Source organism: Neorhizobium sp. SHOUNA12A (genome assembly GCF_023006505.1).
Taxonomy (GTDB): domain Bacteria; phylum Pseudomonadota; class Alphaproteobacteria; order Rhizobiales; family Rhizobiaceae; genus Neorhizobium.
The window spans coordinates 1-57,671 of sequence record NZ_JALBGV010000011.1 but is presented as its reverse complement, the minus strand read 5'-3'; the positions used below and the strand labels follow the sequence as shown (position 1 = coordinate 57,671).

40 protein-coding genes and 2 pseudogenes (1 of these 42 running past the window's edge) are annotated in these 57,671 nt (G+C 61.1%); 20 read left to right on the top strand and 22 right to left on the bottom strand.

Annotation, left to right across the window (positions count from 1 at the left end; genetic code table 11):
- The 5 genes from MOV63_RS07795 to MOV63_RS07775 all read left to right on the top strand — a co-directional run.
- A protein-coding gene (locus tag MOV63_RS07795; RefSeq protein WP_247033119.1) for a DUF5801 repeats-in-toxin domain-containing protein crosses the window boundary here: on the top strand, window positions 1-6,613 show its 3' portion. The gene continues 9,323 nt to the left of window position 1, outside the view; 6,613 of the gene's 15,936 nt are visible here — the last part of the coding sequence; the start codon falls outside the window, past its left edge; it ends in the stop codon at window positions 6,611-6,613.
- Window positions 6,614-7,043: 430 nt separating this feature from the next.
- On the top strand, window positions 7,044-8,483 hold the full coding sequence (locus MOV63_RS07790; RefSeq protein ID WP_157885177.1) for a TolC family outer membrane protein: 1,440 nt from the start codon (window positions 7,044-7,046) through the stop codon (window positions 8,481-8,483).
- Between the two features lie 18 nt (window positions 8,484-8,501).
- Window positions 8,502-10,658: a type I secretion system permease/ATPase gene (locus MOV63_RS07785; RefSeq protein WP_038545971.1), complete on the top strand. Its 2,157-nt coding sequence runs from the start codon at window positions 8,502-8,504 to the stop codon at window positions 10,656-10,658.
- Window positions 10,659-10,696: 38 nt separating this feature from the next.
- A complete protein-coding gene (locus MOV63_RS07780) occupies window positions 10,697-11,947 on the top strand; it encodes an HlyD family type I secretion periplasmic adaptor subunit (RefSeq protein ID WP_247033172.1) in 1,251 nt (416 codons plus the stop codon).
- 30 nt (window positions 11,948-11,977) lie between these two features.
- Complete coding sequence (locus tag MOV63_RS07775; RefSeq protein ID WP_244446577.1) at window positions 11,978-12,607, top strand: ribbon-helix-helix domain-containing protein; 630 nt, start codon at window positions 11,978-11,980, stop codon at window positions 12,605-12,607.
- Between the two features lie 51 nt (window positions 12,608-12,658).
- Here the strand turns inward: MOV63_RS07775 and MOV63_RS07770 are convergent, their stop codons facing one another.
- Window positions 12,659-13,636: a transglutaminase-like cysteine peptidase gene (locus MOV63_RS07770; RefSeq protein WP_247033118.1), complete on the bottom strand. Its 978-nt coding sequence runs from the start codon at window positions 13,634-13,636 to the stop codon at window positions 12,659-12,661.
- Window positions 13,637-13,898: 262 nt separating this feature from the next.
- On the opposite strand from MOV63_RS07770, the gene MOV63_RS07765 reads away from it, so the two are divergent.
- Complete coding sequence (locus MOV63_RS07765) at window positions 13,899-15,053, top strand: hypothetical protein (protein WP_247033117.1); 1,155 nt, start codon at window positions 13,899-13,901, stop codon at window positions 15,051-15,053.
- A 75-nt stretch (window positions 15,054-15,128) separates the two neighbouring features.
- Window positions 15,129-16,730 (top strand): FAD-dependent oxidoreductase, encoded by a 1,602-nt coding sequence (locus tag MOV63_RS07760; protein ID WP_247033115.1) that lies wholly within the window; start codon window positions 15,129-15,131, stop codon window positions 16,728-16,730.
- Here MOV63_RS07760 and MOV63_RS07755 read toward each other — a convergent pair.
- The 3 genes from MOV63_RS07755 to MOV63_RS07745 all read right to left on the bottom strand — a co-directional run bounded on the left by MOV63_RS07755 (window position 16,720) and on the right by MOV63_RS07745 (window position 20,028).
- Window positions 16,720-17,982, bottom strand: a complete 1,263-nt coding sequence (locus tag MOV63_RS07755; RefSeq protein ID WP_247033113.1) for an O-antigen ligase — start codon at window positions 17,980-17,982, stop codon at window positions 16,720-16,722. The genes MOV63_RS07760 and MOV63_RS07755 overlap by 11 nt on opposite strands.
- A 7-nt stretch (window positions 17,983-17,989) precedes the next feature.
- Entirely contained in the window at window positions 17,990-19,246 is a 1,257-nt protein-coding gene (locus MOV63_RS07750) for a polysaccharide biosynthesis/export family protein (RefSeq protein WP_247033111.1), read from the bottom strand.
- 101 nt (window positions 19,247-19,347) lie between these two features.
- Window positions 19,348-20,028: a sugar transferase gene (locus tag MOV63_RS07745; protein WP_038545957.1), complete on the bottom strand. Its 681-nt coding sequence runs from the start codon at window positions 20,026-20,028 to the stop codon at window positions 19,348-19,350.
- A 729-nt stretch (window positions 20,029-20,757) separates the two neighbouring features.
- On the opposite strand from MOV63_RS07745, the gene MOV63_RS32760 reads away from it, so the two are divergent.
- Together MOV63_RS32760 and MOV63_RS07735 are read left to right on the top strand one after the other, a co-directional pair.
- Complete coding sequence (locus MOV63_RS32760; RefSeq protein WP_293405476.1) at window positions 20,758-21,054, top strand: exopolysaccharide production repressor protein; 297 nt, start codon at window positions 20,758-20,760, stop codon at window positions 21,052-21,054.
- An 87-nt stretch (window positions 21,055-21,141) separates the two neighbouring features.
- Window positions 21,142-22,146 (top strand): glycosyltransferase family 2 protein, encoded by a 1,005-nt coding sequence (locus MOV63_RS07735; protein WP_247033109.1) that lies wholly within the window; start codon window positions 21,142-21,144, stop codon window positions 22,144-22,146.
- On the opposite strand, the gene MOV63_RS07730 is transcribed toward MOV63_RS07735, so the two are convergent.
- Both MOV63_RS07730 and MOV63_RS07725 read right to left on the bottom strand, forming a co-directional pair.
- Entirely contained in the window at window positions 22,137-23,081 is a 945-nt protein-coding gene (locus tag MOV63_RS07730; protein WP_038545951.1) for a polysaccharide pyruvyl transferase family protein, read from the bottom strand. The two genes, MOV63_RS07735 and MOV63_RS07730, sit on opposite strands and share 10 nt — an antisense overlap.
- 44 nt (window positions 23,082-23,125) lie before the next feature.
- Window positions 23,126-24,094 carry a glycosyltransferase family 2 protein gene (locus MOV63_RS07725; protein ID WP_247033107.1) on the bottom strand — a complete coding sequence of 323 codons (969 nt, stop codon included), beginning with the start codon at window positions 24,092-24,094 and terminating at the stop codon, window positions 23,126-23,128.
- Between the two features lie 851 nt (window positions 24,095-24,945).
- Between MOV63_RS07725 and MOV63_RS07720 the strand changes: the two genes are divergently transcribed.
- The 8 genes from MOV63_RS07720 to MOV63_RS07685 all read left to right on the top strand — a co-directional run bounded on the left by MOV63_RS07720 (window position 24,946) and on the right by MOV63_RS07685 (window position 34,402).
- On the top strand, window positions 24,946-26,094 hold the full coding sequence (locus tag MOV63_RS07720; RefSeq protein WP_405029305.1) for an acyltransferase: 1,149 nt from the start codon (window positions 24,946-24,948) through the stop codon (window positions 26,092-26,094).
- A 3-nt stretch (window positions 26,095-26,097) separates the two neighbouring features.
- Complete coding sequence (locus tag MOV63_RS07715; RefSeq protein WP_247033105.1) at window positions 26,098-26,895, top strand: glycoside hydrolase family 16 protein; 798 nt, start codon at window positions 26,098-26,100, stop codon at window positions 26,893-26,895.
- A 68-nt stretch (window positions 26,896-26,963) separates the two neighbouring features.
- Entirely contained in the window at window positions 26,964-28,124 is a 1,161-nt protein-coding gene (locus MOV63_RS07710; RefSeq protein ID WP_247033169.1) for a glycosyltransferase, read from the top strand.
- A 38-nt stretch (window positions 28,125-28,162) separates the two neighbouring features.
- Window positions 28,163-29,143 carry a glycosyltransferase family 2 protein gene (locus MOV63_RS07705; RefSeq protein WP_247033166.1) on the top strand — a complete coding sequence of 327 codons (981 nt, stop codon included), beginning with the start codon at window positions 28,163-28,165 and terminating at the stop codon, window positions 29,141-29,143.
- Window positions 29,143-30,072, top strand: coding sequence for a glycosyltransferase family 2 protein (locus MOV63_RS07700; protein WP_247033103.1), 930 nt, complete (start codon window positions 29,143-29,145; stop codon window positions 30,070-30,072). Before MOV63_RS07705 ends, MOV63_RS07700 begins: the two co-directional genes overlap by 1 nt.
- Window positions 30,069-31,094, top strand: a complete 1,026-nt coding sequence (locus tag MOV63_RS07695; RefSeq protein WP_247033100.1) for a glycosyltransferase family 2 protein — start codon at window positions 30,069-30,071, stop codon at window positions 31,092-31,094. Before MOV63_RS07700 ends, MOV63_RS07695 begins: the two co-directional genes overlap by 4 nt.
- On the top strand, window positions 31,085-31,990 hold the full coding sequence (locus MOV63_RS07690) for a UTP--glucose-1-phosphate uridylyltransferase (RefSeq protein ID WP_247033099.1): 906 nt from the start codon (window positions 31,085-31,087) through the stop codon (window positions 31,988-31,990). The genes MOV63_RS07695 and MOV63_RS07690 overlap by 10 nt, the downstream gene beginning before the upstream one ends.
- Before the next feature lie 75 nt (window positions 31,991-32,065).
- Window positions 32,066-34,402 carry a polysaccharide biosynthesis tyrosine autokinase gene (locus MOV63_RS07685; RefSeq protein ID WP_038545930.1) on the top strand — a complete coding sequence of 779 codons (2,337 nt, stop codon included), beginning with the start codon at window positions 32,066-32,068 and terminating at the stop codon, window positions 34,400-34,402.
- Window positions 34,403-34,458: 56 nt separating this feature from the next.
- Here the strand turns inward: MOV63_RS07685 and cysG are convergent, their stop codons facing one another.
- The 11 genes and pseudogenes from cysG to MOV63_RS07635 all read right to left on the bottom strand — a co-directional run bounded on the left by cysG (window position 34,459) and on the right by MOV63_RS07635 (window position 47,807).
- Window positions 34,459-35,946: a siroheme synthase CysG gene (cysG, locus tag MOV63_RS07680; protein WP_247033098.1), complete on the bottom strand. Its 1,488-nt coding sequence runs from the start codon at window positions 35,944-35,946 to the stop codon at window positions 34,459-34,461.
- Window positions 35,918-36,943: pseudogene (locus MOV63_RS32755) on the bottom strand (molybdopterin dinucleotide binding domain-containing protein); the annotation flags it as partial. The pseudogene MOV63_RS32755 and the gene cysG, both read right to left, overlap by 29 nt.
- A 168-nt stretch (window positions 36,944-37,111) precedes the next feature.
- Window positions 37,112-38,749: pseudogene (locus tag MOV63_RS32750) on the bottom strand (molybdopterin-dependent oxidoreductase); the annotation flags it as partial.
- Window positions 38,750-38,780: 31 nt separating this feature from the next.
- Window positions 38,781-39,632, bottom strand: a complete 852-nt coding sequence (locus MOV63_RS07670; RefSeq protein ID WP_247033097.1) for a formate/nitrite transporter family protein — start codon at window positions 39,630-39,632, stop codon at window positions 38,781-38,783.
- A gap of 48 nt (window positions 39,633-39,680) precedes the next feature.
- The gene (gene nirD, locus MOV63_RS07665) at window positions 39,681-40,016 is read right to left on the bottom strand and encodes a nitrite reductase small subunit NirD (protein WP_038545923.1); all 336 of its coding nucleotides are present in this window, start codon (window positions 40,014-40,016) and stop codon (window positions 39,681-39,683) included.
- A 4-nt stretch (window positions 40,017-40,020) separates the two neighbouring features.
- Window positions 40,021-42,471 (bottom strand): nitrite reductase large subunit NirB, encoded by a 2,451-nt coding sequence (gene nirB / locus MOV63_RS07660; RefSeq protein WP_247033095.1) that lies wholly within the window; start codon window positions 42,469-42,471, stop codon window positions 40,021-40,023.
- Between the two features lie 5 nt (window positions 42,472-42,476).
- Window positions 42,477-43,274, bottom strand: coding sequence for an ABC transporter ATP-binding protein (locus MOV63_RS07655; protein WP_038545917.1), 798 nt, complete (start codon window positions 43,272-43,274; stop codon window positions 42,477-42,479).
- Between the two features lie 10 nt (window positions 43,275-43,284).
- The gene (gene ntrB / locus MOV63_RS07650; protein WP_038545914.1) at window positions 43,285-44,178 is read right to left on the bottom strand and encodes a nitrate ABC transporter permease; all 894 of its coding nucleotides are present in this window, start codon (window positions 44,176-44,178) and stop codon (window positions 43,285-43,287) included.
- Window positions 44,179-44,240: 62 nt separating this feature from the next.
- A complete protein-coding gene (locus MOV63_RS07645; RefSeq protein WP_038545911.1) occupies window positions 44,241-45,554 on the bottom strand; it encodes a CmpA/NrtA family ABC transporter substrate-binding protein in 1,314 nt (437 codons plus the stop codon).
- 350 nt (window positions 45,555-45,904) lie between these two features.
- Window positions 45,905-47,182, bottom strand: a complete 1,278-nt coding sequence (locus MOV63_RS07640) for a CmpA/NrtA family ABC transporter substrate-binding protein (protein WP_247033093.1) — start codon at window positions 47,180-47,182, stop codon at window positions 45,905-45,907.
- Window positions 47,183-47,219: 37 nt separating this feature from the next.
- On the bottom strand, window positions 47,220-47,807 hold the full coding sequence (locus MOV63_RS07635) for an ANTAR domain-containing response regulator (protein ID WP_038545908.1): 588 nt from the start codon (window positions 47,805-47,807) through the stop codon (window positions 47,220-47,222).
- A gap of 151 nt (window positions 47,808-47,958) precedes the next feature.
- Between MOV63_RS07635 and MOV63_RS07630 the strand changes: the two genes are divergently transcribed.
- Window positions 47,959-50,400 (top strand): DNA translocase FtsK, encoded by a 2,442-nt coding sequence (locus MOV63_RS07630; protein ID WP_247033091.1) that lies wholly within the window; start codon window positions 47,959-47,961, stop codon window positions 50,398-50,400.
- A gap of 13 nt (window positions 50,401-50,413) precedes the next feature.
- On the opposite strand, the gene MOV63_RS07625 is transcribed toward MOV63_RS07630, so the two are convergent.
- The 5 genes from MOV63_RS07625 to MOV63_RS07605 all read right to left on the bottom strand — a co-directional run bounded on the left by MOV63_RS07625 (window position 50,414) and on the right by MOV63_RS07605 (window position 54,634).
- On the bottom strand, window positions 50,414-50,743 hold the full coding sequence (locus tag MOV63_RS07625) for a hypothetical protein (protein WP_247033089.1): 330 nt from the start codon (window positions 50,741-50,743) through the stop codon (window positions 50,414-50,416).
- Window positions 50,744-50,772: 29 nt separating this feature from the next.
- Window positions 50,773-51,942 (bottom strand): pyridoxal phosphate-dependent aminotransferase, encoded by a 1,170-nt coding sequence (locus MOV63_RS07620; protein WP_247033087.1) that lies wholly within the window; start codon window positions 51,940-51,942, stop codon window positions 50,773-50,775.
- 93 nt (window positions 51,943-52,035) lie between these two features.
- The gene (locus MOV63_RS07615) at window positions 52,036-52,572 is read right to left on the bottom strand and encodes a flavin reductase family protein (RefSeq protein ID WP_247033086.1); all 537 of its coding nucleotides are present in this window, start codon (window positions 52,570-52,572) and stop codon (window positions 52,036-52,038) included.
- Window positions 52,569-53,477 (bottom strand): aldo/keto reductase family oxidoreductase, encoded by a 909-nt coding sequence (locus MOV63_RS07610; RefSeq protein WP_247033084.1) that lies wholly within the window; start codon window positions 53,475-53,477, stop codon window positions 52,569-52,571. Before MOV63_RS07610 ends, MOV63_RS07615 begins: the two co-directional genes overlap by 4 nt.
- On the bottom strand, window positions 53,477-54,634 hold the full coding sequence (locus tag MOV63_RS07605; RefSeq protein ID WP_247033081.1) for an LLM class flavin-dependent oxidoreductase: 1,158 nt from the start codon (window positions 54,632-54,634) through the stop codon (window positions 53,477-53,479). The genes MOV63_RS07610 and MOV63_RS07605 overlap by 1 nt, the downstream gene beginning before the upstream one ends.
- Before the next feature lie 103 nt (window positions 54,635-54,737).
- Between MOV63_RS07605 and MOV63_RS07600 the strand changes: the two genes are divergently transcribed.
- Together MOV63_RS07600 and MOV63_RS07595 are read left to right on the top strand one after the other, a co-directional pair.
- Complete coding sequence (locus tag MOV63_RS07600; protein ID WP_247033080.1) at window positions 54,738-55,442, top strand: GntR family transcriptional regulator; 705 nt, start codon at window positions 54,738-54,740, stop codon at window positions 55,440-55,442.
- The gene (locus MOV63_RS07595; protein ID WP_309500817.1) at window positions 55,342-57,456 is read left to right on the top strand and encodes an alpha-glucosidase; all 2,115 of its coding nucleotides are present in this window, start codon (window positions 55,342-55,344) and stop codon (window positions 57,454-57,456) included. The genes MOV63_RS07600 and MOV63_RS07595 overlap by 101 nt, the downstream gene beginning before the upstream one ends.
- Window positions 57,457-57,671: the final 215 nt, after the last annotated feature.

Below are 57,671 nucleotides of genomic sequence, written 5' to 3'. Positions count from 1 at the left end.
CATCCGCGGCGGTGCTGGCAACGACACGATCATCTACAAGGTAGGCAGCGCTGCCGACGTGATCGACGGCGGCACGGAAACCGGCTCGATCTTCCCGGACTACGACGTCCTCAAGATCGCCGGCGATGCCGAGGGCCGCACCTTCACGATCGGCAAATCGACCCTGGCGGACCCGCAGAATGTTGCGCCGGCCGACGATCGGCCCGACGTGCTGGTCACCTATAGCGGCACCGGCGGAACGACTGTACGGGCCGACGAAATCGAAGGCATCGAGATCACCCTGCATGCAGGCGGCGGCACGATCAATGTCGGCGATCTCTCCGGCACCGCCATCGCACCTTCGACCATCGTCATCACCGGCGGTACCGGCGACGACGTCATCAACCTGGCCGGTCTTGCCGGCACCAAGGTGGTCGTCACCGACGCCGACGACACCACTGGCGGCGACGTGGATACGATGATCCTGGCCGGCAAATGGGCCGACTACGACATCGTTCGGGCCTCCGACGGCACCTTCTCCTTCAGCCTCGGCGGCACCGTCGTGGCGACGGCGAAGAACATCGAGCAGTTCACCTTTGCCGGTGAGAACAACGGCAACGGCGGCACCGTGCAGGCCATCGAGCTGGTCAACGATGCGCCGCATGCCATTGCCGACACCAATGCGGGTGATCCGGTAATCGAGGCCGGCGGCATCGCCAACGGCACGGCCGGCGACGCTTCGGCAACCGGCAATGTGCTGACCAACGATACCGACGCCGATATCTTCGACACCAGGACCGTCACCTCGATCCAGTTCGCCGGCGGCGGATTGACGGCCGTTCCCGGCAATAATGGCGATGTCACGGTTGCCGGCACCTACGGCACGCTGACAATCCATGCGGATGGCAGCTATGCCTATGCACTGGACAACAATGACGCCGACACCCAGGCGCTTGTCCAGAACACGCACGCCAGCGAAGTCTTCACCTACGGGATGAAGGATGCCCATGGCCTGACTTCGACTGCGTCGCTGACCATCGCGATCACCGGCACCAACGACGCCACGGTCATCGACCTGAATGGCGCGGCTGGCGGAAACGGTGCGGCGACCAACGCCACGGAACAGACACCGCAGCAGTTCGCCTGGCAGGCAAGTCTTGCAGACGTCGACTCTTCGACGCTGCAGTCGATGACGGTGACGCTTGCCCACAACCTTGATGGAGCAAGCGAGACGCTCTTCCTCAACGCGACGGCAACCGCCGCCGCCGTGGGCTTGAACGTCGGCTACAATTCAACCACCGGCGTGCTGTCGGTCACCGGTTTGGCATCGATCGCCACCTATGAGACGATCCTCAAGAACATCGTCTACCAGGACAACAGCGATAACCCGGATACCTCGATCGACCGCACCCTGACCGTTGTGGTCAATGATGGGGTTTCCGATAGCGCGCCGCAGGTTGCGACCGTTCACATGATCGCCATCAACGACGCGCCGGTATTGGCCGGCACGTTGACTGGGGTGGTCGCCGAAGGCGGCAGCCACGTCCTCACTTTCGCCGAACTCGGCTATACCGATCCGGACGATGTCGACGGCGGCGTGGTCTTCCAGGTCTCCGTCTCCGGCGAGACGCACGGGGTGATTTCCAACGGCGGAGCTTCGGCGACCTCGTTCACCGCCGCCGAACTCAAGGCCGGCCTGATCACCTACACCCATGACGGTTCGGAAGGTCCGACCGCATCCTTCTCGGTCAAGGTCGAGGACGGCAACGAGGACAACTCGGCACCCGGCACCGGCACCTTCAACTTCACCGTGACGCCGGTCAACGATGCACCGGTGGCGCATGACGACGTCTATTTCATCGACGAGGACACCACCCTCTCGGGCGTCAACGTATTGACGAACGACACGGATGCCGAAGGCGATACCCTCATCAGGGTTGGCAACATAACGGTTGGGGGGAACCCGGCCGCATCCGCATCGCTGGAGACAGGCGGCGCGTTGACCTATCACGCGGAGGCAAACGAGAGCGGTTATTCGGTCATCGGCTATACGGTCTCCGACGGCAACCTCACGAGCCAGGGTACGATCACCGTCAATATCCGTCCGATCGCGGACGCCGCCACCATCTCCGGCTCCGGCTCCGGCAGCGAAGATGGTGCGGCCGCCATTGGGCTCAATATTGCTCTTGGCGACACGGATCATTCCGAGAAGGTGACACGAGTTGAGTTGAGCGGTTTCCCGGACGGTGCAACCTTCAACCAGGGCTCGTTGCAGGGTGGTGTCTGGGTCATCGAGAATGCTGCCGGGGTTGTTACCACCGGGCTGACGATGACTCCGCCGGCCAATTACAACGGCAACTTCACGCTGAACGTGGCAGCAACGGTCCTCGACAGCGCTATGCTCTCCGATGGCCTTCACACGGATACCGCGGTTTCGACCGGTTCGATCGAGGTTGCCATCACAGCGGTGAACGATGTGCCGGTTCTCGTCCAGCCGATTGCCGACCAGAGCATTGCGGAGGAAGGCACGATTTCCTTCCAGGTTCCGGCAGGCACGTTCTCGGACATCGACTCGGCACTGACCTACACGGCAACCCTCGGCGATGGTTCGGCACTGCCGGCCTGGTTGCACTTTGACGCCGGGACAGGGACTTTCAGCGGTGTTGCGCCGTTGAACTACAACGGCAGCTTCGATGTGAAGGTGACTGCCACCGACGGTTTGAACGACGTTTCGGACACCTTCAATATCGCGGTCACGCCGGTCAACGATACACCGACCCCGCACAACGACGTCTTTTTCGTCGACGAGGACCATACGCTCTCCGGCGTCAATACCCTCGCCAACGACACCGATGTCGACGGGGATACTCTGCATCCGACCGCGGCGACCATCACGTCGGGGCCGACGGGCAGCGGCCTCCTGTACTCCAACGGGGACCTGGTCTACACGCCGCACGCCAACGCCAGCGGTATCACCACGATCCAGTATACGGTATCTGACGGCAGCGGCGCCGCAAACGCCACGGCTTCGGCAACCATCACGGTCAATATTCGGCCGGTGGCTGATACTGCGACGATCTCCGGTTCTGGTCTCGGCGCTGAAGACGCAGCGGCCAACATCGCGCTCAACATTGCCCTTGGCGACACCGACGGGTCGGAAAAGGTGACGCGGGTCGAACTGTCGGGCTTCCCGGCCGGTGCGACCTTCAGCCAAGGCGCGCTCGAAGGTGCGGTTTGGGTCATCACCGATACCGCCGGGGTCAATACCTCCGGCCTGACGATGACACCGCCGCACGACTTCGCCGGCAACTTCGACCTGAACGTTGCGGCGACGGTCCTTGACAGCGCCACGCTCACCGATGGTCTGCACACCGATACTCTGGTTTCGACCGGTTCGATCGGGGTGGCCATCACGGCGGTTGACGATGCGCCGGTTCTTGCGAATGCGATTGCCGACCAGAGCATTCCGGAGGAAGGCACGATTTCCTTCCAGGTTCCGGGAGACACATTCTCGGACGTGGACTCGACACTGACCTACACGGCCACCCTCGGCGATGGTTCGGCACTGCCGGCATGGCTGCATTTTGATCCCAGCACAGGGACGTTCAGCGGTGATGCGCCGTTGAACTACAATGGCAGCTTCGATGTGAAGGTGACCGCCACCGATGGTTTGAACAGCGTTTCGGACACATTCAACATCGCGGTCACTCCTGTGAACGACGCCGCGGTTCTGACGCCGGTGACCGTCAACCTGACGGAAACCAACGCAGTCCTGACCTCGGGCGGCACTCTGACGATCAGCGATGTCGACAGCCCAGAGACCTTCGTCGCTCAGACGAATGCTGCTGGTTCGAACGGCTATGGCAAGTTCACGATCAACACGAATGGAACGTGGACTTACGCCACGAACACTGCCCACGACGAGTTCGTGGCCGGCCAGACCTATACGGACAGCATCACGGTGTCGTCCGCAGACGGCACGACAACGACGATCACCGTCGACATTGCCGGCACGAACGACGCCGCGGTTCTGACGCCGGTGACTGTGAACCTGACGGAAACCAACGCAGTCCTGACCACGGGCGGCACTCTGACGATCAGCGATGTCGACAGCCCGGAGACCTTCGTCGCTCAGACGAATGCTGCTGGTTCGAACGGCTATGGCAAGTTCACGATCAACACGAATGGAACGTGGACTTACGCCACGAACACTGCCCACGACGAGTTCGTGGCCGGCCAGACCTATACGGACAGCATCACGGTGTCGTCCGCAGACGGCGCGACGACGACGATCACCGTCAATATTGCCGGCACAAGCGATGCGCCGACTTATTCCGTCATCGCCGATATTGCGGGCAATGGTCAGGGCAATGCCATGACCATTCAAGCATCGGAGCTTACCGGTAATACTTCGTCTTCCGCGACGATCACTGCAATTTCGAATGTAAGCAGCCTTGATCTAGATGGCGGTGATATATCCGCTGATGGTAAATCCGTTCAGATCAAGGACATCGGCATCACGAGCGGTGGTTCGTTTACCTATCAGTTGAGCGACGGATCGACGGGAACTGTGTCGGTGGTCGGTGGCTCCACGATCACAACGCCGGACAACGGGAATTATATTCTCGTAGCCAGAGACGGGGTCGTTAACACAATGACCGGCAGCAATGGTGACAATATCTTTATTGGCGGCACCGGTGCCGATACCATTGCAACCGGCAACGGTGTAAACACGGTTTATGGTGGAGGCGGTAACGACACCATCACGACCGGCAATGGCACCAACACGATCACCGGCGGCAGCGGTAACGACAGGTTCACCCTTGGCACGGGGACCAACACCATCACCGACCTGGGCAACGGAGACATTCTCGTGGCGGCGGGAACCACCGTTGCGACAGCTGACACTAACTGGTCGGCGTCGAGCAGTTCGGGTTCGCTTTCCTCCAACAGTGGCTCGGCAACGATCATCGCGGCTGGCCACGACATCAGCGTTGCCAATGCCACCGGCGCGAATGGCTGGACACTGACCAATGATGGTGATTCCACGGCTGTCTCGCTGACCGGTTCGTCCAAGGCCGACACCATCACGGGCGGTTCGGGCAACGATACGCTGAGCGGCGGTGCGGGCAAGGATACCATTACCGGCGGTGGTGGCAATGACACCATCACCGGCGGTGGCGGCGGCGACACTCTTACGGGTGGCGCAGGCAGCGACACGTTCGTGATTGCTGCCGGCGATTCCACGCCTCAAATTGGCGGGACCTTAAACGACGGCACCATCACGGGCTATGACGTGATCACCGACTGGGGTACCGGCGGAACTGCGGACAAGCTCGACTTCTCGGTGCCAGTGAAGCAGGCCAATCTATTCGTCACCAATGGTGTTGACTCTACTCTCGCAATCGGCGGAGATACCGTCGAACTGCACACGGTCAACTATCAAACGGGTATTGCTACGTTCTATGGCACCGATAACTTGCAGACCTATCAGAATTACCCGCCCCTTTCGATAAACTCGACACAGGCTCTTGCCGCTGTTGTGCAATATCTTATGGCCACTAACATTGGCGAAGCCGGCGCGACACTTGCGTTTAACGCAATGGGTAACGGCTACGTGTATCAGCAAACCGGAAGTGGCGCGGGCGGAACACTGGTAGAGTTGACCGGGGCACCGCTCACCGACATCTACACCACCCCCTTCAACCCTAATGGTGTCGTATCGTCTATTGACCCCATCATCCTCGATCTCGATCACAACGGCTTCACCTTCACCTCGGTCGAAAATGGCGTGAAGTTCGACATCGATGCCGATGGCCACAAGGACCAGGTGGCTTGGACCAAGACCGACGGCATCCTTGCCTTCGATGTCGATGGCAACGGCAAGATCGACAACGGTTCGGAGATCTTCACCCCGAACTTTGGCGGCGGCACGCATGCCGGCGGTGTGGCGGCGCTTTCGACGCTTGACGTCAATCATGACGGCAAGATCGATGCCTCCGACACCGGCTTCGACAAGCTGCTGGTCTGGCTGGATGCCAACGGCAACGGCATCAGCGACGCCGGCGAGCTGAAGGGCCTCCACGATTACGGCATCACCGGCATCTCGCTCGATGCTCATGGCGCGGAAGGTTATATCGACGGTCAGTCACTGTTTGCAGAGGGTTCGTTCACCTACGCAGACGGTTCGACCGGCTCGTTCGTGGAAGTCGGGTTCGACACTCTGTTCAGCGATGCGCCTGACCACTCCCTGGTCGGAACGGATGGCGACGACATCCTTGCCGGCATGCCGGGCCTGACGCAGATGACCGGCGGTGCCGGCGCGGATACCTTCGTGCTCGACCCTTCGGCCCTGCACGAACTCGACATGGCCGACATCATCACCGACTACAAGTCGAGCGAAGGCGATGCGGTCGATGTTTCGAAGCTCCTTGACACCCTGCTTGGTCATCAGGCAACCGGTGAAGAGGCTGCCGCGAACGTTCGCACCACGATTGCCGGGAACGACACGACCGTCGGCGTTCAGGTGGCGACCGATAGCTGGAAGGACGTCGCCGTGCTTCAGAATCACACGGAAGCCGTCAAGATCCTCTTCGACGACGACAAGCACGCGGCCAACATATCTCATGTCTAAGTGAAGATTGCCCAAAATCGAAACAACGGAAAAGGCGCGCAAGCGCCTTTTCTTGTTTCAGAAGATGCTGATCAATAAAATAATACCAAAACTTGAGTCTCTTCAATTTTATACACTTTTGAGGCGTTACGTGATTTGCGGCCAACTACGGAAGGGACATACCGATGTGTCTCGGAGGCTACACAAGAGGTAAATGTATACGCCTGGGCAATTAGATGCCAAACCACAAGTTTTTAGGCCGATATTTTGTCGTCAGAAATTTCACATAGAAAACAATTATATAGATAGTTTCCATTTGGTAATTAACCCTAGGCTATGGAATATTCCGAGCGGGCTTGGGCCTCTGAATTAGAAATGATAATACTTCCCAACGAAATCGCCGCAGTATATGAATGCCGTAATGGGATTTAGATCGGCGAGGGGCTTCCGATTGTTTAAGAGCAAAAGAATTTTGGCGACGCTGTTGGCGACTGTAGCTTTGGGGATCGTGTTTAGCGCGCCTGCCAATGCAATGACGCTTGATGAAGCGGTAGCAAAAACCTTGAAAACGAACCCACAGATCATGCAGGCGGTGGAAAACCGCGAGGCTGTGGAGTTCGAGTTGAGGCAGGCACGCGGCCTTTATCTTCCTTCGATAGATTTGCAGGCAGGTGTAAGCCGGCGTAGACTGTCGAACAGCAGTACAGGTACGCTTACCCGCGACTATGAAAACTTCAAAGGGTCCGATGCGAGCCTGACGATTACTCAAACGTTGTTTGACGGCGGTAGTCGCCGTTCTCAGGTCGAGCAGCAGGCATCGCGCGTTGATGGCGCTTCGTTCCGCGTTGTTGAGCGGTCCGAGTCGCTGGCTCTTCAGGTCACTCAAGATTATCTCGAGTATATCCTTCAGTCCAAGATCGTCGCTATTGCTCAGCAGAACGTTGCTGCCCACAATCAGATCCTCGGCGATATCGGTGCCAGCATCCAGGGTGGTGCGCTGACCGACGCCGATCGTCTGCAAGGCCGCGAGCGACTCGAGGCGGCACGTGCCCGGTTGCGCGAAGCCCAGGAAGAGCTGGAACTTACGAAGATCCGTTTCCTGAAGACGGTCGGCGAGCCGATCGGCCCTGTGAAGGCGCCGGTATCGCTCGCGAAGTTCATTCCGAAGACGCTCAACGATACGATCTTCATCGCCAAGAAAAACAGCCCGCAGATTCATGCGGCGGATGCCGATGTCGATGCGGCGGATGCCGGTGTGCGTGGCTCGCGCGCCAACTATCTGCCGAAGGTCGATCTTCAGGGCAGTGCGCGGGTCGGCAACGACATCGATGGCAACCAGGGCAATACCAACGACGTTCAGGTCGGCGTGACCGCCCGCTGGAACCTCTATCGCGGTGGTATCGATCAGGCGCGCGAGCAGGAGCAGATCCGTCGCGCCAGCGAGCAGCGTTACGGTTTGGCCCAGGCCCATCGCGAGGTCGAAGAATCCATTCGCTCCGCGTGGAACGAGCGTAGCGGCCGCGGCGAACTGGCCGGGATCCTGGCGCGCCAGTCCTCGACGAACGGCAGCCTTGTCACCTCGTATCGCGAACAGTTCAAGGTCAATCAGCGTTCGCTTCTCGATGTGCTGGATGCTCAGAATACCCGTTTCAACACCAGTATTCTTGCGGAAACCGCACGATTTGCTTCCCTTTTCGCCGAATACAAGATCCTGGCCGCATCCGGCAGTCTGCTTCAATCGATGAAGCTGAAGCCGGTCGGCCAGGCTGAGGCGTATGCCCGGAATGAGTTTGCTGTCCCGGGTGGCGTCACGAATCCTGGCTATGTCGAAGTTGACTCCCGTCAAAAGGCTGGCATGCCCATGGATCTCCTGGCGCCGATCCGACAGTAACGGATTGGCAAGGACCAAATGCTCAACGTAAAGCTCGACCACGCAGATACTACGCCGTTTCGGACATTTAAAACTGCATTCAGGTCTGTTGCGAGCTTTTACGGGCGCCCGACGTCAGACATCGTCCTGTTCTCCGGATTGCCGGATGAGGTTTCCGAATCTCTGGAACTGGACGATGTCGAACACCTTGCCCAGCGTATCGGGCTGGAAGTCATCCGCCACGGCGAACGCGAGTGTCGCGAGGGCAATTTCGACTGCCCGGCCATCATCGTCTTCGAGAACGGCGGCGTGCTGCCGCTACTCGAAACCGATCCCGATGGAAACTACATCACGGATCTCGTTCCGGCCTCGGGAAATCCCGTCAAGCTGACGCGTCAGGAACTCGTGGCCCTGAAGCCGAGCTTCGGTTTTGCCTTCACTCTTTATTATCAGAACGCGTCCGAGCATGCCTCGGTTGGTACAGCCGGAGAAATCGAGCGCCGCCACTGGCTGTTGCGGGCGCTGGTTCCCTATTGGCGCACCTATATCCGCGTCATCATGGCTGCGCTGTTCATCAATCTGATTGCGCTCGGCTCGCCGCTGTTCACGATGAACGTCTACGACCGCGTGCTTCCCAACAAGGCGTTTCCGACGCTTTGGGTGCTCGCCATCGGCATTACGCTTGCCTACACGTTCGATTTCCTGCTGAAGACCGCCCGTGCCGCCCTCATCGACCATGCCGGGCGAAACGCGGATTTGCGCCTGTCCCAGATGATCTTCGACAAGGTGTTGAATTCGACGCTCGCTTCGCGTCCGTTATCGACGGGCGAATATGCCAACCGTGTCACGCAGTACGAGTTCGTCCGTGAATTCTTCACGTCCAACACGGTCGGCCTGCTGATCGATACGGCGTTCGTGTTCATCTTCCTGATCGTGATCTACACGCTTTCCGGCTGGCTTGTGGTGATCCCGTCGGTAGCCTTGCTGCTGTCAGTGCTGATCGGCCTGCATGCCCAGGCCAAGATCGGTCACCGCATGGCAGCGGCCACCAACGAGGCGTCACGCCGTCAGTCGCTGCTGGTCGAGACGATTTCGACGATCGAGACCGTGAAGAGCCTTCGCGCCGAAGCGGGCATGCTGCGTCGCTGGCAGGAACTGATGAAGCTCTCGAGCCGCACCAGCGAAGAAATCAAGCATGTCTCTTCGAATGCGGTGAACCTCACCAATCTTGTCCAGCAGATGGTTAGCGTCCTGATCGTGATCGCCGGTACCTACGAGTTTTCCGAGGGCCATCTGGCAATGGGCGCGATCATCGCGACCGTCATGCTGGCAGGCCGTGCGGGGGCGCCGCTCGGCCAGATCGCCATGGCGCTTGCCCGGTTCCGGCAGGCGATGACGTCGCTCAAGATCCTCGACAAGATCATGGAACAGCCGGAGGATCGTCCCTCCACGGTGGGTTTCGTGAACCGCGAGATCAAGCGGGGCGGCTTCAGCTTCCAGAACGTTTCCTTTCAGTATCCGGGCTCTGACTACAAGGTCATCAATCAGCTTTCGCTGACCGTCGCTCCTGGCGAGCGGGTCGGGATCATCGGCCGCATCGGCTCGGGCAAAACGACGCTCGGCCGCCTTCTCGACGGCCTCTTCCTGCCGTCCGACGGTCGCCTGCTGATCGACGGCGTCGATATTCGCCAGTATCACATGTCGGAAGTCCGCTCGGCGGTGGCAGTGGCCGGGCAATCATCCGATCTGTTTTCGGGGACGGTGAAGGAAAACCTGCTGATCGGCCGCGCCGATGCGACGGACGAGGAATTGCTCCACGTGTCGCAGATGACCGGCGTCGACGAGTTCGTTTCCAACCATCCGCGCGGTTTCGACATGCCGGTCGGCGAACGCGGCAGCAATCTCTCCAGCGGCCAGAAACAGGCCCTGGCGATCGCGCGCCTGCTGCTGACCAAGCCGAAGATTGTCTTTCTTGACGAGCCATCAGGCGCCATGGATCTTGCGAGCGAGCGCCACCTGCTCGCCAAGCTCTCGACCGCATTCAGCCGCGACACGACGCTGCTGATCGCCACGCACCGTTTCAGCATGCTGGAACTGTGCGAACGGCTGGTGGTGATCGACAAGGGCCGCATCGTTGCCGACGGGCCGAAGGCTGCCGTGCTCGAGGCAATGCAGCGCAAGGGAGCAAAGCCGTGAGCAGAGGCGTTCACGACAATCCTCCGTTCTTCGCTCGCATGCTGGTCGGGCTGGTGGCCGCCTGCATGGCGACATTCCTTGCCTGGGCCGCACTTGCGGAGATCGACGAGATCGCCCGGGGCGAAGGCAAGGTCATTCCCATTTCCAAAACCCAGATCATCCAGTCATCCGAAGCCGGGGTTGTGCAGGACATTGCGGTTCAGGTCGGCCAGGTGGTTCGCAAAGGCGATCTGATCGTTCAGCTGAACAATACGACAACCGAATCGACGCTCGGGGAATCGGTTGCCAAGGCAAGGGCGATCGGTGCGAAGATCGCACGGTTACAGATGGAAGAAAAAGGCGAGTACGACCAGCCGTTCGTATGTCCGGCGGATGTCTTGAAGGTCGCCAAGAACGTCTGCGACAACGAAGATCGGCTGTTTTCGGCAAACAAGGCCAGCTACAAGAACAAGTTCGATGTGCTCCAGGAGCGCGTGAAGCAGCGTCAGAACGAACTCAGCGAAGCCAATGCCAATATCGATCGGCTTGAACAGAATATCGCCTCCTCGATGCGGCAGCGCGATCTTTACGGTCCTCTCGCTAAAAAGGGGCTGGTCTCGCAGACGCAGCTTCTGACGATCGAAAGCCAGCTTACGGACCAGCAGGGTCAGCTCAAGGTCTATCAGGAAAGCCTGATACGCCTTCGTGGTGCTGTCGATGAAGCAAAACTCCAGGTGGGTGAAATTTCATTGGCGGTTCGTCAACAGGCCCTCACCGACAAGGCGCAAGCTCTCGCAGAGCTCTCGGTCATCGACCAAACGATCCGCGGTGCTTCGGACCGCGTCAAGCGTACCGACATTCGCTCGCCGGTCGACGGCATCGTCAATACCCTGGAAGTCAACACGATCGGCGCTTACGTGGATCCGGGCCGTGTGGTTGCCGGAATTGTCCCGACGGCCGATACGCTGCTGATCGAAGCGCGGATATCGCCACGCGACGTTGCGTTCGTCCGCCGCGGGCAACCGGCGATCGTCAAGATCACGGCCTATGATTTCGCGATCTTTGGCGGACTCGAAGGCGAAGTGACCAACGTTTCCGCTGACAGTATTGTCGAGAAGGAAAAGGGCGAGACTTACTACCTCGTTCAGGTCAAGACCAACAAATCGGAGCTGGAACGCAACGGCAAGTCCTATCCGATCATCCCTGGCATGATCGCGTCCGCGGAAATCATGACGGGCCGCAAGACAGTCCTCAGCTACCTTATGAAGCCTATCAATCGGGCGCGTTCCGATGCGCTTACCGAGCGGTAGAGGCCTCCAATGAAATCAGGTGCGCTTTCAATGTCCGTCATCGAACCTGCGGGCGACCCGCTGCCGATCATCGACAAGGAAGAAGTCGAGCCGCGTTTTCGCGCGGTTGTCGCGCGCAATGGCGAGCGCCGTGGTATCAGGCTTGAGAAGATCTATTGGGAAGGCCTCAGCCGGATGTCGGCGGCGGGCAAGATAACCACGGGCGATCTGGTTCAGTACACTGCGGCCCAGATGCCGGAAGCGGGCAATCTCACCTCGTTGCTGCGCGTCCTCAGCCTTAAATGGGCGCTTGGGCGGCTGGCGACGGTCGAGGATGTCTCGTCGCTCGAAAATCTCAACGCGCTGGTCCAGGCTTCACCGTCGCCGACGGTGGTGTTGACACGTGAAAAGCGCCTGCAATTCTTCAACGAGCCGTTTCTGGTCATGCTTCGGCAGCGGTTGGTGGGGGAGGATACGTCGCAGCTGATGAAGACCTTGAAGTTCTCGATCGACACGCAGATCGAGGATGCCATGGATACGCTGCAGATGAACCGTGGCAAGACCTTGAATACCGGCTTCACGATCTCCTGCGCCAGGCAGGTCATCAAGGGTCAGATCAATCTGGCCCTTGCCCCGGCACACGAAAAGCCGATGCTGGTCGGCTATATTTCCCGTTATTGATGTTCTCAAGGTTTAAGGCCGGAGCGTAACGCGCGCCGGCCATGGGAGAGCTTAGAAGTTGGCGCCTTCGCCCGGCGCAATCTTTTCCAGCGGCGTCACCATCGCCACGTTCTGGTCCTTGCGGCGTGAGCCATGCAGGAAGCCCTTGCCGCCTTTGATGGAGTAGAGCGGCATATAGTCGGGAAGCTGGGTGTCCAGGAGAACCTGATTGCGCATGTTGTCGAGAATGAAGAACTTGCCGCCGGCTTCGACCGAGAGAATGGCATGGTAAAAGTGGCGTTTCTGGTCGAACAGGACGACGATCGACATCTGGTTGGGATCGATGCCTTCCGCACGAAGCGCCGCCATCTTGAGGATCGCGAAATCTTCGCAGTCGCCCTGCTGGAGGCTGAGCGTTTCCTGCGGAGTGCTCCAGCGGTCAGCGACCTTGTAGGCGTCCTGGTCGGTGCGGTAGCGGATGGACTGGTTCACCGCGGCGTTGACAGCATTGAGCTTGTCGCGGAGCGACGATTGCGACGTGTTCATGCCGACAAGCTGGATGGCGGCAAAGGCAGGGCTGCAGCCCTTGCCGTTGCATTTCACTGCAGTGCCATTGTCCATCTCTTCGAGAGCCGGAGCGAGCTTCTTCAAGGCGGCAAGCCGCTTGAAAGGAATAGCGACCGTATCGAACACGGCGCCGTTGGACGGTGCTGGTTCTACTCGCCGGGACGGGTAAAGGTCGGCCGGCTTAATTGCGACCTCGGTCACGTTCGCAGGTCTTGCCGCAGGCAGAGCGATCTTCGAGCCGAGCTCGCTGAATGTCTGAAATGCTGCGGCAACCTGTACGTTTCCGAATGCAAGCGAAGCCATGATGGAAAGCGGCTTCGGAAGATATTCAAGAAAATGACTTCCGATGATCGATACCGTTGATCCGGTATTGATCTGAAATTGTTGCTTGTTCATGGGGGCGGATAGTGCTGTTGAAGCAATGAATGGTAATACTAGTGTGGCGACGACTGCGGCTTTCAGCGTATTCTTTTTGTTTGCCATTTTCTGTCTCCCTTGTTGAGGAGAAGTTAGCAAAGCCGCCTGAATTTCTGGTTTTTGAAGATAGATAATCTATAAATAAGTTATTTGAGAGAAAAAGCATAAAATTTTATATTCATACGTGGGCGCTTGTTAATGAGTTTTGTCTGGGCTAGCATGCCGCCGCGACAATCAAGAAGGCCGCAGAGTGGTCCACGAAATGCCCCAGGGACGTTCATTTTTTTACTGTTCAGATCTCGCCGACATTGCTCATAAAACCTTCCGGATGACGATGCGCCTGCGTCCGGTACGCTTATGGCTGCTAAGTCTGTTTGCTGCCGCCGTTCTCTCCGGCTGCGAGTCCTCGTCCGTCGCCGATAAGGTTCTGGACGACAAGGCGCTGAAGCCGCCGCCGTCCATGGTTGAGGAAACATTCGGCCGGGGCTCGACGGAAATTACGCTGCTTCTGACAAAGGCGCCGAACGGCGTCTATGAGGGCGCCGCGCGCGACATACGCGACGGTGCGGCGCTTGCCATCGGCGAACTTGACGATGCCGCTGTGATGAAGATCAAGGTGGTCGACGTGGCGGGAGGGCCAACTACGGTGGCTGCGGCGCTCGCAGCTGCCAAGGCACGCAATTCCGGTCTGCTGATCAGTTATGCGCCGCAGGCGACGACGGCGGCGATTGCCGCCATTCCGGCCGATCAGCGACCGCCGCTGATCAATCTTTCAAGTCCTGTAACCGGCGCGAAAGTCTTCAATTTCGGGTTTGACGAAGTGGCGAGCGTTGCTCGGGGTGTGCACCCGGTCATCGCTTCCGGCCACAAGAGAGTTGTCGTTCTGACGCCCAACAGCATAGCCGGCGTTGACGAAGAGCGCCTAAGATCGGCCGTCACCCAGGCCGGCGGTGCGCTGATCGGCGTGGTTCGTTATGATCCAGCCGCGCCGCTTGGTGACCTGCTTACCCGCAACAAGGCTTTGCTCGATGATGCCGGTGCCCTGGTGCTGATGGGTGATTCTGCGGCGATCGGGCCTATCTTGAAGGGTGTCAGGGCCTCTTTCGCCAAACTGGCCGTTGTCGGAACCAGCCACTGGCCGATGGAGCTTTATTCCGATCCGGCAGCCAGCGGCGTCATCATCGCAGCGGTCGATCCGGATGCTTCCCTGTTGATCGGCGAGCGCTATCGTCGTTTCAACAAGCGTTCGCTCTCGGTCTATGCCGCCGAGGGTTACGACAGTATCGCGGTCGCTGCCGGCATCGTCAGAGGCAAGGGTGCTGCGGCACTGACGTCGGAAATGCTGACGACAAAGACCGGTTTTCGAGGGGTTACGGGTCTGTTCCGCTTTACGCCGAGTGGTATGGCGGAGCGCAGGATCGGGCTTTACAAGATCGACGGCGGCCGGTTGGTGGCCATCGAGCCGAAGGCGGTCAGCTTCTAGCGGTGCATGGGCGGTTCCCTTTCTGCCGGCATGCTCTATGTGCTGGTAATCCAAGGTTCTCTCTCAAAGGCATACATGGCTTCAGCAGATACTGAGACGACGGATGTCTGCATCGTCGGCGCCGGCCCCGTCGGGTTGGCACTCGCCTTCAAGTTGGAGGAGTTGGGGCTCTCGGTAACCCTTGTCGAGATGGGTGCTGGCGGAGCAACGGATGATGCCGGTGCCGGTGGTATCGAATTCACCAACGGCCATCATGCAGCTTCGATGGCGATGTCCCGGCCAGGCATCGGCGGAGCTTCCGCGCTCTGGGGCGGCCGGTGCGTTACCTTCGACGATATCGATCTACAGAAGCGAGATCATGTGCCCTTTTCCGGCTGGCCTATTTCTCACGAGGAGCTTCGCCGCCACTACCGGGAGGCGCTGACATTTCTCAATTGCAATGCCGCCGAGCCTGCTTTTGAGGCGATCGACGTTTCCGACCATGGGGTCGATACGAACGCTCTGGAGCGATGGAGCCGGTCTCCGGATCTTGGCCCGGTTTACAGAGAGCGGCTCAAGGCTTCCAAGCGTATTCGTCTCGTGAACACGATCGTCACCGGGATTACACTCGATCGTTCTGGTGGACTTGTCGAAGCTCTCGCCACCTCACGCGGAGGGCGGGAAGGCCAGATTACGGCAAGGACTTTCGTGCTTGCCGGAGGAGGGCTGGAAAATGCCCGCCTGCTGCTTGCTCTGCGGGAGAGGCAGCCAGAGGCATTGGGTGGTACGGGCGGTCCGCTCGGCCGTTTTTATCAAGGGCATCTCACAGGCTATATTGCCATGCTGCAATTCGACAAGCCCGGGCGCGCGAGCCATTTCGCCTTCAATGTCGACGACGAAAACTATGTCTTTCGTCGCAGGCTGCAGATCGTACCGGAGATCCAGGCAGAGGAGGGGCTTCTCAACTGCGTCTTCTGGATCGACGCAATTTCGGTCGCCGACCCCGCGCATGCCTCCGGCGCGCTGTCGCTGATCTATCTGTTCCTGAAAATGTTCGGCCTCTACCGCCGTCTCTCGAATGGCCTGGCACCGACGGCTAAGGGGCCTGAGAATATCGACCGCCGGCAGCATTGGCGGAATATCCGCGCCGATCGCCGCCTGGTATTCGATCTGTTCGGGTCGCTTCTCAATATGTTGGAGAGGCGCATCGAGCCGTGGCGTACGCTGATCAATCCGAAAGGTCGTTATCTGCTTCGCTACCATGCCGAACAGGTGCCCAATCCGGAAAGCCGGGTCCACCTTCAACAGGGTGGAGCGGGCAGGCAGGCCGCCCTTGTCGTCGATTATCAAGTGGTCGAACAGGACGTCAGTTCGGTCCTGAAATCGCACGAGATTCTCGATACGTGGTTACGTCGAACCGGGGTCGGTCGGCTGGAATATCTGCATGATGCTGCCCAGCGGCGGCAGGCCGTGCTGAGCCAGGCATTCGACGGTTATCACCAGATCGGCCTCAGCCGCATGTCCGATACACCCGATGATGGCGTCACGGATGCCAATTGCCGCGTGCATGGCATCGGCAATCTTTATCTCGCCGGCAGCGGCCTGTTCCCGACAGGAGGCCATGCCAATCCGACACTGCCGGCCGTGGCGCTGGCGCTCCGGCTCGCCGAGCACCTCTTCGAAAAGCTCAAGCGGTAACGGTCCGCCAGCCTCCAACGGGATGAGAGGTCAACACGGTGGACTTCTGGCGAAGGGTCAACCGGCCGGCCGCGTAGAACATCAGGAATGAACCGATCTGGTAGGGGAAAAGTACGTCGACTTCGACGAAGGCCCTGATCAGCAACAGAACACTCAGCGCGCATAACAGCGTCGACGCGGGATCGCGATTGTGGCTCAGCATCGCGCTCAGATGGCCGAAGACGTTTATCAACATGATCATGCACAATAGGGCGAGCCCGATCAGGCCGGTCTCGACGGTGACTTCGATGAACGTGTTGTGGAAATGAAAGCCGCTACGGGCCGTGATGAAGAAATCATCCCATAGCCTCTCGGCATCGGCGAAGCCGGGAACCCAGTAACCCTGATAACCGGTGCCGAGAATCGGGTTGTCGCGGATCGCCTCGATTCCCTGCTGCCAGAGATAGGTCCGTCCCGTCAGCGTCGAATCCTTGCCAAAGATGCCGAGAACGGCATCGACAGCGCCCATCTGCAGCGCTCCGATGATCGCGACCACGCCGACCACCACCAGCCCGGAGACCAGCAGCTTGCGGTGATTGGGGGAAAGCTGTGCGACCGGCATATAACCGGCGCAGAGCGCCAAGACGCCGGCGGTCGTAATGGCAGAGGTCGCCGACTGCGAGGCGAGAAGGCAATAGGCGCTGAGCAGGCCGACGCCGCCCGACGCCATCAACCAGGGGCCTTTCTGCCGCCAGATGAGCAGATAGGACGCGGCGAAGAAAAGGCCGAGCGAAGCGTAGAAACCGAGCTGGTTCTTCGAGGAGAAGGCTCCGACGAAACTATAACTGCCGTCAATGGCGTCGTAGAGGTAGGTTCCGAACAGGATGGAGAAGACGAGCACGATCGCCGTGCCCAGGATCGCACCGCGGGTCAATGTCAGCACGCTGATCGTGCGCATGGCGATCAGCGCACAGACGACATGCGTCAGGTATTGTATCGCGGTTCGCAGCGAGATGCCGAAGGCGGGCGACCAGAAGGCGGAGACGAAGCAGAACAGCGCAAATCCGAATATCCAAAGATATTTCAGATAATTACCGAGAGCCTGCCGATAGTCGGCAACTACCAGCAGGAACCAGAGGCCATAATAGGCGAGGATCGAAATCTGCCCGAACCGGCTCGAATAGGCGAACACGAAGAAGGACAGCGCGACCGCAGCCACGCCGTAGACTTCATTGCGAGCCGGGTCGATCAGCGCAGATTTCGCAATCCTCATGCGATCCTCATTGCATCAGGAGTTCAGCAGCGACCTTGACAACATCGCCGGGCAGAAGCTTGTCGTTTTCGCCGACGGCGACCTCTTTCGGCCCCTGGCCCTCGTCCCGCACCACGGTGTATTTGATGGTGGCGGACTTGCCCGAAGGGTCGAATTTCAGCGCCTCGGCCGATTGAGCCACGGCTTCCGACATCAGCTCGCGGCTGGTTCCGAGCTGCAATCCGAGCTTTTCGAGTTCGGCTTCGGTGTTCTGCAGCTCCTGGGCGCGCTGGGCTTCCCAGTCGTTGCGCAGGTTGATCTCGTCCTGGTTCGCCTTGTTGATATCCTGCTTGGCGCGAAGTATTGACGTGTCGATATCAAGGAGGTTCGCTTCGATGGTCGCGGCCCTTTCCTCGGCGGTGATGCGGCGGCTGGAGGTCGCCAGTCCCTGTTCGGTCAGCTTCGCCATTTTTTCCCGGTCCTCGCTGACGAGCTGCAGCTGCCGCTTCTGGGTGTCGGTCTTCTGGCTGAGAGACTGGACCTCGTTTTCGAGCAGCGTCCGCAGGTCGGTGAGAGCCTTCAACTGAAGCTCGTAGCGTTCTCGCCGCGATTTCATCAGCGAGACTTCGCTGGCGATCAGCTTTTCGGCATTGCCGACGTCCTTGAGTTCCGGCGGGACTTTCAATTCGGTAGCACCGGCGACTTCCGCCAACAGCCGGGCGCGGCGGGCGAGAAGCCGGCCGCGTTGGGAATCGTAGACCGAGGCGTCGCCGCGGGCATTGATGAAGTCGCGGGCGAAACGCTGGCCCGAATCAGACCGGAGAAGACCGCCGGCGAGGCTGATGGCCTTCAGCACGGTCAGGTTGGGGGTATAGGGATATTCGCCCGGCGTATGCACGTCGCCAGCCAGGAAAACCGGCCGGAACTGGGCGATTTCCACGGAAGCCGACGGCAGGTTGCGCAACGCGAATTTGCCGCGCAATTCCTCGCCGATGGTTTTTGCGACTTCCCCGGCCGTCTTGCCGGCAGCCGGGAGGTCGCCGATGAAGGGGAGCGAGAGCGATCCGGTCGGCCCGATGGTATAGTCGCCGCTCACCGCATCCCAGTTGCGGATCGTGCCGTCGGCCGGCTGCCACTCGGCGACGCGGACGCGAAGCTTGTCCATCACCCCGAGGCGATAACCGGTCTCTCCCGCAGTCGCGTTCCCGGCCAGAGCGACTGTGATCGCACCGGCCAGAAAACATAACGCACGCAAGCTCCTCGCGGAGGCGGTTTGTGTCTGCATGGATTTTTCCTTCAAAAGGCGCGGAACCAGTCCGCGCTCGAAGCCGCCAGATTTGCCGATCCCGTCAAGCGGTCCGGCGCCTCAGCAGAGAGGATGGACTATCAGTAACTGCCGCGCGCCATGCAGACGGCGGGAATCGTTTTCACAATGATTGCGACGTCGCCGATCAGCGACCAGTTCTGGACGTATTGGGTGTCGAACGCGATGCGGGTATCATAGGAAACGTCATTGCGACCGCTGATCTGCCACAGACCGGTGAGGCCCGGGCGCGTGCTCAGGTAGAAAGCCGCAAAGCTGTCATAGAGGTTCAGTTCCTCGTCGACCACGGGGCGAGGACCGACCACGCTCATTTCGCCACGCAGGATGTTGAGAAGCTGCGGAAGTTCGTCGAGGCTAAGCTTACGCAGCACAGTGCCGACAACCGTCACCCGGGGATCGAACTTGAGTTTGCGCGTCGCTCGCCATTCCTCCGCCGCTTGCGGATTGGCTTTCAGATAGTTTCGCAGGACTTCATCGCCATTCACGGCCATCGTGCGGAACTTGAGGCATTTGAAGGTACGACCGTTGTGGCCGATCCGGCGATGTCCATAAAAAATGGGGCCATTGTCGGAGAACTTTACCAACGCCGCGATCATCAGGAAGATGGGACTGAACAGGATGAGGGCCAGGGCGGCGGCGGTGATATCGAAACTTCGTTTTGCCAAGCCCCCAGTTGGGAGAGTCATGCGGGCTTGGTCTGACGTTGAGAACGGCGAACCTGCCGAACGTGTCGCTGACTTCATAGAGTGAACTCCACTTATGTTTTGCGATAGTCGGTGCCATTACGGCGCGTCATTGAGCGTTAATGTGATAATAAGTCTGTGTTCGCAATTTGATGAAGATCAAACTTTTCCGTCAACCGCATCCCGCCGGAGTCGGGGCGCGGTTTCCAACCCGCGATTGGGCGGGAACAACTTGGGAGATATACGCCGGAAGCGCAGTCAATACTGTACTGGGCGTGTAAAAGCGGTCTAGTGGCTAATATTCCCGACCTGGTTCAAACTTATCCCGGCATTCTCTCCTGTCGGCCGCCTAGTCATAGATCGCCCAGCTGCTTGGGGACGGGGACCAAAGTAGCTTGCGTCTGGGACCAAAGGCCCACTCCTGCTGCGCCGCAATACAATGCTGCGGCGCAACAACGCCTGTCGGTTTCGAGTTAGCTTTGTAACAAAAGTTGATCGGGTTCGAGGGGAATTGAGAGCTGCGGTTGGCGAGTTCGTTCCAACAGCGGCGAATCCGGGCATAAATGTGGCAAAAGAGAGGCGCAGTGCTTGTGGCGCTGTGATAGAGATGGGCCTGCTGCCCGCAGTATTTGTTCGGAACCTCATGGACCTTACGAAAGTTTCACCAATAGTCTGGCATTATCGAGATCGGAAAACTTGAATCCTCTCCTGCAGACTCATATGGTTGTCTTATCGGGAGAGGAGCCTGAAAAACCACGAACTGAACAGCCACGTTCGGGAGGAACGATCATGTACGCGCCACGCGTCTTTATCAGCATGACAGTGACTCTGATCGTGTTCGCGGTGGCTGCGTATCTTATCACCGGGTCGTTCTATACGGCAGTTATACAGACGCTGATCTGTGCAGTCCTGATCCAGGCCGGATATTTCGCTGCTGTCCTTTACCTCGTTCGCCGTGAAAAGCAGATACGGGAGACGGGAGCGACTTCGGATGCTGCCGCGGCTGCCAAAAGCTCCAAGGATGGCAGCCGGCGCGACGGATTGCGTGCCGATGCCGCCCCGAACCTTCCTGCCGGCGATACCTGACCGTTCTGACGCTTTTTTCCGCCAGTTTCACACGAGGGCCATTTTCCTGAGCCCATAGTTGCGGACGGATGCAACATGGAGAGGGCTATGGTTGAACACGCTTCCCAGACGATCTGCGTCATCATCGCGGCCAAAAACGCCGCTGAAACCATTGGAATCGCGATTCAATCCGCCTTGAACGAGGCGCATGTCAGCGAAGTCGTGGTGGTCGACGACGGCTCCACCGACGAGACCGCGGATGTCGCGCGCAGATCGGATGATAGGTCAGGACGGCTGACGGTTGTCTCGTTCGATCAGAATCGCGGACCCTCTGCTGCCCGCAATCATGCCATTGCCATATCGGCGGCGCCGCTGATCGGTATTCTCGATGCCGACGACTTCTTTTTTCCGGGCCGGTTTGCGCCGATGCTGGCGGAGGACGGCTGGGACCTGATTGCCGACAATATCGCCTTCATCTACGAGCCAAGCGAATTCATTCGCCCGGAAAGGTTCGAGACGCGGGCGCGGAGCATGTCGCTGACTGAATTCGTGGAAGGCAATATTTCCAAGCGCGGGGTCAAGCGCGGCGAGACCGGTTTCCTGAAGCCGGTGATGAGCCGGGCGTTTCTCGACGCCCATGGTCTTCGCTACGACGAAAACATGCGGTTCGGCGAGGATTACGACTTCTACGCCCGGGCGCTCGCCAAGGGCGCGCGCTACAAGGTGATCGAGCATTGCGGCTACGGCGCCATCGTGCGCCAGGATTCGCTGAGCGGCCGGCATCGCACCGACGACCTGCGCAAATTCTACGAGGCGGACGACGCGCTCCTTGCCGATCCGGCGCTCAGCGAGGAGGAGCGGGCGGTGATCGTCCGGCATCGCGACCATACGCGCGACCGCTACGAACTGCGTGCCTTCCTCGACATCAAGTCGCAGGCGGGGAACGGTGCGGCCATCCGGCACTTGCTCTCCCACCCGCAGGTCCTGCCGGCCGTGGCGACCGGCATATTCCTCGACAAGCTCGATCTCCTGCGCGCCAGGTCGTCCAAACCGCAGGCACAGCCGGTCGGCATGCGCTATCTTCTGCCCGGCATACCCGCCGCTCAGAAATAGTCGCGGCGGATCCCTTCCAGCATCGCCCGGAATTTCTCCTTGCGCTCCTCCAGAACCTCGACGGGGCTGAGCCGCGGTTCAGCGCGGCTTGCCTGCCAGAGCGCCAGCACGGATGGGGCTGCGAGGAACTGTTTCGCCATCCCGCGAAGGCCGCTTTGTGACGGCGCCGGGTGGGTCATGACTTCGCCGCCATGAGTGTCGTATGCGGCCTGACTTGGCTGCTCCTGACCGTCGAAGCTGATGCCCCAGAAACGCGAGCGTTTGGCTACAGCTTCGGCTCGGGTGGAGACCGGCACGTAGCGAGGTTCGTATGTTGTCCCGACAGATTTGGCCCAGTCATTCCATTTGAAATTGTTGATGGAACGGGAGCTGCTGACGGCCACCCAGGGAACCCGGAACGCATCCGCCAGGATCGCACCATGCATGGATTCGGCAATGATCAGTTCCGACTGGGCGATATGGCGGATGACCGACTTCGCTTCCCCGCGCGGATCGAGATAGGTGAGGCCGACGGGCTCGCAGACGGCGTTCCACATGCCGAATTCGGCCGATTCCCAATGGGGAATGAAGGTTTTCCTGTGGATTTTCGGCAGGTTCTGGAATTCCGGCATGTCGGCGATCATGACCGCCGGGTCGGTGATCGCCTTGTCGGTCGAAATGCCGAGCTTGGCGGCCGTCATCGGACCGCGGACTGTCCGCACGTCCCATTCCGCGGCGTCGGTGACATCAGGCGGCGTGCCATAACCGTAGCCGCTGCCGATCACCAGCTTCTTCTGGCCGACAGGCAGCAGGACCGGATTGAGGACCGTGCCGACGCCGACCAGCAGGACTTCAGGATGGACGTCCCGAAAGCCGGGTAGCAGCGCATCCCAGAGCCAGAGATTGAGATCGTCGCCGAAATTGCCGTGATGCGATTCCCAGTAGTACGCTTTCATGCGGCCCTCCGTGGGATGATGAATTTGAAAGGAAACGCAAGCATTTAGCGTGCGCTGCGGCCGAGTTTCCCGGCTCCGAGTTCGAATGCCGCCCGGATCAGCGCGGGATCGCGCATGACCCAGCGGGCGAGCAGGCCAAGGTCCGGCGCCTGGCGGCGTTTCACTCGTCCGGCCTGGCTCCAGAGCGCCTGCCGGCGGGCGGTGTTCTTGTAGGATGCGATTGAGGCGACGTCGCTGGGGCGGGAGCGGAAGCGCTCCTCCAGCGTATCGAGCGCCACCCAGGTGTTGAACTGCTGTCGCAGGAACTGCGGAGAGCGATTGTCGATGCTGTGGAAGATATTGAGGCCCATGCCGCGGGCCGCACCCTCTTCGTCGCAAAGCAGGGTTCGCTTCGATTTCAGGATGCAGTCGACGAAGAACAGCACGTCTTCAGCCGCCAGCCGCAGGGAGGGTTCGAAGCGAACCGTCTCGAAGACCGGCCGGGCGATGACCATGCAGGAGAGATGCAGGAAACTCCAGTTCTTCAGCATGACACTCGCGAGATCCGGCATTTCGATCAGGAGCGGGTTTTCGGAAAGCCGCGTGCCGCCCTCCGCCTGTTCGAGCTCGGCCATGCCGAAGTGGTAATAGAACTCGTCGCTCGCCTGCATCGAGGCCCAATAGCACTCGGTATCGAAGCCGGTCATGCTCTCAAAGGCGTTTTTCAGATGATCCGGCAGCCAGACGTCGTCCGAATCGAGAAGCGCCGCGAAACGGGTCGAAGCCGGGACGTTGTCGAGGCCGGTATTGCGTGCGGCACCTGGCCCGCCGTTCTGCTGGCGAATCACGCGGATGCGGGTTTTCCAAGCATCTTCAATACCTTGAAGCTCCACGTCAGCGGGTAGGGGTGATTCGTCGTCGACGATGACGATCTCGAAGTCCTGATAGGTTTGATCGAAAATCGATTTCAGTGCGCGGCGAAGAATGCCGGCTTCCTTCTGGAAAAATGGGATAATTACGGTGAACGTCGCCATGTGTTCGCCCCTGCTTTCTCAAACAATTGCAAGCCGCCGACAGTTGCCGGGCTTCGGGTTAGCGGCAGTTCGCTGCCGTATCGAATGACCTCCCAGTAACAAGACTTGACCATTTCGCCCCCTGCCAAGGCGTAAAGACAAACGCGACCAATGTCGGTGGAGCGCGCTATCAAAGACCGCTACATTCGGGCTGAAATTTGTCACAGCCCTCATTCTGACAAGAGTGCCGACCTTGGAAGATCCTGGATCGGTGGCGGTGACGCTCACTCTTATGTGGTTTTTGGCAGCGATCGCCGAGCCGTCCCGCACGTCTTTGCGGAGAGGTTAATGAACTCCTACCGGGAGCGGGCGGGGCGGAGTTTGTCGGGCGATCACTTCATCGGGGCCATTTCTGATGCCCGAATACGCGCAGTTTCATGGAGCGTTCTCGAACTCGTCCGGCGACTCGGATTGAGCAGCGCAGCCGGTGTCCCTTTCGTTTGATTGTGTCGCAGATTTGCCTTTATTTCGCCACATTACGGGACAGCCTCGACGTAAAGAGGTATCCAGATACAAACGCATTAGCCGTTTTGGTCTATTGCAAAAAGATTTTTTTGTGCTGCTGCGGTGCAGCATTGCCCTGGCTCCAACATGCCGTGAATCCTTGAAAATCATAAGCCCAAGGAGCGGCAGCGGGCCGCCGGAGGGGCGCCTCTTCGTGCCCTTCACATTCCGCTACGAGCTCCTTTTTTGCTGCGCCGCCACATTTTGTGCCAAACTCGGCACGATCCTTTTTGGGTGACTGCGGGCTCAAGTCTGCTCTGATTGAAACGGTAGTGGCGGGGAGGCACTGCCCAAAAAGGGTGACTCGTTTGACTGTCGATCCAAATATATCCTCCCGTATCAATTTGATGCGCATCCTGCTGATCTCCGGCATTCTCTTCGTCCATGTGCCGCATGATCCCGACACCAGCCCGTTCCTCGGGCTGAATGGTTTGTTCGATTGGCTCAGGGTTTTCCTCGGGGATAGCCTATTCCGCATTGGCGTACCCTGCCTCAGCGCGATTTCCGGCTATCTACTGTTCCAGCGGGGTTGGGAGACGTTCAACTATTCCAAGACGCTTCGCTCCAAGGCGAAGACCGTCCTCTTGCCTTTCCTGTTGTGGAACCTCGGTCTGCTTGGAGCCATGTTCGTCATCCAACGCGTCGACATGGGCGTTGGATATTTTCCCGATCTCTGGAACATCTCGACGCGCGAACTCCTAAGTAACGCGTTCGCGACGGAAGGCTTGCCGATCAATATTCCGCTCTACTTCCTGCGCGACCTGATCGTCTGCATCCTGCTGTCGCCGATCCTTGCCGTGCTGGTGCGGCGTTTTCCGGCAGCGACGCTCGGCGTTCTGTTCCTGCTGGCGATCACCCCCATGCTGACGGTCGGCATCGTGCTGAAGAAATCGATCCTGTTCAGCTTCACCCTCGGCATCTTCCTGGCGCTCTACCAGGTGGACCTCAAGTCTGCGGACCGGTTTGCGGGACCGGGTACGGCGGTGATGCTTGCCGCCGCGGTGCTGTTGTCCATCGGCCTCTACTGGACCGGCCCGGATTTCCCCTGGCCTCTCGACATGGCGCGCAACGCGCTTTCGATCCTCGGAGCCGGTGGTTTCTGGCTGATGTCGGCGATCGTCATCCGTTCCTGGATCGGTCAGCGGTTGGCTGCCACCGGAAGCCTGAGCTTCTGGATGTTCTGCGCCCATTATCCGCTGCTCGTCCTGATGTGGATGGTGTGGAACCGCGTGGCAGGCGACGACCTTTACCCGCTCTTCTACGGCGTCGCCGCCGTTGCAAGCTTCGTCATCCTTGTTGTCAGCAACCGCCTCGTCTCGCACAGAATGCGCGGTCTCTACGAGGTGTTGACCGGCAGCCGCGGTCGCAAGGCCAAGCTTCTGGCCGCCACCAAATCCCACCCACTCGCCGAGGCTTCCGGTCCCGGCGAACCCGCAATAACGCAACAGCACAGGTGAAACATGACGGCTAAGGCCAGACAGATTCAACTAACCTGCCAGGTTATCATCGCTGCCGCGGTGTCTGGACTTCTCTCGCCCGCAGCACAGGCCCAGCAGGCTAACGCGGGCAAGTCCTTCGTGGAAAACTTCGACGGACTCAACCGTTCCTTCTGGTACGTCTCGGACGGCTGGAACAACGGCAAGCATCAGAATTGCAACTGGTCGAAGAAACAGGTGAAAGTCGAGGGCGGTACTCTGCAGCTCGGCTTTGCGCAGGACAAGGCCAGCGACCGCGACTTCGCCTGCGGCGAAATCCAGACCAATGTGCGTTTCGGCTATGGCACCTATGAGGTGCGGATGAAATCCGCATCGGGCTCAGGGCTCAATTCGGCGTTCTTCACCTATATCGGCCCGACCGACAAAAAGCCGCATGACGAGATCGACTTCGAAGTGCTCGGCAAGAATACCGGCCAAGTTCAGGTCAACCAGTATGTTTCCGCCAAGGGCAATAACGAAAAACTGGTGCCGGTCGCCGGCGGTGCGGACCAGGGCTTCAACGACTATGCCTTCATCTGGGAGGAAAACCGCCTCCGTTACTTCGTGAACGGCAAGCTCGTTCAAGAAGTAACGGACAAGGCGAAGATACCGCAGAACCCTCAGAAGATTTTTCTCAGTCTCTGGGGAACCGACACGCTCAAGCAGTGGATGGGCGCATTTTCCTACACTCAGCCGACCTCGATGACCGTCGACCGGGTCGCTTTTACCGCGCTCGGCGAGCCCTGCCGTTTTCCTGAATCCGTGCTCTGCACGCTCGGCTGAGCCGCCTCGGCGGCTCGACAATGGAGTTGGACGATTTGACGTTGAACGTTCTCTATCTCGCGCATGACATGGCCGACGCGGCTATCCGGCGGCGCGTGCTGACCTTGAAGGCCGGTGGTGCGAGCGTCACCGTCGCCGGCTTCGAGCGCGGCGCGAACGTGCTTGCCGACGAGCGGGATGTGACGACCGTTTCACTCGGGCAGACGGCGGACGGGCGTTTTGCGCAGCGCATCGGAGCGGTTCTTGCCGCGCGCATGAGGCTGAAGCGAACGCTGGCCGGTATCGCCGTGCCCGACGTCATCATCGCCCGCAACCTGGAGACGCTGGCGCTTGCCGGACGTGCTGCGTCCATGTTCAGCCGCCGGATTCCTGTCGTTTACGAATGCCTTGATATTCACCGCCTGCTTCTCGACGAGGGGATGAAGGGTCGTCTGATGCGCCAGGCGCAGCGGTTCTTCGGCCGCCGGGCGAGCCTGCTGATCACCAGTTCCCCGGCGTTCGTGGATAATTTCTTCAAACCGCGTTCAGGCCTCGACCTTCCGGTTCTGCTTCTGGAAAACAAGGTGCTCGCTCTCGAGCCGGAACCGGTGTCCGAGCCACTCCTGCCCCGTCCGCCGGAACCGGGCAAACCTTGGCGGATCGGCTGGTTCGGAGCGATCCGCTGCCGCAAGTCGCTCGATATACTGATCGATTTTGCGGCCCGCATGGACGGCAAGGTTGAGATCGTATTACGCGGCCGCCCCGCCTACAGCGAATTCGACGATTTCGATGCGGCGGTCGCGGCTGCCCCGCATGTGGAGTTCTACGGTGCCTACCGCAATCCGGAGGATCTCGCTGCGATCTACGGCGACGTGCAGTTCACTTGGGCGATCGATTTCTTCGAGGAGGGGCTGAATTCCAGCTGGCTGCTGCCGAACCGCCTTTACGAAGGCGGGCTTTACGGAGCGGTGCCGATTGCGCTTGCCGGCACGGAGACCGGCCGTTTCGTCGGCAAGCGAGGCATCGGTCTGGTGCGCAATCACGTGACGGGGGAGACCCTCGAAACGCTGTTCAACGAGATGACGGAAGCGCGCTACGTCGACCTTTTTTCCCGGCTTGCGGCCGTCGAGCGCTGTCAGTGGGTGACCGGACCGGCGGAATGCCGCGCTCTTGTTTCGCGGCTCGCCGCCCTACATCCCAACGTCCCGTCGCCGGCCGAAATGCCGGCCGTTTCAACCGTACAATCGTGAGGTGGAGTATGGTTTTGCGTTCTCACTCCAATGCCCAGATGTCCGAGATCCGGACGCTTCTGGTGATCCCATGCCTCAACGAAGCGGCGACGATCGCGCCGTTGCTGCATAAGCTGAACGGCCAGCGCGGCGACATGGACATGCTGATCGTTGTCGCCGACGGCGGCAGCCAGGACGGCACGCCGGACATCGTCCAGGACCTTATTCCGGAAATCCGCGACCTCGTGCTGATCGGAAATCGCAAGCGTATCCAGAGTGCGGCCATCAACCTCGCCGTCGACCGGTTCGGCGAGGATCGGGACTTTCTCATCCGCATTGATGCGCATGGGGATTATCCGGACGATTACTGCCGGACGCTTCTGCAGGAGGCCGTCGAAATGGACGCCGACTCCGTCGTCGTCGGCATGGAGACGATCGGCTTCGGCACTTTCCAGAAGGCAACTGCGGTGGCGCAGAACTCGAAGCTTGGAAACGGCGGTTCGAAACATCGCGCCGGCGGCGGCGGCGAGTGGGTCGATCATGGCCACCACGCGCTGATGCGGATTTCGGCCTTCCGGGCCGTTGGCGGCTATGACGAGAGTTTCAGTCACAACGAGGATGCGGAACTGGACTTCCGGCTGCGCGCGGGCGCTTTCCGCATCTGGATGACCGGCAAGACCTACATGACCTATTATCCGCGTTCGACCGCCTCGGCGCTGTTCCGGCAATATCTCGCCTATGGCCGGGGCCGGGCGAAGAACCTCGTCAAGCATCGTACCATTCCGAAGCTCCGGCAAGCGATCCCGCTTGCAGTCGCGCCGGTCGTCGTCGCTGCGCTGCTTGCACTCCTCTATTGGTGGGCGGCGGTGCCGATGGTCGTCTGGGCCGCGGCCTGCATCGGTTACGGCTTCTGGCTCGCGGTGGGGCAGAAGAACCCTTACGGCCCGCTTGCCTCGCTTTCGGCGATGATCATGCATTTCGCCTGGTCGGCCGGCTTTTGGCTGGAGCTGATCGGCATCCGGCCGCGGAGGATCGCTTGATGACGGCAGAGGAAAAGCCGGTCCGCGTCGATATCGGCATCTGCACCTATCGGCGGCCGGAGCTGGCCGAGACGCTGATCTCGCTCTTCGAGATCGCCATCCCGGGCGGCGCGGAATTGCGCCTGATCGTCGCCGATAACGATGCGAGCCCGAGCGCAAGCGGGCTGGTGGATGGTTTGCGGGCGCGTTCGCCGTTCCCGATCCGCTACGTGCATTGCCCGAAGTCGAATATCTCGATCGCCCGCAATGCCTGCCTCGCCGAAAGCGATGCGGACTACCTTGCCTTCATCGACGACGACGAGACGGCGGAGCCGGAATGGCTGGCCGGACTGATGGCGATGGCGAGGAACACGGGGGCGGACGCCGTTCTCGGGCCGGTCCGAGCCGTCTACGGATCGCAAAGCGCCAGCTGGATGCGCAATGGCGATTTCCACTCGACGATGCCTGTCTGGGTCGGCGGGCAGATCAGGACCGGTTATACCTGTAACGTCCTCCTCCATTTGCGCTCGCCGGTCGTCGCGGGCAGCAGGTTTGCACTTTCGCTCGGCCAAAGCGGCGGCGAGGATACACATTTCTTCACTGCTTTGACCGATGCCGGCGGGCGGATCGAATTTGCGCCGGATGCGGTGATCGAGGAACTGGTGCCCGAAAAGCGGGCAAGCTTTTCCTGGCTTGCCAAGCGCCGTTTCCGCTCCGGACAGACGCATGGACGCATTCTCGCCGCCAAGAACTCCGGTCTCGGCCGCCTCAAGCAGACCGGTCTCGCGATGCTGAAGCTCGGTTATTGTCTAGCGGTGACGGCGGCAACCATTCCCTCGCCGGTTACCCGCGTTCGCTACGCCCTTCGTGCGGCACTCCATGCCGGCGCCGTCACGGGCACGCTCGGTGTCCGGGAGATCCGCCAATACGGAGCCGCCGAAGCCACATGACGATGCATGATCTGCAGGCCCCGGATTTCCAGCCCGACGTGAGTTTCGTGATTGCGGCTTATAACGCCGAGGAGACGCTTGCGCGCGCGATCGACAGCGCGCTTGCGCAAATCGGCGTGACGCTCGAAGTGATCGTCGTCGACGATTGCTCGACCGATGGAACGCGAGCCGTCGCGGAAGCCTATTCGGATCAGCGTGTCAGGTTGATCGCCCAGGCGGTGAATGGCGGGCCGGCCGCCGCACGTAATGCCGGACTTGCCGCGGCAAGGGGGCGTTGGGTCGCGATCCTCGATTCCGACGACTCGATTTACCCCACCAGGCTTTTGACCATGCTGGAGCGGGCCGAGAACGCGCAGGCGCAGATCGTCGTCGACAATCTCGACGTCATCCCGTTCGATGCCGGCGAGCCTTATGAGATGTTCTCCAAGGAGGCGCTCAGGCAGCGGTCGATGCTGACGCTTGCCGAATTCATCGGCTCGAACGTGATTTTCCAGTCGACCTTCAACTTCGGCTACATGAAGCCAATTTTCGAACGCGCATTTCTCGTCGAGCACGGGCTGCGCTTCGACGAGGCGCTGCGGGTCGGCGAGGACTACCTGTTGCTTGCTTCCGCCCTGGCGAGCGGCGCGCGATGCGCGATCGTGCCGGAGATCGGATATGTCTATCACCTGCGTCAGGGTTCGATCTCGCGCGTTCTGGAGCAGAGCCATCTGGATGCGATGCTGGCCTCCGACAGCACTTTTCTCGCCCGCTACAAGCTGGATGCGAAAGCCTCGGCTGCCCAGCGCAGGCGCACCCGCAGCATTCTTGAAGCGGGTTCATTTCTCACGCTCGTCGACGAAATCAAGAAGGGTTCCGTCGGCGGCTTCCTGAAAACGGCAATCGAAAACCCACGTGCGCTCCGACTTCTGCGCATGCCGATCGCCGTTCGCATGCGTCGGCTGGTGAAACGGCCGACGTCACTTGAAAATCCGATCAATAGGGCGGGGGCGCCCTCAGAAAGGACGAAGGAATGGACATGAAAAGACCAGTTCGAAAGGCGGTGATACCCGTCGCAGGCAACGGCACTCGGTTCCTGCCGGCCACCAAGGCCATGCCGAAGGAAATGTTGACGATCGTCGACCGGCCCGTCGTTCAATATGCGGTCGACGAAGCCATGCAGGCGGGAATCGAGAACATCATTTTCGTGACCAGCCGCAACAAAACCGCGATCGAGGACTATTTCGACAGCGCGCCGGAGCTCGTGGCGACGCTGACCCGCTCGGGCAAGACGGTCCAGGTTACCCAGCTCGAAAAGATGCTGCCGGTCGCCGGCACCGTCAGCTATACGCGCCAGCAGGTGCCGCTCGGGCTTGGTCATGCGGTCTGGTGCGCCCGCGAACTGGTGGGCAACGAACCCTTCGCACTGCTTCTGCCCGACATGGTCTCCTACGGTTCGCAGGGTTGCATGGCGGGGCTGATGGATCTCTATGAAGAAGTCGGCGGCAATGTCTTCGCGGTCGAAGAATGCGCACCCGAAGAGACGTCGAGCTACGGCATCGTGGGGGTCGGCCACAGCGTGCCGCACGGTTTCGAGGTGACGGAAATGGTCGAAAAGCCGAAACCTGCCGAGGCGCCGTCCAATTATTACCTGAATGGGCGCTATATTCTGCAGCCGGAAATCTTCGAACTGCTGGCCCGGCAGGAACGCGGCGCCGGCAACGAAATTCAGCTGACGGACAGCATGCACAAGCTTGCGCAGGTCCAGCCGTTCCATGCGCATCCCTATCAGGGACGCACATTCGATTGCGGCAGCAAGCGCGGCTTCATCGAGGCGAATGTCGCCTTCGCCATGCTTCGCCAGGACATGGGGGCCGAGATTTACGCCTCCATCAAGGAATTGCTGATGTCGCACGAAACGCGGGTCAAGGCCGCCTGACGCGCATTCAAGTCATACGAGGCGGATGGCGGCGGTTCCGCCATCCGTCCCCCAAAGCTCCAGAAAGCGAGCCCTATGGATCAGGTAAACTTCAGACCGAGAACGATATTTCCGAGCGAAACGCGGGATCACGACACATTCATCGATCTCGATAAGCTCTGGGCAGCGGCGATCCGTCGTTCGGGCGTCATCGTCGTGTGCCTCGTTGTGACGGTTGTCCTTGCCGGGGTTTACCTCGTGATGGCGCAGCCGATTTATACTGCGCTGACGCAGATACTGATCGATGATAACCTTTCGCGTTACGCCGACGACCCTCAGGACAGTCAGACGGCCCAGCAGATCGACAATCGCATGTCGAGTGCGGTCGAGATCCTGAAATCCAAGGCCTTGGCGGTAAGGGTGGTCGACAAGGCCAAGCTCGATCAGAACGAGGCGGTGGTCAACCCGCCGCAGTCGCCCGTCGATCTTGCCAAGGGCGCCATCCGCAGTGTCGTTGCGCTTCTGACGCCCGGCAGCCCACCGCCTTCCGAGGAGAATGTCAGGATGGGCCGGGTCGAAAAAGCGGCGGCCGTTCTGCAGCAATCGCTGACTGTGGAGCGTGTCGGCCGCAGCTCGGTGATCGCTCTGTCCATTCGTTCGCCAGACCCGCAACTTGCCGCGCTGATCACGCGGACCTATGCGGAATCCTATCTGACCGAACAGCTGAACGCCAATTTCGATGCGACGGAGCGGGCTTCGCTCTGGTTGCAGGAACGGTTGAACGACCTCAACACCCGCTCGCAGCAGGCCTCGCTTGCCGTCGAGCAATTCAAGACCCAACACGGTCTGGTTTCGCCGCGCGGCGAACTCCTGTCGACGCAGCAGCTTTCGGATCTCAACAGCCAGCTGATCGTCGCCCAGGCCGATGCGGCAACCGCTTCGGCACGCTACAACCAATATCAGGCGATCATCGACAAGGGGCCTGACGCGGCCGTTCAGAACGCAGTCGTTTCGGCTCGCGATACGGACAACACGGTCATTCAGGACCTCCGCAAGCGGTATATCAACATTTCCGACCGCGAGCAGGGCATCATCCAGCAGTTCGGCGCGAACCATCCGCAGGCGGTCGCGCTCAAGACGGAAAAGAGCGAACTCGCGCAGCAGATTTATCGCGAGCTGCAGCAGTTGACGGGCAGCTTCCGCAACGTGTTCGAAGTGGCGAGTTCGCGCGAAAAATCGCTGCGTGAGAGCATCGACCGGGTTGCGGGCCGCAATTCGGAGGCGAATGTCTCGATGGTCCAGCTGCGCGAACTGGAGCAGAAGGCGGCGGCGCTGAAGACGCTCTACGAATCCTTCCTCGGTCGTTTCGAAGAGGCAACACAACGGCAATCCTTCCCGATCGCCAAGGCTCGCGTGATCTCTGACGCTGGCCTGCCGACTGCCCCGTCCAGCCCGCGCAAGACGCTGACCATGGCGCTCTCCGTCGTGCTTGGCCTGCTGATCGGCGGCGCGGCGGCAACGCTCTTGGAATTCCGCGAGCGGTTCTTCCGGACCGGCGACGATGTGCAGGAGAAGCTTGGCCTTCGCTTCCTCGGCTACCTGCCGAAGGTCAGCGGTGCCTTCGCGGAGGACGCGCCGCCACCGCCACCAACTGAGGCCGAGGCGGCCGGAGCGCCTCCCGGCAACCCGATCTCGTTCCGCCGATTGATGCGGGTCGCGGTCGAGGCGCCGCGGTCTCAATTCGCCGAGACGCTACGCAATGCCAAGCTTGCCTGCGATATCATGCTGCAGGAGCGGAAGTGCCGGGTGATCGGCGTGGTCTCCTGCCTGCCGGGCGAAGGCAAATCCATGGTCGCCGCCAATTTCGCCGGACTGATCGCCTCGACGGGCGTTCGCACGCTGGTGATCGACGCCGACCTGCGCAATCCGGGCCTCAGCCGCATGCTGGCCTCCGAACCGGAAGTCGGACTGGTCGAGGTGGTGCTCCAGCAGACGCCATGGACCAATGCCGCGCGGGTCGACCGCCGGTCGCGCCTGACGATCCTGCCGATGACGACGCGTAGCAAGCAGCTTGCCCATACGAGCGAGCTCCTCGCTTCTTCCGGCATGAGCCATTTCCTCGAAAGCATCAAGGATACGTTCGACGTCATCGTCGTCGATCTGGCGCCGCTCCTCCCGGTTATCGATGCGAAGGCCTTCGAGCCCTATGTCGATGGTTTCGTCTTCGTTACCGAATGGGGCGTGACGCCTGCGAAGGCGGTGCAGTCGGTGATCCGGTCCGAACCGCAGATCGCCTCGAAAACGGTGGGCGTGATCCTCAACAAGACAGAGATGTCGGAGCTGCACCGCTATGCGGATCCGGGCGCGCCGGAGCGGCTGCACAGCAGCTACGTCTCCTATTACAAGGACGGGTCCGCCTCTGCGCCTCGATAAGCCTGTGATTCAGTTGATCTGTGATTCAAGGGGCGGTTTTTACCGCCCCTTTTCCGTCAGGCGCTTGCTGCGGCCTGGTCGTTCCACTGCGTGCAGTCGCCGAAATCGACCTTGCGAAATACGTGGCCGATGCCGATCAGCACGGGTTCGTCGATACCGATCTCTGCCATGGCCGCAGCCATGTCGCTCAGCCGTCCGGCCCAACGCCGCTCGTTCGGCCGGGTCACCGCGCTGACGATCACCACCGGCATGTCGGGCGTCATGCCGGCGTCTGTCAGCTTGCTGACGATCTCTCCCGCCGTGCGTCCCGCCATGTAATAGATGGTCGTGGTCTTCGGATCGGCGAGGCTTTTCCAGTCCAGATTGTCCGGCAGCACGCCCTTGCGCGAATGGCCGGTGACGAAACGAACGCCCTGCGCATGGTCGCGATGGGTCAGCGACACGCCGAGCCGCGATGCCATGGCGCTCGCCGAAGTGATGCCCGGCACCACGTCGACGGGGATGCCTTCTCGTTCCAGGCAGGCGATCTCTTCGCCGGCACGGCCAAAGACCATCGGATCGCCGGACTTCAGGCGGACGACGCGTTTGCCCGCCTTGGCGAACTTCACCAGCATGTCGTTGATGTCTTCCTGGCGGCAGCTTACCCGGCCACCGCGTTTTCCGACCAGCATGCGTTTCGCCTCGCGGCGTGCGAGCTCCAGCACCTCGTCGGAGACGAGATCGTCGAACAGGATGACGTCGGCCGCCTGCAGCGCACGCACCGCCTTCAGCGTCAGAAGTTCGGCATCGCCGGGGCCGGCGCCGACAAGGGTGACACGGCCCTTCTGGGTCGAGGATGCGACGCGGCCGGCATCGGCGAAGATAGCGGCTTCGCTGCCCGATCCCGGTTCGCTGCCGAAGGCGCGGTCCACGAAACGTTCCCAGAAGGCCCTTCGCTGCGGGCCGGGCGCCAGGCGGTCGTTGATCTTTTCCCTGAGCGATTGGGCGAGTTCCGCCCAGCTTTTCAACGAGGCTGGCAGCAGGGTTTCGATACGGCGGCGGATCGCCTGCGCCAGGATCGGCGCCGCGCCATCGGTCGAGATGGATACGACGACCGGCGAGCGGTTGACGATCGAACCGAACTGGAACTGGCAGAAGGCGGGTTTGTCGATGACATTGACCGGCACGCCCGCCGCGCGGGCAGCATTGAAAAACGCCTGCGCCTCGTCCTCATCGTCGCAATCCGCAATCGCAATCGCGATCGTTGCGACCTCGAAAATCGAAGCGTCCCACACGTTTAGATGATGAATAAAGCGGCCCTGCGGATGTTCCGCCCCGCGTTCGATCAGCTTTTCGAAGGTCTCGGACAGTCTATCCGCATAGACATGCACATTGGCGCCGCAGGCGGCAAGCAGCTCGGCTTTCCAGGCAGCCGCATCCGACCCACCGGCAACGATGACGGGCCTGCCTTCGAGCGCCCAGAAGACCGGGAGCTTCGCAAGCGGCGCCATGCGGGCACCACGATCAGGAGATGCTTCATTCCGCGGCTGCTGCAAGACATCCATCGATGATCCCCCTGATTTCAGCGCGGCAGGAGCCGCAATTGGTGCCGGCATTGGTTGCTTTTCCGACGGCCTCGACGCTGTGGCAGCCGCCTCGCACGGCGCCGATGATCCGGTTGACGCCGACCGAAAAGCAGGAGCAGACGGTGGCGCCGGGATCGGGCTGGTCGGCCCCGGGCCGTCCGGCAACGATCGCAAAGCGCTTGCGCAGGTCGGAATGTTCGGCGGCAAGTTGGCCGATTGCCCAGTTGCGTGCGACGGCGACCGGCTCGTTCGCCAGGAAAAGAGCTGCGAGCAGCTTTCCGCCCTCGAAAAAGGCGAGGCGCAGATCGCCGGACTGATGGTCGGCATAACCGAGCGGCTCGATCTCGGCCGGGATGCCGAATGCTCCCCGGCACCAGGTCACCCAGTCCTCGACCGGGTCCGCGAACGCGAGCTCGATCCGCCAGCCGCCATCGGTCTTGGCGAGCGCCCAGTAATCCGCCTGGGGGTTCAGGGGTTTCGAGGCGGAAACGGCAAAGCCGTAGAGGCAAGCGGCGAACGGCCGGGCGGCGATCCCTATGTTCTTCGACGCCGGTTGACCGGAAAACGGGTCGGTGACGGGTGCGACCAGCGTATCGATGCGCGCCTTTGCGGCGAACTGGTCGTTCCAGTGCATCGGCACGAAGACGTTTCCACGGGCCTGGCGTTCGGTGACCAGCGCCCGGACGATTGCCTTGCCGTGGGGGCTTTCGAGTTCGACCAGGCCGGCGCCGCGAATGCCGAGTTCCATCGCATCGCGCGGATGGAGTTCCGCAAAGGGCTCGGCGATATGGCCGGAAAGCCTGGCACTTTTCGCCGTTCGCGTCATCGTGTGCCAGTGATCGCGGATGCGGCCGGTATTCAGCGTCAGCGGGTATTGTTCATTGGTGCGGTCGGTGGCCGGCGCCTGGACGGCGATGAAACGTGCCCTACGATCTGGGTGATAGAAGCCGCCATCGGCGAAGAAGCGCTTGTCGCTACCCCCCTCTGGCCTGCCGGCCATCTCCCCCTCAAGGGGGGAGATCGGCTGGGCGCCAACTCTTTGTCCAAAATCATCCGTCGAGCAGGCCGTCTCGTTTCTTTGGAAGCGACGATCCTGCCGCTTGTGATCTCCCCCCTTGAGGGGGAGATGGCCGGCAGGCCAGAGGGGGGTATCTCCCAGCGGAGCAGGCCATTGGAACGGCGTCAGTGCATCGTATCCCTCTTCGCCGATTTCGACACACGCTCCGATATCGAAATCCCGGCTGCCCTCGTTCTCGAAGGCCGAAAGTGCGGCATGTTCGGCGAAGATTTCGGCCGCAGATTTATAATCGAAGCCGTCAGAGCCCATGCGCTTGCCGACCTCTGCCATCTGCCACCAATCGGCTTTGGCTTCACCGGGGGCGGACAGAAACCAGCGCTGGCGGGAGATGCGGCGTTCCGAATTGGTGACGGTGCCGTCCTTCTCGCCCCAGCCGACCGAAGGCAGCAGGACATGCGCGTGGCGGGCCGTATCGGTGTCCCGAAGAATGTCGGAGACCACCACGAAAGGACAGGCTTTGATGGCAGCCTCGACCGCATCGGCATCCGGCATCGACACCACCGGATTGGTGGCCATGATCCACAGCGCCTTGATCCGCCCATCGGCGACGGCGCGGAACATGTCGACGGCCTTCAGGCCCGGCTTTTCGGCAATCCTAGGCGAGGCCCAGAAACGCTGCACGCGGTCCCGATCGTCCGCGCTTTCGATCGCCATATGGGCGGCGAGCATGTTGGCGAGACCGCCGACCTCGCGGCCACCCATGGCATTCGGCTGGCCGGTCAGCGAAAACGGTCCCGTGCCCGGCCGGCCGATGCGGCCCGTCGCCAGATGGCAGTTGATGATGGCGTTGACCTTGTCCGTCCCCGACGCCGACTGGTTGACACCCTGACTATAACAGGTGACGACCTTTTCCGTCGTCTCGAACAGGTGAAAGAACTCGCGAAGCTGCATCGCGGGCAGGCCGGTTCGCTCCATCAGTTCCGTGAAGGAAAGCGTGGCCGCGGCGGCAAAGGCTTCGCCAAAACCTTGCGTATGCGCGGCGATATAGTTCTGGTCGATCACCGGGCTTTGCGCCAGGTGGGCGAGCAGGCCCATGAACAGCGCCACGTCGCCATCCGGCCGGATGCCCAGATGCAGGTCGGCAATGTCGCAGGTCATCGTCCGGCGCGGATCGATGACGACGATCTTCATGCCCGGCCGCGCGGTCTTGGCTGCTGCGAGCCGCTGATAGATCACCGGGTGACACCAGGCGAGGTTGGAGCCGGTGAGGATGACCAGATCGGCGAGTTCGATATCCTCATAGGTGCCGGGAACGGTATCGGATCCGAAAGCGCGGCGGTGGCCGGCGACGGACGAAGACATGCAAAGCCTGGAATTGGTGTCGATATTTGCCGAGCCGATGAAGCCCTTCATCAGCTTGTTGGCAACGTAATAATCTTCGGTCAGCAATTGGCCGGAGACGTAGAAGGCAACCGAATCCGGCCCGTGTTCCGCAATAGTCTTCGAGAACCTTTCGGCGACGAGATCGAGCGCCTCATCCCAATCCGTCTGCCGGCCGAGGATCTCGGGGACGAGGACACGCCCATCGAGATCGATGGTTTCGGCGAGCGCCGATCCCTTGGAACAGAGCCGGCCGAAATTGGCCGGATGCTCGGGATCGCCTTTGACCGTCACGGCGCCGTTGTCCGCCACTGTGGCGATGACGCCGCAGCCGACGCCGCAATAGGGGCAGGTCGTCCTGGTGGTGTTTCCACCCGCCTGCATTTCCGTTTCCAGAAGGCCCGCCCCCATCGGTTCACTCCGCCGGAACGCCGGCAGGATTGCCGATATGGCCAGCCGGAACGCTCTGCTTGCTCTTCTTGCGGCCGTGGGTCGAATAGAGGGTGAGGCCGACGAAGGTGAGGCCGCCGACAAGATTGCCGATGACGGTCGGGATTTCGTTCCAGATCATGTAATCCATGAACGAGAACTTGCCGCCCAGCAGCAGGCCGGAAGGGAACAGGAACATGTTCACGATGGAATGTTCGAAACCCATGTAGAAGAACAGCATGATCGGCATCCACATGCCGATGACCTTGCCGGACACCGAGGTCGACATCATCGCCGCGACGACGCCGGTCGAAACCATCCAGTTGCAGAGAACGCCGCGGACGAAGAGCGTCAGCATGCCCGCCGCGCCGTGCGCCGCATAACCGAGCGTGCGGCCTTCGCCGATATGACCGATCCTCTGGCCGACTTCGTTTGGTGCCTCGCTGAAGCCGAAGGTGAAGATGATCGCCATCATCACCGCAACAAGGAAGGCGCCGGCGAAATTGCCGACGAAGACGAGCGTCCAGTTGCGCATCACGCCGCTGGCGGTCACACCCGGCCGCTTGTCGATCAGGGCGAGCGGTGTAAGCGTGAAGACGCCCGTCAGGAGATCGAAGCCCATGAGGTAGAGAAGGCAGAAGCCGACCGGGAAGAGGATGCCACCGGCGAGAGCGTTGCCGGTCTGCACCGTGATGGTGACGGCGAAGGCGGCGGAAAGCGCAAGGATTGCGCCCGCCATGAAAGCCCGGATCAGGGTGTCGCGCGTGGACATGAAGATCTTCGCCTCGCCGGCGTCGATCATCTTCGTCACGAATTCCGTTGGTGTGACATAGGACATTTTTTTCTCGTCTCCCTAGAGCGTAGTCGTTTGAAATGGCCGCGCCGATTATTCGGCTGCGGCCAACTGTTCTTCGAGTGCCATGAAGATGTCTTCGCCGCGCAGTTCGAGCCGGATGGTCCGGACTGAGCCTTCGTCAGCGCCGAGCGCCTTGCCGGTTTCGAGCGAAATCACCCAGTTGTGCAGCGGACACGTCACCGAAGTGCCGTGCACGATGCCCTGGCTGAGCGGTCCACCCTTGTGAGGGCAATGATCTTCGATGGCGAAGACCTGGTTTTCGGCGGTGCGGAACACGCCGATCTTGCCTTGGGGCGTCTTCACGCAGCGCGCGCCGCGGAGCGGAATGTCGGTCAGCTTGCCGATTGCGATCCAGTTCATGTCCATCTCCTCACTCGGCTGCATGCGAGTAACCGACTGTCGCCATCGGCCGGAACTCGTGTTTGTCCTTGCCGGAGACACGCTCCGACCACGGGTCGACCTGGGCGAATTTCTGGGAGAAGACGAAACGCTCGTAGTAGGCCTCGCGCTTCTCCGTATCGGTCATGATCTGCCGGCGGATTTCGTCGAGGCCGATGCGCTTCGCCCATTTGTAGATGCGCTCGAGATAACGACCCTGTTCGCGGTACATCTGCGTAAGTGCGACGATGTATTCGAGCGCCTCGTCCTCGGTCTTCACCAGTCCGAGCACTTCGGTGCCCTTGATGTCGAGGCCTGCGGCGCCGGCGAAATGGATCTCGAAGCCCGAGTCCACGCAGATGACGCCGATGTCCTTGCAGGTCGCTTCCGCACAGTTGCGCGGACACCCGGAGACCGCCATTTTCAGCTTGGCCGGTGTCCAGGAGCCCCACATGAATTTCTCGATGCGGATGCCGAGGCCGGTCGAATCCTGCGTGCCGAAGCGGCACCAATCGGAGCCGACGCAGGTCTTCACCGTGCGCAGGCCCTTGGCATAGGCCTGGCCGGAGATGAAGCCGGCCTTGCCCAGATCGGCCCAGACGGCAGGCAGGTCTTCCTTCTCGATGCCGAGAAGGTCGATGCGCTGGCCGCCGGTGACCTTCACCATCGGGATCTCGAACTTGTCGACGACGTCTGCGATGGCGCGCAGTTCGTTCGAGTTGGTGACGCCGCCCCACATCCGCGGCACGACGGAATAGGTGCCGTCCTTCTGGATATTGGCGTGGACGCGTTCGTTGATGTAGCGCGACTGGTAATCGTCGGCATATTCATCCGGCCAGTCGCAGACGAGGTAATAGTTGAGCGCCGGGCGGCATTTAGCGCAGCCGCAGGAGGTCTTCCATTCCAGTTCCTGCATGACCGCGGGGATGGTCTTCAGGCCCTTCGCCTTGATCAGGCGGCGGACGTCGTCGTGGCCAAGTTCGGTGCAGGTGCACATCGGCTGCACAGCCTTAGGATTGTAGGCGTCGCCAAGCGTCAGAGCCATCAGCTGTTCGACGAGGCCGGTGCAGGTGCCGCAGGAGGCGGAAGCCTTGGTGTGGGCGCGCACGTCGTCGAGCGATGTCAGGCCCTTGGCGGTAATGGTCGAGGTGATCTTGCCCTTGCAGACGCCGTTGCAGCCGCAGATTTCCGCATCATCCGGCAAGGCTGCAACGGCCGCCATAGGGTCCAGCGGGGACCCTCCCTGGTAGGCCTGGCCGAAGATCAGCGTATCGCGCATCTCCGTGATATCGGTCGCCTTCTTCTTCAGGTCGTTGAACCAGGCGCCGTCTGAGGTCTCGCCGTAAAGAACCGTGCCGATGATGCGGTTGTCCTTCAGGACGAGGCGCTTGTAGATGCCGGCGGTAGCATCGCGCAGCACGATTTCCTGCCGATCGTCACCGTCGGCGAAGTCGCCGAGCGAATAGAGGTCGATGCCGGTGACCTTGAGTTTGGTGGGCGTGTCGGAATGCACGAAAGCCGGCTTCGTATCGCCTGCCAGATGCGATGCCGCGATGCGGGCCATTTCGTAGAGCGGTGCGACGAGACCATAGACCATGCCGCCCACTTCGGCGCATTCGCCGATGGAATAGATGTCGCCGTCAGACGTCTGCATTCCCGCATCGACGACGATGCCGCGATTGACCGCAAGGCCTGCTTGCTTGGCGAGGCCGGCGCTCGGGCGGATGCCGACGGCCATGACCACCAGCGTCGCCGGGATGATCGTGCCGTTGTCGAGTTCGACGCCCTCGACCTTGCCATTGCCGATGATCTGTTTGGTATTGGCCTTGCAGATCACCTTGATGCCGCGTTCTTCGACGGCCTTCTGCAGCAGGTAACCGGCGGCCGGATCGAGCTGGCGCTCCATCAGCGTCGGCATCACGTGCAGCACGGTCACGTCCATGCCGCGCTGGGCAAGACCGGCTGCCGCTTCGAGACCGAGCAGACCGCCGCCGATGACGATCGCCTTTTCGCGCGACTGGGCGGCGAGAAGCATGGCCTGGACGTCGTCGAGGTCGCGATAAGTGATGACGCCCGGCAGGTCCTTGCCCGGTACCGGGATGATGAACGGCACCGAGCCGGTGGCGATCACCAGCTTGTCGTAGCTTTCAGTGACGCCGTGATCGGAGGTAACGGTCTTCGCCGCCCGGTCGATCGCGACGATCTTGTGGCCCTTGTAGAGCGTGATGCCGTGGTCGATGTACCAGCCGTCGCCATGGATGACGATCTGCTCGAAGCTCTTTTCGCCGGAAAGCACCGGCGAGAGCATGATGCGGTCGTAGTTGACGCGTGGTTCGGCGTTGAAGATCGTGACGTCGTAGCGGCCGGGCGCCTGTTCGAAGAGGTGTTCCAGCATGCGTCCCGGCGCCATGCCATTGCCGATGATGATGAGTTTTTCTGTCATGGTTTTTACTCCGCGGCTTCAACGAAGCGGTGGCGTTCGTAGAGGAATTTCAGCACTGCCTCGCGGCACTTGAGATACGTACGGTCGGAAGCAAGCTCGATGCGGTTGCGCGGCCGGGGGATCGGCACGTCGAGCACCTCGCCGATCTTGGCGGCCGGGCCGTTGGTCATCATCACGATGCGGTCGGAAAGCAGTACTGCCTCGTCGACATCGTGGGTGATCATCACCATCGTGTTGCCGAGCCGCGAATGGATCTCCATGACCGCGTCCTGCAGGTGGGCACGAGTCAGCGCGTCCAGCGCGCCGAAGGGCTCGTCGAGCAGCAGGATCTTCGGTTCCATGGCGAGTGCCCGGGCAATGCCGACGCGCTGCTTCATGCCGCCCGAAATCTCGGATGGGCGCTTGTCCTTGGCATGGGCCATCTGCACGAGGTCCAGATTGGCCATGACCCATTCGTGCCGTTCGGTCCGGCTCTTGGTGCGGCCGAAGACCTTTGAGACGGCGAGGTTGACGTTTTCGTAGACCGTCAGCCAGGGCAGCAGCGAATGGTTCTGGAAAACGACGGCGCGTTCCGGCCCCGGTGCGTTGACCTCACGATTTTCGAGCAGGACAGCACCTGCCGAGACGGGCGTCAGACCGGCGATGAGGTTGAGGAGCGTGGACTTGCCGCAGCCGGAATGGCCGATGATCGAAACGAACTCGGCCTTGGAGATCGTCAGGTTGATATCCTTCAGAACTTCGGCACGATTGCCGCCGCGGTCAAAATGTTTGTCGATATGGTCGAGCTTCAGATAGGCGTTCATGGTCCGCTCCTCAGTTTGCCGAAGCGCCGCGGGTGATGATCTTGCCGAGCGCGGAAACCAGCTTGTCGAGGGCGAAGCCGACGACGCCGATATAGGCCAGCGCGACGATGATGTCGGGCAGGCGCGAAGAGTTCCACGCATCCCAGATGAAGAAGCCGATGCCGACGCCGCCGGTCAGCATCTCGGCGGCGACGATCGCCAGCCACGAGAGGCCGATTCCGATCCTGAGGCCGGTGAAGATGTACGGGGCGGCCGACGGCAGCATGATCTTGAAGAAGAATTCGATCTGGTTCAGCCGCAGCACCTGCGCGACGTTGCGATAATCCTGCGGGATGTTGCGCACGCCGACGGCGGTGTTGATGATGACAGGCCAGATCGAGGTGATGAAGATCACGAAGATCGCAGAGGGGTTCGAGTCCTGGAAGGCGGCGAGCGACAGCGGCAGCCAGGCGAGTGGCGGCACGGTGCGCAGCACCTGGAAGATCGGGTCGAGCCCGCGCATCGCCCAGACGGATTGGCCGATGATCGCGCCGATCAACACCCCGGCTACAGACGCAAGACCGAAGCCATAGGCGACGCGCTGCAGCGACACGAGGACGCGCAGCCCCAGGCCGATATCCTGCGAACCGTTGTAGAAGAATGGCGAGACGATCAGGTCATAGCTTTGCTGCCAAACGACATGCGGCGAAGGAAGCGAGGCATTCGGCGCCGAACAGAGGACTTGCCAGACGAGCAGGATCAGCGCCAGCACGATAACCGGCGGCACGACGTTGCGCAGTGTCGTCATGCCGATCTGCTTGAAATCGATCCTCGATACGGGCTTGCCGGAAAAGGGGACGATAGTTGCTGCCGGCTTTGCGGTGGCGACTGCGGAAACATTTTCTTTTTTTGCCAGGGCGGACATCTGCGCGCTCCTTAGAAAGGGAAAAGGCCGGCGCGTGCGTCCACGCGCCGGAGGTGGGGAAATCAGGACGCGGCCTTGATGGAAAGGCTGTCGAGATAGGCCGAGGGGTTTTCCGGATCGAAGACCTTGCCGTCGAAGAAGGTTTCCTTGCCGCGCGAGGAGGAAGCCGGGATGTCGGCTGCCGCGACACCGAGATCCTTGGCGGCATCGCGCCAGATGTCCTCGCGGTTCACCTGGTTGACCAGCGCCTTGATGTCGGTATTGCCCGGAAGGTAACCCCAGCGGATGTTCTCGGCCATGAACCAGGTGTCATGGCTCTTGAACGGATAGGACGCGCCGTCCTTCCAGAACTTCATGTACAGGTCGGTGCCCGGAACCATGCGGCCGTTGCCGTAGTTGATATCGCCCTTCAGGCGTCCGAGGACGTCCTTCGGCGGCACGTTGAACCACTGGCGGCGTCCGAGGATCTCGGCCATCTCCGCCTTGTTGTCCATGCTTTCGCACCATTGCTGGGCCTCCATGACAGCCATCAGCAGAGCCTTGGCGGCGTTCGGATTCTTCTCGATCCAGTCGGCGCGCAGGCCGAGCGCCTTTTCCGGATGGCCCTTCCAGAGTTCGCCGGTGGTGGCGGCGGTGAAGCCGATGCCCTGGTTGACGAGCTGCTCGTTCCAGGGTTCGCCGACACAGAAGACGTCCATGTTGCCGACCTTCATATTCGCCACCATCTGCGGCGGCGGCACGACGATGGTCGAGACGTCCTTGTTGGGGTCGATGCCGCCGGCGGCGAGCCAGTAGCGGATCCAGAGGTCATGGGTGCCGCCCGGGAAGGTCATGGCGGCCTTGATCTCCTTGCCCTCCGCCTTCTTCTTCTCAAACGCCGCCTTCAGCTTGGAGGCATCGAGCTGCACGCCGGTCTCGGCATATTCCTTGGCGACCGAAATGCCCTGGCTGTCGAGGTTGAGGCGGGCGAGAATCGCCATCGGCACCGGCTTGTTGTTCTGGGTCACCTTGCCGGTGTGCATCAGGTAGGGGAGCGGCGAGAGGATATGGGCGCCGTCGATGCCGTTGGCGGCACCGCCAAGCACGAGGTTGTCGCGGGTCGCACCCCAGGAAGCCTGCTTGGCGACGTCGACATCGGGGAGGCCGTGCTTGTCGAAGAAACCCTTTTCCTTGGCGATGACCAGCGGGGCGGCGTCGGTGAGCGCGATGTAGCCGAGCTTGATGCCTTTGACTTCCGGGCCGGCCCCGGCTGCGAAGGCGCCGGACGGGAATGCGGTCTTGACGGCGCCGACGAGGGCGACAGTGGCTGTGGTCTTGATCAGGCTGCGGCGGGTGATGCCGCTCGTCAAAATCCCAGTCTTCGAAATCTTGGTCATGCGCAGGTTCCCTCTGCTGGTTCTTAGGAATTCAGGCACAAAAAAACGCCGCTTGGAGATTGCGCCTGCGGAAACTGGGAGGAGTTTCCGGGCAGCAAAAACCTTGCGACGTCGATGTCTCTGGAAGCGCTTATCGCGCGCTTATCTGCTCCAATCGCCATTGACTGGGGCGATTATGAAGAAGCAAGCGGCGTGCCAAGTCCAATGTAATCTTCTAGGCCGTTGAAAATGAAATGAATTTCTTCTATGAAACTTTTGGCTTAAATTGTCGGCAATCTGTGCGACTGCAATATTTTTGTGCGGTTGCTAAATTGAATGCGCGCAATTGCTGTGCAGCACATCTCGGAAGATCAGACCTCGTCGCGGTCGGCGGGGATTGCGAGAGAGCTGCTGACGGCGAAATTTTCGACATAGGTCGAAACCTCGGAAGGGTCGAAGACATGGCCGTCCATAAAGCGGTCGCCGTCGCGATCGCCTTCGACGCCGATGTCGGGTTGCGTCGGCCCGATGCCGAGCGCGGTCCGATAGAGATCGGGACGATAGGCCGCCGCCGCGGCGGCCAAACCGTCCTCGCTGAACTCTACCTGGCCCCAGCGGATCATCTGGCTGTAGAGCCACAATGCGTGGCTTGGCCGCGGGTAGTTCGCAAAGCCGCGATGGAAGGTGAAATAGTCGGCGATGACGCGCCGGTTGCCCTTGGCGTCGAGGCTGAATTCGCCGGACAATACGTGACGGATGATATTGACCGGGGCGCCGATGAAGCGGGGGCCGGCCAGGACTTCCGCCAGCGCATCATGGTTCTCCGCCTTGTCGCACCAGCGGGCTGCGGCATCGAGCGCCACGATCAGGCGGGAAACGGTTTCGGGATGGCTTTCGGCCCATTGCGGCCGCATGGCGATCACCTTTTCCGGCGCCGACGGCCAGATGTCCTGCTTGGCGGCGACGATGCGGCCGACACCGCGTTCGGAGGCGACCATGTTCCAAGGCGCGCCGACACAGAAACCGTCGATAGCGCCGGCTGCCAGCGCATCCGATGTCAGCGGTGGCGGAACGACGACAAGCTTGACGTCACGGTCCGGATCGATGCCGCCGGCGGCGAGCCAGTAGCGGAATTCATAATTGTGCGAAGAGAACGGATAGGTCATGCCGAGCGTCGGCAGGGTCTCGGCATTGGCCTTCATGCTGCGGATCACGGTTGCCAGAGCCTGGGCATTTTCCAGCGCTCCCGCAGTCTCGGAAAGACCGGCCGTCTCGCGCATCCGGTCGAAGAGGCGGGTCGAGAGCGTGATGGCATTGCCGCCGCGGCCGAGCGAAAACGGCGTGATGGTCGGCGAGGGGTTGGAGCCGAGGCCGAGCATCGAGGCGACGGGCATCGGCGACAGCATGTGGGCGATGTCGAACTGGCGGAAGGCGAGGCGGTCGCGGACATTGGCCCAGGAAACGTCCTTGACCAGATCGAGCGTCAGTCCTTCCTTCGCGGCAAAGCCGAATTCGGCGGCGGCGATCAGCACGGATGCATCCACCAGCGGAATAAAGCCGGCTCGCAGGACTTTGGGCCCTTCACCGTCGGCGCGGGCAGGGGCGCCGAGATTGCTTCCGGATCGGTCGGTCTTGGTCATCATGTTCACTCCGGCTTTCTCCCGGACATTTCGGTACTCGACATCATCACATCAACAAGCCCGCGGCAGTCACAACGCTCTGGGCGATATCCGATATCTTCTTCTTTTCGTTCATCGCCGTCTGGCGCAGCAGAGCGAAGGCATCCTCTTCGGAAAGGCCGCGCATCTTCATGAGGATACCCTTGGCGCGTTCGATCACCTTGCGTTCCTCGAGCGCCGACTTCGCCTCCGCGAGTTCCCGCTGAAGCCGGCTGAAGGCGTTGAAGCGGCTGACCGCCATGTCGAGGATCGCCTTGACGCGTTCCTTCTTCAACCCGTCGACCACATAGGCCGAGACGCCCGCATCCATCGCCGCCTCGATCAGGGCCGTATCGGAACGGTCGACGAACATGGCGATCGGCCGGCTGACGGTGCGGGTGAGCTGGAACAGATGCTCCATCATGTCACGGTTGGGGTTCTCGATATCGATGACGATAACGTCCGGCTTCAACGTTTCGATGATGCGCGCGACGCCCTGGACCTCGTGAATGACCGTGACTTTGCTATGCCCAGCCTCCCGCAGCCCTTCCTCGATGATGGAAGCGCGGATGGCATTTTCATCGATAACCAGAATGGTGAGATCGGGTGCCGGCATCCTTATAGGAATGACGCAGCGCAGCAATCTTGGCAAGCCTGCTAATCCGCTAATCAAATCGTGCCATCATCCATCGCGTGGAAAGAACCGGTTAACCTTTATTTTCTACTTCCTGTGAGAATGTGCCGTTCCCGTATCTCGTCTGGTTGTCATGCAGTTCTCACGCAATAATCATCCCCAGAGTTCTGACCTCCCTAACGCCGAAGACGATGCCGTCGACGCGGCGCAGCAGCCTCGTCCCGCGCAGAGCCTTGCGGATTTCAATCAACCGGTTCTGGAGCAGGCGCCTTGGCAGGCGGCTTTCCGACTGGCGCCGAATGTGCGGTTCACCCGCACGCCCGAAAGTGTGCTCACCCGCAAGGCGAATGCCGGACAGGCTCCCGAAGGGCCGGTCAATATGCCTGTTGCCGAAGAGATCGAAGTGATTCCGTCCGAAGTGTTCCTGACAGCTGCCACTCATGATTCGCCGGTAACCTATCAGCCGTCCGCCGCCCCCCTCGAACAGATCGCAGGCCTGCAGCAGCTTGCCGCGACGATGCGTTATCACGTGCCGGAAACGCATTCGGTGATCGTAACGCGGCCCGAACCGGTTCAGAAGGCGACACCTCTCGTGGCGCCGCGCCAGGACATCGCGATCTCCGATTTCGCCTTCTGGGACGCGATGCCGTTCGAGCTCGAAGGGCCAAATGTCGTTGAGGACGAAGCCCGACCGGTCGAATCGCAGGTGTTGCCGATCGTCGTGGCGCAACCCGGCGCCCCGGTCACGGATCTCTATCGCGAAGTGCCGCGCAGGACGGCAGCCAGGACCGTGGTCGTCGCGCCGTCTCCGAGACCGGAGCCGGTCAAGGCACCCGAACCGGTTCAGGCCGCTCCGCAACGCGTGGCGAAAACCAAGACACCGGTCGTCGTCGCACCCGTGCCTGCCCCTGTCGCGCAGCAGGTACCCGTACCCGCGCCGGTCATGGCCGCGGAGCCTGTTGCCCTGCAACCGGCTCCCGTCCAACCCGAAATCGCACGTCCGCGGACCGTGCGGCCGGCGGAAGCGGAATACGAATTCCCGCCGATCTCACTGCTCCAGGAACCGCAGGGCGAGCGTGGCCAGGCCATGCAGCCGGATGCGCTGCAGCAGAGCGCCGGCCTGCTCGAAAGCATCCTCGAGGATTTCGGCATCCGCGGTGAGATCATCGATGTGCGGCCGGGTCCGGTCGTGACGCTTTACGAATTCGAGCCGGCGCCCGGCGTCAAATCCTCCCGTGTCATCGGCCTTGCGGACGATATCGCCCGGTCGATGTCGGCGCTGTCGGCCCGCGTCGCCGTAGTACCCGGCCGCAACGTCATCGGCATCGAACTGCCGAACGCGACGCGCGAAACCGTCTATTTTCGCGAACTGATCGAGTGCGAGGACTATTGGGAGACCAAGCACAGGCTGGCGCTCTGCCTCGGCAAGACGATCGGCGGCGAACCTGTTATCGCCGAGCTCGCCAAGATGCCGCATCTGCTTGTCGCCGGCACCACCGGCTCGGGCAAATCGGTCGCCATCAATACGATGATCCTGTCGCTTCTCTACCGGCTTCGGCCGGAGGAGTGCCGGCTGATCATGATCGATCCGAAGATGCTGGAGCTTTCCGTCTATGACGGCATCCCGCACCTGCTGACTCCTGTCGTGACCGATCCCAAGAAGGCCGTCCTGGCGCTGAAATGGGCGGTCCGCGAGATGGAGGATCGCTACAAGAAGATGTCGCGCCTGGCCGTACGCAATATCGACGGCTACAATCAGCGTGCCGCAAGCGCCCGCGAAAAAGGCGAGGTCATCTCCGTCAGCGTCCAGGCGGGCTTCGACCGGCAGACGGGCGAAATCCTCTACGAAGAGCAGGAGATGGATCTCTCCCCCATGCCCTATATCGTCGTCATCGTCGACGAGATGGCCGACCTGATGATGGTCGCCGGCAAGGATATCGAAGGTGCGATCCAGCGACTGGCGCAGATGGCACGTGCCGCCGGCATCCACCTGATCATGGCGACCCAGCGTCCCTCGGTCGATGTCATCACCGGCACGATCAAGGCCAATTTCCCGACCCGCATCTCCTTCCAGGTGACGTCGAAGATCGACAGCCGCACCATTCTCGGCGAGCAGGGTGCCGAACATCTGCTCGGCCAGGGCGACATGCTGCATATGGCGGGTGGCGGGCGGATTTCCCGCGTCCACGGCCCGTTCGTCTCGGATGCCGAAGTCGAACTGGTGGTCCGCCACCTGAAGACCCAAGGCCGGCCGGATTATCTCGGCACGGTTACCGAGGATGAAGACGCCGAGGAAGACGAGGACGTTTCGAGCCAGGAAGCCGTGTTCGACAAGAGCGCGATGGGAGGAGACGACAGCGACGAACTGTACGACAAGGCCGTCAAGGTGGTCATGAAGGACCGCAAGTGCTCGACCTCCTATATCCAGCGCCGCCTCTCGGTCGGCTACAATCGCGCGGCATCGCTGGTCGAGCGCATGGAGCAGGAAGGCCTGGTCGGCCCCGCCAACCATGTCGGCAAACGAGAGATCATTGCCGGCGGACGTTCCGCCGCAGCCGAGGATTTCGGGGACTGATCGCCGGCAGCCCTTACCGCTGGCGGCAGATGAAGGGCAGGAAACTGCTCGCGGTGCCGAAATTCATCGCCGCCATGGTCAGCGCATTGGCGAGCTCGATCTCCTTGGGCGAGCGCGGGCAGACGTCCGCACCGCTCGAACAGCCATCGGCGATGAACTTTTCGTTGCCTTTGATGAACTCGGCGCTAACGCCCTCGAGCCCAATGAAATCCTTGGCCCGGTTCCAGGCGCGCTCGTAGCGGACGCATTTTTCCTTGGCCCAGGCTTCGACTTCAGCATCCTCGGCACGGGCGGGACCGAAGCTCGCCAGAGTGACGACAAGGATCAATAGAATTCTAGTCATGTGGCACCCGGATCGATGGCTCCGGCGGATTACCGGCTGCGGATATAATCGCTGAGCCGGTTCGCGGCATCCTCGACCTGCAACGGATCGCGCAGGAAACAGGCCCGCATGAAACCCTGGCCGCCTGGGCCGAAGGCGGTTCCCGGGGCAAGGCCGACACCGGTCTTGTCGACGATCCTGAAGGCTTCCTCGCGGCTGTCGGTGACGCCGTCGATCTTCAGGAAGGCATAAAGTGCGCCCGCCGGTTTCAGCGTTTCCACCCGGTTGGTGGCGATCAGCGCGTCGCAGAGGATGTCGCGGGATTTTCGCGCCCGCTCGATATTGGTGCGGACGAATTCGTCGCCCTGCTCAAGTGCGGCAATCGCGCCCTTCTGCATGAACTGGGCGACGCCCGAGGTCGAATACTGGATGAGGTTGGTCAGCGTCTGGCCGATTTCAGCGGGCGCGACCATCCAGCCGATCCGCCAGCCGGTCATGCACCAGTTCTTCGAGAAGGAATTGGCGAAGATGATCCGGTCTTCCGGCTCCATGACGTCCATGAAAGACGGCGCGCGGGCGCCTTCGAAATAATAGAGGCCGTAGATCTCGTCGGCGACGATCCACAGGCCATGCTTGCGGGCGAGTTCAAGGACGGCCTTGAGGTCGTCTTGCGTCGCGGTCCAGCCGGTCGGGTTGGAGGGCGAGTTGATGAAGAGGGCGCTGGTCTTCGGGGTGATCGCCGCCTTCAGCCGGTCGATATCGAGCGCCCAGCGACCGTCGGTAAAGTCGAGTTCGACGGTCACCGGCTTGGCTTCCGAAACACCGATGGCGTTGACGACATTCGGCCAGGCAGGAGAGAGGTAAACGATCTCGTTGCCGGCGGAGGCCACCGTCTGGATGGCGAGCACGATCGACTGCATGCCGGAGCCGGTGACATAGATGTTGTCGACCGACAGGTCCCGTCCATAGTGCCGCTGGTAATAACGTACGATCGACTCGCGGAGCGCCGGGATGCCCTGCGTCCAGGTGTAGAAGGTCTCACCGGCGAGCAGGGCTTCGCTGGCGGCGCGGGTAATGAAATCGGGCGTCGGCAGATCGCCTTCGCCGATCCAGAGTGGCATCAGGTTTTCGCGGCCTCGGGCATAGGTGACGATTTCGCCAATGCCGCTGCGGGGCGCTGCTGCGGCGCGGGCGCTGATCTCCGGTCTGATGATTGTCATGAATTGCCCTGTCGGTCCTGGCTGGTTTGTCGCAAAACTGACTTGGCCCAACCGCGCCCGCGGGTCAATATTTCCCGTGTCGGATTTTATTGTTTACTGGCTGGTGGTGCTTGCGAAACGGCCGAAAGTGCCGCGCGAAAAACACAGCGGATCGCCTTCGCGGTGGGCTGCGCGCAGCACGCGGCCGAGGATCAGCGTATGATCGCCGGCATCGTGCATCGAGGACAGCTCGCATTCGAAACGGGCGAGCGTGCCGGGTATGACCGGCACGCCTTCACGGTTCAGGTTCCAGCAAAGCTCCTCAAAGCCGAGACCGCCGCGGGTGAACCGGGCGCTGAGCAGATCCTGTTCGGCGCTGAGCACATGGATGGCGAAATGGTTCGCCGCCGTGAAGGCGCCATGACGAGACGAGCTCTTTGCCGGCGACCAGAGAACCAGCGGCGGATCGAGCGACACCGAGGTGAAGCTGTTGACCGTCATGCCGATCGGACCATCCGGCGTTGTTGCCGTCACCACAGTCACACCGGTCGTGAACGCCCCGAGCGCGTTGCGATAATGCCGCGCGGTCGACGCATCCGGAATGAAGATCTGTTCGCTGGATATGCTTGCGGTGTCGGCAGTGATCATCATGGCACCTGCTTTCCGATTGCGGCTGTGTAGAGTTCGAACCAGGTCTGACGGTCGATCGTCACCTTGGTGGCGTCCGCGCTCGTCGCGATGCGGGCGATATTGTTGGTTCCGATGATCGGAAGAATGTTTGCCGGGTGATGCAGCAGCCAGGCGAGCGCCACAGCCGACGCATCGACGCCTTGCTCTGCCGCCACCCGTTCCAGCACGGCCATCAAAGGCTGGTGTTCGGGTTTGAAAATGCCGCCGCGGGCGAGCGGTGACCAGGCCATCGGCGCGATATTGCGCTCCTGCAGATAGGCAAGATCGCCATTGGTGAATACCTCGGCAGCGAGGAGGCTGATCTCGATCTGGTTGGTGACGAGTTCGGCTTCCATGGAGGATTGCAGCAGCGAGAAGTCCCAGGGGCGGAAATTCGAGACGCCGACGGCACGCACCTTGCCGGATACGACCAGTGCATCGAGCGCCGGGCCGGTTTCGTCCGGATCCATCAACGGGTCGGGCCGGTGGATCAGCAGCAGATCGATATAGTCCGTCGCCATGTCACGTAGCGAGGCCTCGACCGAGGCGGTGATATGGGCAGCGCTCGTATCGTAGTGCTTGCCGCGGACGGCGGAGTGGCGGCCAGCCGGCGCGACGATGCCGCATTTGGTGACGATCTCGATTTTGTCGCGCAGCGAAGGCGAGGCCTTCAGCGCCCCGCCCAAAATCGCTTCCGCCGTATAGCCGCCATAGATATCGGCCTGGTCCATGGTGGTGATGCCCTGCGCCAGGCAGGCTTCGATCTTCGCCTGAACATGTTTCGGCGAGGTATCAGCATCGTCGCCGATCCGCCACATGCCATAAACGAGGCGGCTGAGCTGGAGATCGGGCGAAAGTTGAATGCGGTCTAGGTGATGAGGGGCCATCAGTGTCGTCTCCCGTTGCCGAGCGGCGTTGGGGGTGTCTCGGCCGGCACGCGGCCATAGGCATGCGGCAGCGAACAGGTCTTGAGCTCGGGCAAGACTTTCTGGCCGAAATGTTCCGCCTCGTCGAGATGCGGGTAGCCCGAAAAGATGAAGGCCCGGATGCCCATCTTTTTATACGCCTCGATTTCCGAAAGCACCTGGTCGGCGGAGCCGACAAGTGCCGCGCCGCAGCCGGAGCGAGCCCGACCGATGCCGGTCCAGAGGTGAGGTTCGACGTAGCCGAACTTGTCGGCGAGTTCGCGGGCCTTCGCCTGATGCGAAACGCCGAGCGAGGTGCTGTCATGGGCGCGGCTGCGGATCAACTGGCCGTATTCGTCGTCCAGCTTGGAGACGAGGTGTTCCGCGTATTCGCGGGCCTCCTTCTCTGTGTCGCGAACGATCATGTGGACGCGCAGGCCGTAGTCCAGCGTCCGGCCATGGGCCGAGGCGCGGGCATGGACCGCCTTCATGCGTTCGACCAACTGGTCCCTGGTTTCCGGCCACATCAGGTAGACGTCGCACTGGGCGCCGCAGAGCTCTAGCGCATCCGGCGAATAGCCGCCGAAATAGAGAAGCGGGCCGCCGTTCTGCTGGTAGGGGCGGGCGGGCTCGGTGGTGATACCCTTGAAATTGTAGACCTCGCCCTCGTGGTCGATCGTGTCGCGGGTCCAGGCCTGGCGGAGGATTTGCACGACCTCGTGGCTGCGGCGATAACGGAAGGCGCTGTCGGCGACTTCGCCGGGGAAATCGGAGCTGATGACGTTGAGCGTCAGCCGGCCCTTCAGCATGTGGTCGAGCGTGGCGACCGTGCGGGCAAGCATGATCGGCTGCATCTCACCGCAACGGATGGCAGCCAGCAGATTGATCCGGTTCGTGATTTGCGAGGCGGCTGCGGCGAAGCTCAGCGTGTCCTGGCCGACCTGGTAAGACGAAGGGCAGAGGATGTTGCGGAAACCGAGCGTCTCGGCGCGCTGGACGATGTCGGAGCAATGTTCCCAGCTGGACTTCAACGCGTCATCCGGGACGCCGAGATAGGCGTAGTCGTCTGAGCACAGAGCGGCGAACCACGATACCTCGGCGGCATCGAGATCCTGTGATGTTATGGGCACGACGGTCATCAAAATTCTCCTCGACTCCTGGGACTTGAATATCATCCGCGTTCGTGTAAATCAATAGTGTATCAATTTCGATGCGTCATTCCTCGGGGAGGGGGAGCGGCTTATGGACAGTTATCCGGGCAGCCTGCCGATCTATCTGCAAATCGCCGAACTTCTGGTTCGCGATATCGCGGCCGGCCGGCTTGTCGACGGGGAGAAGCTGGCGCCGGAGCGCGACATGGCGGTGCAGCTCGGCATTGCGGTCGGCACGCTGCGCAAGGCGCTGGCGGAACTGCAGAACCGCGGGCTGCTGGAACGGGTGCAGGGGTCCGGAAACTATGTCCGGGCGATCAGTGATCCGAAGAGCGTTTATGCGATGTTCCGGCTGGAACTGATCCAGGGCGGCGGTCTGCCGACCGCGGAATTGCTCGATGTGATGCGGCTCGACAAACCCAAGGACCTGCCGAGGTTCGGCTTTTCGCCGGAGGGCCATCGCATCCGCCGCATTCGTCGGCTGTCTGGCAAGGTGGCGGCGCTCGAGGAGATCTGGCTCGACGGTTCCTATGTGGCGGCGATCACCCCGGAAGACCTGTCGGAATCCCTCTACCTCTTCTACCGCACGCGGCTGGGTCTTTGGATCGTCAGGGCGGAAGACAAGATCGACCTCGGCACCGTGCCCGACTGGGCGCCGCCGGCCTTCGGCCAGAAGCCGGGTGCGCCGATCCCCCATGTGCTCCGGACGAGCCAGGCACAGGATGGCGCACTGGCCGAGGTTTCCCGCACATGGTTCGACCATTCCGTGGCGCGATACGTATCGCGGCTGCGGTAGACAACAATCGAGTACCGACAAGATGAAATTCGAAACGACACAAGACGGTTTTTCCATATCGCTGAATGGCCGCAGCATCCTGCGGCACAGCGCTGCCTCGCCCTGCATATTCGTCGGCCATGGGCAGGAGCGGATGGACATGTACCGCGGCAATTTCGAGGTCGAGGATTACATCGTCGAGCGCAGCGCATTGCGCCACGCGGATATCGACGGCAACACGATCAACCTTTCTGAGGCCGAGGGCCGGGCGCCGCGCCTGGAACTGACCGTCTCGGAAACGGCCGTGCATTTCCGGTCATTGGACGAAACGATCAACCGCTTCTGGATCCGAATTCATGCGGACAACGACGAGCATGTCTGGGGCGGCGGCGAGCAGATGTCCTATTTCGACATGCGCGGACGCCGCTTTCCGCTGTGGACCTCGGAGCCCGGCGTTGGTCGCGACAAGACGAGTGAGATCACCTTCAAGTCAGACCTGAAGGACAAGGCGGGCGGCGACTATTACAACACCAACTACCCGCAGCCGACCTACATTTCTTCGGCGCGCTATGCGCTGCATGTGGAGACGGCCGCCTATTCCGTCTTCGATTTCCGGCGCAAGACCTTTCACGAGATCGAAACCTGGGCGGTGCCGGAGCGGATCGAGCTGTTTGCCGCACCGAATTTCGTCGAGCTGGTCGAGGCCCTGTCGCTGCGGTTCGGGCGGCAGCCGGAACTGCCGGACTGGGTCTACAAAGGCGCGATCATTGGCCTCAAGGACGGCGTCAATTCCTTCGAGCGGCTGGAAAAGATGCGCAATGCCGGCGTGCAGGTCTCCGGTCTCTGGTGCGAGGATTGGGTCGGGCTTCGCCAGACCTCGTTCGGATCGCGGTTGTTCTGGGATTGGCAGGCGAACGATCAGCGTTATCCGGGTCTGCACGAGCGGATCGCCGAACTGAACGGCGAAGGCATCCGTTTCCTCGGTTACGTCAATCCCTATCTCTGCGTCGACGGTTCGCTGTTTCCGGAAGCGGAAGCCGCGGGTTATTTCGCCAAGGACCCGCTCGGCCGCACGGCGATCGTCGATTTCGGCGAGTTCGATTGCGGCGTCGTCGATTTCACCAACCGGCAAGCGGCCGATTGGTTCGCCGAGGAGGTCATCGGCCGCCGTATGCTGGATTTCGGGCTGACCGGCTGGATGGCCGATTTCGGCGAATACCTGCCGATCGATGTGGAACTTGCGAACGGCATCGATGCCAAGCTGATGCACAATGCCTGGCCGACTCTCTGGGCCGAAGTCAACGCCAAGGCGATCGCCAGCCGCGGCAAGACGGGCGAGGCGCTGTTCTTCATGCGGGCCGGCTTTACCGGCGTGCAGAAACATTGCCCGCTGCTGTGGGGTGGCGACCAGTCGGTGGACTTCTCGCGCCATGACGGGCTCGTCACGGTGATGTGCGCAGCCCTCTCGTCTGGCCTGCTCGGAAACGCCTATCATCATTCCGATATCGGCGGTTATACGAGCCTGTTCGGCAATGTCCGCACCCCGGAACTGCTGATGCGCTGGGCCGAGATGGCGGCCTTCACACCGGTCATGCGCAGCCACGAGGGCAACCGTCCGCGCGACAATATCCAGATCGACCAGGACCCGGAAGTGCTGGAGCATTTCGCCCGGATGACGCGGATCTACGTGCACCTGACGCCGTACCTGAAGACGCTGTCCAAGGAAGCCGCCGCCCGTGGCCTGCCGGTGCAGCGGCCGCTCTTTCTGCATTACGAGCATGACCCGAAGACCTACGCCATTCAGGATGCCTATCTTTACGGCCCGGAACTGCTGGTGGCACCGGTCTGGCATGCGGCGCAGGATGTGCGGAACGTTTATCTGCCGGAAGGGGCGAGGTGGGTGCATGTATGGAGCGGCGTCGAATATGCAGGCGGGGAAGAGGTGACGGTTGCGTCGCCGATCGGTTGTCCGCCGGTCTTTTATCGGACGGATGCGGCTTTTGCGGAGATGTTTGCGGCGTTGAGGGAAATGTGAGGCGCTGCGGTAAATTCCCAATCTCCCCCTTTGTGGGAGATGTCACCGGAGGTGACAGAGGGCGGCGGTGCAGCGAACTCAACTGCAGAAGAGTGCCCGCAGCACCCCCCTTGTAACTTCCCTTTATCCGCTTTTGGCGATTTACTGCCAGATGCGGTGGCGGATGGGAGACCGAACCTCCCTTGGGACATCAAGCCCGTGGCAGAGCCTGGGTC

Coding starts and splice junctions, on each gene's coding strand:
- MOV63_RS07765 (WP_247033117.1), top strand. CDS start 13,899: ATGACGATGCGCCTGCGTCCGGTACGCTTATGGCTGCTAAGTCTGTTT.
- MOV63_RS07785 (WP_038545971.1), top strand. CDS start 8,502: ATGCTCAACGTAAAGCTCGACCACGCAGATACTACGCCGTTTCGGACA.
- MOV63_RS07600 (WP_247033080.1), top strand. CDS start 54,738: ATGGACAGTTATCCGGGCAGCCTGCCGATCTATCTGCAAATCGCCGAA.
- MOV63_RS07755 (WP_247033113.1), bottom strand. CDS start 17,982: ATGAGGATTGCGAAATCTGCGCTGATCGACCCGGCTCGCAATGAAGTC.
- MOV63_RS07700 (WP_247033103.1), top strand. CDS start 29,143: ATGACGGCAGAGGAAAAGCCGGTCCGCGTCGATATCGGCATCTGCACC.
- cysG (WP_247033098.1), bottom strand. CDS start 35,946: ATGGATGTCTTGCAGCAGCCGCGGAATGAAGCATCTCCTGATCGTGGT.
- MOV63_RS07615 (WP_247033086.1), bottom strand. CDS start 52,572: ATGATGATCACTGCCGACACCGCAAGCATATCCAGCGAACAGATCTTC.
- MOV63_RS07690 (WP_247033099.1), top strand. CDS start 31,085: ATGGACATGAAAAGACCAGTTCGAAAGGCGGTGATACCCGTCGCAGGC.
- MOV63_RS07750 (WP_247033111.1), bottom strand. CDS start 19,246: ATGCAGACACAAACCGCCTCCGCGAGGAGCTTGCGTGCGTTATGTTTT.
- MOV63_RS07725 (WP_247033107.1), bottom strand. CDS start 24,094: ATGGCGACGTTCACCGTAATTATCCCATTTTTCCAGAAGGAAGCCGGC.
- MOV63_RS07645 (WP_038545911.1), bottom strand. CDS start 45,554: ATGACCAAGATTTCGAAGACTGGGATTTTGACGAGCGGCATCACCCGC.
- MOV63_RS07670 (WP_247033097.1), bottom strand. CDS start 39,632: ATGTCCTATGTCACACCAACGGAATTCGTGACGAAGATGATCGACGCC.
- MOV63_RS07655 (WP_038545917.1), bottom strand. CDS start 43,274: ATGAACGCCTATCTGAAGCTCGACCATATCGACAAACATTTTGACCGC.
- MOV63_RS07620 (WP_247033087.1), bottom strand. CDS start 51,942: ATGACAATCATCAGACCGGAGATCAGCGCCCGCGCCGCAGCAGCGCCC.
- MOV63_RS07595 (WP_309500817.1), top strand. CDS start 55,342: ATGTGCTCCGGACGAGCCAGGCACAGGATGGCGCACTGGCCGAGGTTT.
- MOV63_RS07780 (WP_247033172.1), top strand. CDS start 10,697: ATGCTGGTCGGGCTGGTGGCCGCCTGCATGGCGACATTCCTTGCCTGG.
- MOV63_RS07625 (WP_247033089.1), bottom strand. CDS start 50,743: ATGACTAGAATTCTATTGATCCTTGTCGTCACTCTGGCGAGCTTCGGT.
- MOV63_RS07710 (WP_247033169.1), top strand. CDS start 26,964: ATGGCCGACGCGGCTATCCGGCGGCGCGTGCTGACCTTGAAGGCCGGT.
- MOV63_RS32760 (WP_293405476.1), top strand. CDS start 20,758: ATGTACGCGCCACGCGTCTTTATCAGCATGACAGTGACTCTGATCGTG.
- MOV63_RS07715 (WP_247033105.1), top strand. CDS start 26,098: ATGACGGCTAAGGCCAGACAGATTCAACTAACCTGCCAGGTTATCATC.
- MOV63_RS07745 (WP_038545957.1), bottom strand. CDS start 20,028: ATGAAGTCAGCGACACGTTCGGCAGGTTCGCCGTTCTCAACGTCAGAC.
- nirB (WP_247033095.1), bottom strand. CDS start 42,471: ATGACAGAAAAACTCATCATCATCGGCAATGGCATGGCGCCGGGACGC.
- MOV63_RS07760 (WP_247033115.1), top strand. CDS start 15,129: ATGGCTTCAGCAGATACTGAGACGACGGATGTCTGCATCGTCGGCGCC.
- MOV63_RS07635 (WP_038545908.1), bottom strand. CDS start 47,807: ATGCCGGCACCCGATCTCACCATTCTGGTTATCGATGAAAATGCCATC.
- MOV63_RS07730 (WP_038545951.1), bottom strand. CDS start 23,081: ATGAAAGCGTACTACTGGGAATCGCATCACGGCAATTTCGGCGACGAT.
- MOV63_RS07630 (WP_247033091.1), top strand. CDS start 47,959: ATGCAGTTCTCACGCAATAATCATCCCCAGAGTTCTGACCTCCCTAAC.
- MOV63_RS07685 (WP_038545930.1), top strand. CDS start 32,066: ATGGATCAGGTAAACTTCAGACCGAGAACGATATTTCCGAGCGAAACG.
- MOV63_RS07775 (WP_244446577.1), top strand. CDS start 11,978: ATGTCCGTCATCGAACCTGCGGGCGACCCGCTGCCGATCATCGACAAG.
- MOV63_RS07705 (WP_247033166.1), top strand. CDS start 28,163: ATGTCCGAGATCCGGACGCTTCTGGTGATCCCATGCCTCAACGAAGCG.
- nirD (WP_038545923.1), bottom strand. CDS start 40,016: ATGGACATGAACTGGATCGCAATCGGCAAGCTGACCGACATTCCGCTC.
- ntrB (WP_038545914.1), bottom strand. CDS start 44,178: ATGTCCGCCCTGGCAAAAAAAGAAAATGTTTCCGCAGTCGCCACCGCA.
- MOV63_RS07695 (WP_247033100.1), top strand. CDS start 30,069: ATGACGATGCATGATCTGCAGGCCCCGGATTTCCAGCCCGACGTGAGT.
- MOV63_RS07770 (WP_247033118.1), bottom strand. CDS start 13,636: ATGGCAAACAAAAAGAATACGCTGAAAGCCGCAGTCGTCGCCACACTA.
- MOV63_RS07605 (WP_247033081.1), bottom strand. CDS start 54,634: ATGACCGTCGTGCCCATAACATCACAGGATCTCGATGCCGCCGAGGTA.
- MOV63_RS07610 (WP_247033084.1), bottom strand. CDS start 53,477: ATGGCCCCTCATCACCTAGACCGCATTCAACTTTCGCCCGATCTCCAG.
- MOV63_RS07735 (WP_247033109.1), top strand. CDS start 21,142: ATGGTTGAACACGCTTCCCAGACGATCTGCGTCATCATCGCGGCCAAA.